Here is a 56179-nt window from a genome sequence, read left to right as displayed (position 1 = left end):
TGGGCACCGCGCGCGGCGTCATCGTGGCCGACCTCGCGGGCGGCGCGCTGCTGCTCCTCGCCCCGCTGACCACGTCGGCGTCCAGCGCCTTCTGGTTCGGGCTCGCCATGGCGGGCTTCTCCTTCGGCAGCGCGATCGGCTCCATCACCACCCGCACCTACCGCCAGACCCAGTCCCCGCCCGAGCTGCTCTCCCGGGTCATGGCCACGGTCCGCTTCGTCTCCTGGGGCGCCCTGCCGCTCGGCGCCCTCACCGCGGGCCTGCTCGCCACGCTGGCGGGCACGCACGCGGCCCTGTGGGCGGTCTGCGCGGCGGCCCTGCTCCCCGGCCTCTACCTGCTCGCCAGCCCGGTGGGCCGCCACCGCGACCTGGCCTGATCCCGCCGGGTCCGGGGCCCACCCGGGCCCCGGACATGAAGAAGCCCCCTCCGGAATCCGGAGGGGGCTTCACCCAACCTGTGGCGGCGCCAGGATTCGAACCTGGGAAGGCTGAGCCGGCAGATTTACAGCGGGCTCCGTCCCGCCTCTCTCACCTGCCACTTTGCCCACCAGCCCCGCACCTGGGGGACACCTGGGGGATTTACGGGCGAGACAGGTTCGCCCCAAGACGTCAGACAAGCATGCGCATCTGCTCATCCTGACCGGCGCCGCGGGGCGCCGGCGCACCCCAAGTAGGCACACGCCCGTTTCGACGGCTGGCGTTGTAGATCCCCCTAACAACCTGGTCCACACCCGCTTGGACGGTGCACCCGGTGGTCGCTCGGAATCCCCGCCCCTTACCGAGGATCAGTGAAGGTCCGCCCTCGTACTGCGCCAGCTTCTTCCTGAGAGAGCCCTCGCTGATGGCCGGACAGTCATTGATGAATGAGGCGATCCCCAAAAGTACCTGGGCATTGACGCCATCCGGGGCATGCCCCCATGCATCGGTAACCAGTTGCAGCACAGTCTCCAACGTCCGCCCGGGGCGAGGCGAAGATCGGTAAATGGCCGTCAGGGCAGAAACAGCCGCAATACTGTTCCCCTTGGAGTCAGAAACCTTCCAGCCGAACTTTTCGGCAATTCGAGTGATTTCCAGAGATTCTGGACGCCCTGCCGTAACCTCAGCCAAGAACTTGTACAGGGGAAGAACACGGCGATTATCGTTGAGCCCCAAGAATAGCTCTGCCTCTTCCGCCAGACTGAGGCCATGAAATACCTTCATCCTGACCTTAACGGCCCCGCGTCCCGCCATCTTGCAAAGCGCCCCTCGATTCTGCCCGTCAACCCAGATGAAAGTCCCATCCTCACGGGCTGAAACCTGCGGGATACCAAGACGCCTCTCGTCGAAGCCTTCCTTAAACTTTCGCGCCACCCAACTTTTGTCGACAGGCCGCGTATTCACCCTAGGGTCCGTACCGACAACATCAGGGGCCAGCAACTCAATCTGCGAAGCAACAACAACACTAACCATGGGGAGACTCCAATTCTTTCAGGAGGAGCCCCAAGCTCCTCCTGGTACCTTTGATTTCTCGCTCGATAAAGGATCGGTCAGCATCCGGAATGCATCCGGGGAGCCCGATCAGAAGCCCTTCAACGCCACCTGAAACCTGACTCAGCCCTCGCTTGAATTCCTCCAACCGCCCCTTGCGCATGCTTGGGTGCATCGACCTGCGCAACGACTTCGGCGCTGGCCCGCCACCTACCGCCCCACATGACTGCTCCAAGGCATCGAAGAGCTGCTTTACGCGCGCTTCGCTATCGCGCACACCTCGCCCTTCGGCCAGCACGTTAAGCATGAGCGAAAGCGCCTCCCTCGCGCGGCTGGCTTCCGGCATGAGATTCAGCTCCCCCTCTTTACACTTCTCGATTGTCAAATTGACGCACCGAAGTGTCTCAGAGGTCAGGCCAATCGCCTCGGCCACGATAGACAAAGGCGAAAAAGTCCGTCGCGGAACATCAGAAGGGCTCGGAAGTTCCGCGAGCCGCGACGCCAAATTAACCTTCTCTCGCGGCGCCATCGGGAGCGCACATTCCTGGGATGCGGGATCCATGGCATGATCCCCAAGCTCGCGGCGCGCCTCAGCGACATCCGCAGGAAAGAAGACGCGGATAGTCGAGCCGAGGCGCAACTGTCGATACGCCCTAACTCGCCGCTCTCCGCTGATGATCTCGAAATTGGCGGGGTTGACGATCGGAGGGACCCGCATCCCCACTCGACCCATTGAGTGTTTGAGTTCACCGATCGGAGTCACAGACTCGCGCACCGGATACTTAGTCTGAATATCACGAATCGGGATTGTCGTAGCCTGCAAAATCGCTCCCAGGTCTCCACAAGCGAGCCCCACTCGCCTGCGACGGGAGGTTATGCATCACACCGCGTATTTGGCAAAAAAGCGCCACCCAGGCGTTGAAAGCGGTACTAGGATTGCGACATTCGGAGACGTCGAAAAAAAGACAAAAAGATGCTACGCGGAGGCCCTCGGCTACTCCCCCAGAGCCTTCAGATGGTTCGCAAAGTCTTCGGTCAGGCTCGTCAGAACGGTCTGCCCCTTCTCCGCTGTGGCGTACGACGGGAATCCGATGACACCCGTCTCGGTGTACGCCTTCATGCCGTGCGTCAGCAGGAACGGGCGCTCGCCACCGTCGTGGTCCGCGTTCTCGTAGCCCTCACGCACCAACTCCGGTTCCGCGTGGAGCAGGATGGACGTCTCGATCTCCCCCGCGTGCATGTCGTCGTGGGCGTTGGACACGAGGCCGGCGCGCTCGCGGGCACGGTTCCACTCGCGCCCCTGCGGGAAGAGCGTCATCCGCGGCTCGGTGAGGTTCGCCTCCTGGACGATGTTCGACAGCACGTAGTTGCCACCGTGGGCGTTGATGAGCACCAGCTTGCGGATGCCCTGGGCTTCGAGCGAGTCGGCGATGTCGGTGACCATCGCGTGAAGCGTCCGGGCGCTGACGCTGACCGTGCCGGCCCACGTGCCGTGCTCGTGGCTGCACGCGATCGTCACGGGCGGGAGCTGGAGAACGGGGTAGGCCGCGGCGACTTCGCGGGCGATGATGCACGCGATGGCCGTGTCTGTGATGAGCGGCAGGTAGGCGCCGTGCTGCTCGTAGGAACCGATCGGGAGGACGGCGACTCGGGGCTCCTGTTCCTGAACGTCAGTGGTGGTGATCGTGGGAAGCAGGTTCACGGCTCTCCTTCAACTGGTCAGTTCCCCTTCATACTGCCCACGGCCCGGTTCAGCTCCGCAATCTCCACGAGCTTCCGGAAGGGTTCCAGGTGCGTTTGCAGTCGGGTCAGCTCTGCCAAGATCCGAGCTGACCCTGTGGCCTGGGCGATGCTCACGGCCTGCGTGGCCGCATTGACCGCGCCTTCCAGGTCTTCGGCCTGGGCGTACGCCGTGGCCAGCCTCGCAAGGCAAAGTCCACGGTCGCGCTGCTGATGGGCCGGCCACCGCGTGAGGCTCTCCTCAAGTGTTTTCACCGCACCCTCGGGGCGATTGAGCGCGATGGCGCAGTTGGCCGCTTCCATGTCGATATAGGCGACGGAGACGTACGGCGCGAGGCCGTCATCGTCGTCAGGCTCCCGGGAAGCCATGGCCCGAGCCTGATCGAGCGCCCGGGCAGTCTCGACCTCATTTCCGAGTGCGGCGTGGGCATTCGCTCGCGCCCGTAAAGCGACGGCTTCGATCTGGCTCGGGATCCTGCCGGAGAAGTTCAGCGCGCCGTTGATCAGGCCGTGCGCGTAGCCAGCACGCCCGGCCTCCGTCGCGATGTTCGCGCGTCGATGCATGACGTACGCCAACAGCGTTGGATCATCAAGTTCGTACGCGTAGTCGAGAGCCCTGTTCGTCCACAGCATCGCTTCCCGTGAGTCCCCGGAGTCCTGGTAGAGCCAGCCCAGGAACTCCGCGTAGCGCAGTCCCACACGGAGAACCTCGCTCCTCGCTGGGCCGCCGGCGTCCGCACAGAGCTGCTCGATTAGTGGAACCTGGCTCTGGACGGCGGGGACGAGGAACCGCGGGCCGACGAGCGGCTCGGCTTGAGCGTGCTGTACAAACACCGACTTGAGATAGCCGAGGACTTCCGGCGAAGCCGTGGGCGCAGGCCCCTTCGGGCTCGGCAACTTCGGTAGCGCGTCGAGCTGGGAGGGCGCCGACTCCAGGACGAAGCCGAGCCGCTGCCGGGTCTCCTCGTACACCTCACAGAAGAGCGTCTGGTACTCCGGGCCCGGCACCCTGCGCCCGTTCTCAAACATGGACACCTGGGTCTTGAGGCTGGACCGCGAGGGCAGTTCGATTCCGAGCCGCGCGGCCGTGTCCTCCATCGCGTCCATCAGCTCAGCCTGCGACCACCCACGAGCGATGCGCGCGGCCTGCAACTCGGTCTTCATCGCGTTCCCAACGTCAGCGGTGCAGCGGAATCCCATGATTGTCCAACAGCGTCGCTGACGTGGGGAGTTAACAGGTAACACGGGAGCCCTGTTAACCCCTGTCCACTGTCAACGGGCGCGAGATCGGGCCTACTGGTTCTCGTCAGCGCGACCGGGCTGAGCCGCCTCCAACCGCTCCACCCGGCCGCGAAGCTCAGAGAGCTGGGAGGTGACATGTTCGAGTTGGCGCAGGACTTCGGAGAGATTCCCGCCCTGGTCCAGGTGACCAGCGACAGGCACAGCCTGCTTCGGGTCTCGGGCGTAGTTGCCTCGCCCGGTGGTCGTCAGGAGCCCCTCACTCCGAAGGACTCCGAGCGCCTTCTGCACGGTGGTCGGCGAGATATCGAAGCGGCTCGCCAGATCCCTCACCGACCCGACCTTGTGGCCGGGCTTGATGACTCCGTCCCTGATCTCACGCCGCAGGGTCTCGGCTGCCTGCTCGTAGGGCTGTCTGGGGTCGTCCTCAGCGATCGTCACGCCATCGAGCGTACCCACTAGCACGACCTAGCACGTTCTCTGCGCGCAGACCTCTTGCGCGATGTCACGTACTAGTACATGCTGTTACGTGCCAGCAGGAAGCCCGAAGGGGCCGATCCGCTGCATGCACTGCTGCTTGACCTGCGCGAACAGCGCCCGGATGCACGGCCCGGAGCATGCGCTGCATCAACTCAACAGAGTGCCGACCCAGCCGCATGAACAGGTGCGGTCGATGGGTGCGGGTCACCATCCCGACCGCCCATGTCGGGCCGGGTGACCTGCCCTGATCCGTCCTTCGGGGCGGTGACGGCATCGCGTGATCTGACATCCGCAGCACCTTCGGCGGCTTCGGCCTCCGCGTACCTCAACCCTTCCGCCGTGTTTGTCGCGGCGGCCGGTTGCCTCCGCTGCTCGTCTCGTACGAGCGGCGCCGAGGGGAGCCGGATTCACCGACTTCAACGGCGTGCGGCCCCGGTGCTCGAACACCGGGGCCGCTGTTCGGGCCGTTGCCACCTGCTAGGGAGAACACGACCCATGAACCACATCGTCACTGTTCAGGACGCTGTTACCGCGTTCGCCGACTTCATGGAGCCCACCGGCGCGGAGCTGGACGCCATCGAGCGCGAGCTGCCCGTCATCCGTGCGGAGCTGGAGCTGCTCGACGCGCAGGTCGCCGTCATCGACCGCACCGCGAACGAGCTGGACGAGCGCCGCATCCGCCGGGCCCGCCGGCGCGTGCTCGCCGCCCACCGCGACCAGCTCAACGGCACCACCGTGCAGACGGGCGGTGCCGCATGAACACCGTCTCTGCCTCGAAGCGCTGGACCGCCAACGGCCTGCACGTCATGAGCTGGCTGACGCTGGCGCTGACGGCGGCCCTGGTCCTGCGGCACGACCCGCTCTGGTGGCTGGCCCTCATCGCGAGCGGCCTGTTCGCCTGCTCCGGCGCCGCCCTCGAAATGCAGCCGGTACAGGACGAGGCGGACGACGAGGGCGACACCGAGGACGAGGAGTTCGAGTCGTTCCTGTGGGAGCACGGCGACCTGCGCGACCGGCGGGAGGGCGAGCGATGACCAGCCAAGCCCCCGTCGAGCAGCGCACTCGGTTGACGAAGACTCAGCTCGTCGTGCTGAGTGCGGCGTTCGTGCCGATGCTGGCTACCGGCGTGTTCGGTGGTGTCGGTACCTACTCCAACATCAGCGGCGCCTACGGCAAGGGGACCGCGCTCGGGGCCGTCGCCGCGGGCGAGGGCGCCACCGCCGTGCTCGCGCTCGTGCTGCTTGGGCTGACCATGCTGGGCCAGGCGTCCCCCCGCATCATCCGGCTCGGTCTGTGGGCCCTGCCGGCCGCCGCTTCCGCGATGGCCGCGATGGCGGCCGCCGACCCCGGCACGACCGTCATCTACGCCATCACCCCGATGGGCATGTGCGTGTCCGCCGAGGGCATGGCGTTCCTCGCCCGCCGCATCGCGGTCCACACCGAGGGCCGGGACGCGGAAGGTGAGCGGCGGGCGGTCGAGGTCGTCCAGCGGCTCGCCTACCACCGGGCCCGCGCCGCCAACCACCCCGACGAGAAGACGCGCAAGCGGTCGGATCGGACATCGTGGCGGCTGGCCCGCAAGGTCGGAACCGGCGACGCTGCGCTCGGATCGAGGCTGCTCGATGTGCAGCGCGAGCGCGTCACGATCGGGGCCGACACTGCTCTCGGGTCGATGTTCAGTATCGACTCCGCCGACGCTCCGGACGCCGGACCTGCCGGTGGAACGAATGCGGATGAATCCGTCCAGGTCATGAGGATTCGGTCTACCTCTGACCTGCCCGAATCGACTCCGTCGCCGATCACTGCGAACCGGCCCGAGCTGCCCCGACCGGTCCAGGTCGGCTTCCTGAAGTCGACCCTGCCGGACAAGCCGCTCCCGGCGATCGAGTCGGTCCCCGCCCCGGCGAAGGTCGACCGTGCGGTGCCTGCCGAGTCGAGTCGGCCGCGCCGCGCGACGGGCCGTGTGCCGGAGGCCGCCCGGTCGCCCAAGCCGAAGCGCACGCCGAAGGAGCTGCTCAAAGAGGCCCGCAAGGCGACCAAGGAATGGCCGGACAAGAAGCTGACGGCGGAGGGCATCCGGCGCGCGGTGCACACCTCGCCCGCGAACGCCCGGATGCTGCGCGAGACGCTGCGTGCCGAGCGTGCCGCCGGCTCCGGTGAGGCGGTGGCCTGATGGGGACCGCGTACAGCAAGTGCTACGACCCGACCGGCGTCCGGTACGGGATACCGACCTACCCGTGGCGCTACGCCCCCGACGGGCTGGCCACGCGCCGGCAGCTCCGCGAACGCGGTCTGCGGCCGGGTGGTCAGCCTGTCTGCGCTCAGCTCATGCTCCGCCACCGGGGCCGCCGCTCCGGGGCGATGGTCGCCTACCTCTACCGGCTCGACCTGGCCAAGCCGGTGCGGCCGATGACGTCGCGCAAGTGGGGTGCGCTCGCGCTGGCGATGCTGGCCCGCCGCACCTGCCCCGTCTGCTCGGTCACCTACGACTACTGCCTGCCGACGTCGCTCGGCATGTGCCTGATCTGCAACGACTCCCAGGAACAGCGCGCCGCCTGAACAAGGCACGCACACTGCGTGCCCTCGCGCCCGGCATCCGGGCTCACTCTTCTCGGCACGGGCCCGATCGCTCACCTCTCACAGCAGCCGATCGGGCCCGCGTCCCTCACACCCTGAAGCGGAGGAATCCCCAGTGAAGCACCCCGACGACGACCCCGAGCTGTTCGCCCGACTCGAAGCCGAGATGACCGCCGACACCGACACCGAGTCGGATGGCAAGGTCGTCGACCTCGACAAGGCCCGCACCGCCCGCGCCGAATCCGCGAGCAAGGCCGCCCCCGACGAGGAGCCGGCCGACCCCGAGTCGACCGTGATGGTCGACGCCCCGGCCAAGGCCACCGGCCCCGGTTACCTGGGCCGACTGATGGGCGCCAAGCGCCGTGAGGTCGTCCCCGTCTGGCTGCGCTCGCTCGACGAGCTGAAGACCGCCACCGGCTGGGTGACCAGGCACTACATGCACGCGGCCGGGTATCACGCGCTGCGCTCCCCGGTCTACGCCCTGCGGCTGGCCCTGAACGCCCCTGCCGGGGCCGCGAAGTTCGTCGGCTCGACGATGCGGTGGGTCGCCGACCGCGAGGGCGAGCCCGTCCGGCTCGCCGCCGTGCGCCGTGAGGACGCCGCCGAGTACCTGAAGCTGTCCCGGCAGCGCGACGGGCGCGTGAAGATGCGCACCCTGATCACGGTGCTCGCCATGTTCGTCGGCCTGATGACCGCCCTGGCGATGTACGTGCTGGCTCCTCTGTGGCTTCAGGCTGTTTCGGTGTCGGCGTTGGTCATGGCGCTCGGGTTCAACGGCCGCAAGGCGGATGACCCGGTCATCACCCGCGCGGTCGAGATGCCCAAGGCGACCAAGCTGACCAGCGACATCGTGCTCCGCGCGCTCGGTGCGCTGGGCATCCCGGCCATCAATGCCGCGCAGGCCAAGGGGCGGGACGGGTTCGAGTTCACCGCCCCGATCACCCGCGACGGCCCCGGCTGGCGTGCCGAGGGCAACCTGCCCTACGGCGTCACAGTCACCGACGTCATCGAGCGGCGCGAGAAGCTCGCCTCCGGTCTGCGCCGGCCGCTCGGCTGCGTGTGGCCCGAGGCCGTCGTCGACGAGCACACCGGCCGACTCGTGCTCTGGGTCGGGGACCAGGACATGTCCAAGGCGAAGAAGCCCGCGTGGCCGCTGGCCAAGTCCGGCACGGTCGACCTGTACAAGCCGGTTCCGTACGGCACTGATCAGCGCGGACGCTGGGTCGACCTCACGCTGATGTACGTCGCCGGCGTCATCGGCGCCATCCCGCGCATGGGCAAGACGTTCCTCCTGCGGCTGTGGCTGCTCATCGCCGCGCTCGACCCGCGCGCCGAGCTGCACACCTACGACATGAAGGGCACCGGCGACCTCGACCCCGTCGGCAACGCCGTCTCCCACCGCCACGCCGCCGGGGACGACGACGAGTCGATTCTCTACGTGCTCAACGACTTCCGCGCCCTGCGCGAGGAGCTGCGCCGCCGCACCAAGGCGATCCGCTCGCTGCCCCGCGACATCTGCCCGGAGTCCAAGGTGACCAGCGAACTTTCCTCCAAGAAGTCGCTCGGGCTGCACCCGATCGTCGTCGGCGTGGACGAGTGCCAGGTGCTGTTCGAGCACCCTGAGCACGGCAAGGAGTTCGAGGAGCACGCGACCGACCTGGTCAAGCGCGGCCCGGCCACCGGGATCGTGCTGCTGCTCGCCACCCAGCGCCCGGACGCGAAGTCGCTGCCGACCGGCATCAGCGCGAACGCCTCGCTGCGCGCCTGCCTGAAGGTCATGGGTCAGACCGAGAACGACATGGTGCTCGGCACGTCCTCGTACAAGCGCGGCGTGCGCGCGACGATGTTCGCCTGGGGCGACAAGGGCATTCACTACCTGATCGGCGAGGGTTCCGACGCCCGGATCGTCGGCTCTGTGTTCGTCGATGCCCCCAGTGCCGAGCGGATCGCCGCCCGGGCCCGCGCCGCCCGCGAGAAGGCCGGCCTGCTGTCCGGCTACGCGCTCGGGGAGGAGCCCGAGACGGCCGCGGCGGCGTACGACCTGCTCGCCGACGTCCTCGCCGTCGTCCCCGTCAAGGAGACCAAGGTCTGGTCCGAGACCGTCGTGGCCCGGCTCGCCGAGCTGCGCCCCGACGTCTACGACGGCTGGACCCCGGAGACGTTCTCCGCCGCGCTCAAGCCGCGCGGCATCTCCACCATCCAAGTGGGCCGCCGCATCGACGGCAAGGTCGTCAACCGGCGCGGCATCGACCGTTCCCACATCACCTCCACGATCGCGGAGCGTGACGGAAAGCGGGACGCTTCCTGACCGCTGGGAGCCGCTAGCGCTAGCACCGCACCCCGCTAGCGTTAGCGGCTCCTGTAGCGGCCCGAACCCCATCTGATCAGGCCGCTAGTGGATAGCGGCCCACCTGCGAAAACCCCTGGAAACCGCCTGGGAGGGCCCGTCATGACCCCCACCCTGCTCGCTATCACCTTCGCGCTCACTGTCACGCTCTGCTACGTCGGCTTGTGCGCGACGGTCCCGTTCCGTGACTGCCGGCGCTGCGGCGGCATGGGCTACGCCACCAAGGTCAACCGCCGAGGACAGGTCAAGCGCGGCAAGGACTGCCGCCGCTGCAAGGCCACCGGCAAGCGGATACGCACCGGCCGCCACCTCTACAACGTCTGGTCCGGCATCCACCGCGACGGCACCCGCTGATGCGCGCTTTGTTCCGCGCCGCGCTCGCCGGGATCGCGCTCGCCCTGCTACTGACCTCCTGCCCCCGCGCGGGCGCCATCCCCGAGCTGGCGCCCGCGCCCAACTCCCCGAAGGGAGCCTCGACATGGCCGTGAGCATCTCGCTCGTCCTGCTCTTCGGGCTGATCCTCGCCCTGCTCCTGCGCGCCAACAAGGGCTACGGCACCGCCGCCGTGGCCGCCCTGTTCGGCTTCTACCTCGCCGACTCCGGCGCCGCCGGCCCCATCTCCCAACTCACCACCGCCGTCATCGACGCCATCCAGGCCATGTGAGGAGCACCCCATGCCCCAGCACCCGACGCTCGGCGCGATGAGCGAGACCGCGGCCGCTGACGAGGCCCGCCGCATCATCGACGACGCCTACCGCCCCGCCCCCACCGCGTACCGCGACGACACCCCTGTGCCGCACTTCGGCACCACACCGCCCGTCGCTCAGCCCGGCCGGCCGCCCATGAGTCAGGGCGCCACCGACGCGAGCGTGCTCATGCTCGCCGGCGGCGGCGCCACGTCCATGGTCGGCCTGACCACTGCCGTGCTCATGTACGCGTCGCAGTACGCCGACCCGGTCGTCTGCGCCATCGTCTTCGGCGCCCCGATCGCCCTCGTGCTCGCGGTCGCCCGCCTCGCCAAAAAGGCCAAGCCCGCGCCCGAGATCCACCAGCACTACACCGGCCACGTCGACCAGCGCGCCACCACGGTCAACACCCGCAAGACCGTCGTCAAGCGCAACCGCATCCACCGCTGATGAGGAGCCGCATGAACGCCCGCCGCATCACCGTCGGCCTGAGCACGGCCGCCCTCGCGCTCGGACTGCTGACCGGCTGCAGCCTGCCCGAGGGCCCCGCCGGCGTCGTCGTCGCCAAGCCCTACCGCACGTTCCCGGCCTCCAAGGCCCGCCCCTACTTCCTGACCGTCCGCACCCCCGACGGCGAACAGAAGTCGTTCCAGGTCCACGTGAAGAACTACAGGCGCTGCGACGTCAACGAGAACTACCCGGCCTGCACCCGCACCTAGCTACGCCAAGGGCGGCCCCCGTCTCGCCAAAGTCCGGGGCCGCCCTTGTCCACCAGCCACCAACTGACCTGTGGAGGTCTCCCAGCATGACGCAACCCACCGACATTCGGCGAGACGGCGACCAACCGCTCTTGCTCGACCTCTACTCGTGCTCCGGCGGCGCCGGCATGGGCTACGCCCGCGCCGGGTTCTGCGTCCACGGCTGCGACAAGGCCGACCGGCCCAACTACCCCTTCGCCTGGCACCGGGGTGACGCCCTGGAGTACCTCGCCCACCTCATCGACACGGGCGAGATCGAGCGGTACGCGGCCGTGCACGCGTCCCCGCCCTGCCAGGCCAAGAACACGTTGACCGTGGGTACGAACCGCTCTCGCGGGTGGGGCGGCCAGCACGTCGACCTCGTGGCGCCCACCCGCGCCCTGCTCGACCGGACCGGCCTGCCGTACGTCATCGAACAGCCCAACGGACAGGCCGAGATCCGCAAGGATCTGACCCTGTGCGGCGAGATGTTCGGACTCGGAGTCATCCGCCACCGCAACTTCGAACTGGGCGGCTGGACCGCCCCGCAACCGGCCCACGTGCCGCACCGGGGCCGCGTACGCGGCTACCGGCACGGCAAGTTCTACGAGGGCCCTTACGTCGCCGCGTACGGCAACGGCGGCGGCAAGCCCTCTGTCTCCGAGCTTCAGGCCGCCCTCGGCATCGACTGGACCAGCGTGCGCGAGGAACTGACCGAGGCCATCCCACCCGCGTACAGCGAGTACATCGGCCATGCCTTCCTCGCCTCCCGCGCGCTGGGGGTGGCGGCATGAACGACCTCCTGAGTACTGCGCTCGCCGTCGCCGCCGACGGTCTGCCCGTGCTGCCGCTGCGCCGGGGGAAGGTGCCGTTCGGGAACTGCCCGGCGTGCACGCGAAACCGGTGCGGCGGCCGGCCGAACATGAAGACCCCCGGCCCCTGCACCTGCCCGCAGCCCTGCCACGGCTGGGCCGCCGCCACCACCGACCCGGACGTCATCGCCTCCCCGGCCTGGGCCCGGGAGTGGCGGGATGCGGCGGCCGTGGCCTACCACCCCGGCGGCGCCGGGCTCACCGTCGTCGACCTCGACACCGAGTCCGCAGTCACCTGGGCCCGTACCAACCTGCCGCCCACCCGGACCGTGCCCAGCACGCGCGGCGAGCACTGGATCTACCAGGGCGCCATGCGCTCCGTGAACGGCGTGCGCGAAGGCGTCGACATCAAGTCGTCGATGTCCTACGCGCGCTGGCTCGGGCACGGCACCGGCACCCTGACGCCACTGCCCCACGCTGTGCGAGACCTGCCCCCGCGGGCGCCCGCGCCGGTTCGCCCAGCGCACGTCGTCGCCGCGTCCGTGCCGGGCGGGGCGGGCGTCTGCCGTCACCGCACGCCCGCATTCCTCGACCGTGGCATCGCGATGGCGGAGCAGCGCATCACCGAGGCGTCCAGCGGCATCCACGCGGCCGTCTACAGCACGTTCCTGGCCGTGCTCTCCGCGCACGGCCGGTGCGGCTGCCTCACCGGCGCGCACGTCGCCCGGCTGTTCACGGCCGCCCAGGCCAAGGGTGAATCGCCGCGGCACTGCACGGACGCGTGGACCAACGCCCGCAACAGGCTGGGGATCTGAGCATGTCCGAGGACGACAAGACACCCGCGCGGCAGGTCATCACCGAGTACGCGCAAGCCCACTTCCGCTACTTCCGCACCGCCGACGGCACCGTCTACGCCCAGCAGAACGGCGCTCCCATCGCGCGTCCGATCCGCTCTCAGGGCACGACGGGCAGCCACCGCCAGGAACTCATGGTCGGCCTGTTCGACGCAGGCCACGGCGCATTCAGCGGCACCGCCCTCAAGGAGGCACTCGACATGATCGAAGCACTGGCCATGCGCGAGCCGGTCGAGCGCGTACACATCCGCGTCGCCCCCGGCTTCGACGGCGCCACCTGGCTGGACCTGGGCCGCAACGACGGCCAGTCCGTCCGCATCCACCCGGGCGGCTGGGACGTCACCGTCCCCGACCCGCACGAGGTGCGCTGGCGCCGCACCCAGCTCACCGGCGAACTGCCCCTGCCGGCCAAGGACACCCAGGGCAAGGGCATCGACAAGCTGCTGAGCCTGTGCAACTTCGCCGACGCCGCGACCGAGTCCCTCGTGGTCGCGTGGCTGATCGGCTGCCTCAGCCCCTGGGCCCCGGTACCTGCGCCGTTCCTCACCGGCCCCCAGGGCGCGGGCAAGTCCACGGCCGGCCGCATGCTCACCCGCATCATCGAGGGCATGGCCGGCGACCTGCGCAGGGCGCCGAAGGACGAGGAGAACCTGATCGCGGCCGTCGCCGCAGGATGGGTCACCGCGCTCGACAACCTCTCCTACCTGACCCCCGACATGTCGGACGCCATGTGCTGCATCGTCACCGGGGCCGAGACCGTCAAGCGCGCCCTCTACACCGACGGCGACGTCTCCATCGCCCGCTACCGCCGCCCCCTGCTCATGACCGGCATCGACGTCGGCGTCATCCGCCCCGACCTCGCCGAACGCCTCCTCCCTCTCCGCCTGGAGCGGCCCCGGGTGCGGCGCACCGAGACGGAGCTGTGGACGGAGTACGCCGAGGCCCTGCCCGTCGTGCTCGGCTCCCTGCTCGACCTCACCGTCAAGGTGCGCGCCGCTCAGGCCGAGATTCCCACCGATCTGCGGATGGCGGACTTCGCGCACCTGTGCGCACAGCTCGACACCGCGACCGGCCTCGGATCCCTCAGCGCGTACCGGGCGAGCCTGGACGAACTCAACGACGACGTCATCGAGGGCGACCTCCTCGCCCAGACCGTCCTGCAGCACGCCACCGGCATGGAGCCGGGGACCGATCAGCGGATGACGTCGACGGAGTGGCGGGACTGCCTCACGCACCTCTACAGCGGCGAGGACTGCCGTCCCCTGCCCAAGGGGTGGCCCACCACCGGCAAGGTCCTCTCCGACCGCCTCAAGCGCCTCCAGCCCACCCTCGCCGCCCGAGGCGTCCTCATCGACTGGGGCCGCACCAAGACCGCCCGCTACATCGAGATCACCCGCGCCAAGCCGGCCGAGGAAGCCCCGCGCACCCCGCTCTTCTGACCCGGCCGGCCCTCAGTCGGTACAAGCAAGAAGAGCACCCCGCGCCGCTCGCTGGACGGCCGCTCACGGACGCCAGGACGACCGCCCGGGGTGCTCTTCTTGCTGTTTCGGCGGCATCGCCGCCCTGCTCAAGTCGCGCCGCGAAGCGGCCCCTTCTTCACTCCCTGACCGACAGACAAAAGATCACTTCACCTCTCTCTTGTCCTAAGTAGAGAGAAAGTGCGTCACCAGCGACACCAGAGGCCGGAAACCCGTCGCCACCTGCCAGAACAGGGGTGACGCAACCCCGGAAACCTGGGTCATCACGCGTCACCAGCGTCACCCCCAGGACCACTCTCAGGTGACACACCCGGTGACGGTCCGCGGAACCTGCCGTCACTCAAAACCGCAGGTCACACCCGGTCGCGAACGCAGATGACGCGATGACGCAGAAATCCCCGCTTAGGAAACTCGCGCCCCGAAGGAGCTAGACCGTGGTCCGCCCGCAAATGCTCAAGCTCCCCGAAGTCCTCGACGAAATCGGCATGAGCCGCGCCGCCTTCTACCGCATGCGCGCCCGTGGCCAAGCCCCCCGCCTCCGCAAGCTCCCCAACGGCCAGGTCCGCGTCAGCCGCGCCGACCTCGACGCGTGGTGGGAGAGCTGCACAGAGCAGGCCGCCTGACCGCGCTGACAACTGGGCCCGCCCCGGACGGGGCGGGCCCTTCCCTTTCTGGAGAGCAATGCCCCTCACCTACGACGTCCGCATCTACAGCATCGAGACCCGCCGCGATCGCCCCAAGCCCTACCGCGTCCGCTGGCTGGTCGGCACGCAGAAGCACTCCAAGAGCTACACCGTCAAAGCTCAGGCAGATGGGCGCCGTTCAGAGCTGATGACCGCGCTCCGCAAAGGGGAACAGTTCGACGTTGAGACCGGGCTCCCCAACTCTGAACTCCGCGCCCAGCAGGGGTCCGTGACCTGGTACGAGCACACACGGGCCTACGTGGAGCGCCGATGGGAGACCCTCCCCGCGAAATCGCGCCGCAACGACGCCGACGCACTCGCGACCATCACGCCAGCCCTCGTGAAGACCACCGTCGGCCAACCCTCCCCCAAGTTGCTCCGCACCGCTCTGTATGGCTGGGCGTACAACAAGAGCCGCTGGGAGGCGGAGCACCCGGACGACATCGCGAACGCCCTGCGCTGGCTGGAGAAGAACTCCCTCCCGGTCTCCGCATTGGAGGATCCGGCCACCCTCCGCAAGGCTCTCGATGCCCTCTCGACGCTCCTGAACGGCAAGCCCGCCGCCGGCCGCACGGCCCGCCGAAAGCGGGCGTGCCTAAGCGACGTTCTCGGGCTCGCTGTCGAGCGGCGGTACTTCAGCGTGCCGGTCAACCCGCTGTCCACGGTGAAGTGGTCGGCCCCGAAGTCCGTGGAAGAGGTGGACCCGGCGAGCGTGGCCAACCCTCGGCAGGTGCGTGCGTTGCTCGAAGGGGTACGCGCGCAGGGCGACCGCGGAACCCACCTCGAAGCCTTCTTCGGCTGCCTGTACTACGCGGCCATGCGCCCCGCAGAGGCCGTCGGGCTCACTTCCTCGCAGTGCCACCTGCCCGCGAACGGCTGGGGCAGGCTCACGCTGCGCGGCGGGATCGTCCACGCCGGCCGGGACTGGACGGATGACGGGCGGGCCCACCAGGAGCGTCACCTGAAGGCCCGTGCCGAGCGGGACTCGCGCGTGGTGCCCATCCCGCCGCACTTCGTCGCGATGCTGCGCGCGCACGTCGCCCGGCACGGCACAGCCCCGGACGGCCGCCTCTTCCGCACAAGTCGCGGCGGTGTGATCCAGGACACGGGATACGGGGAGGTCTGGGAGCGAGCCCGAGAGGCCGCCCTGACGCCAGAGGAGGCCCTGTCCCCGCTCGCCCGGCGCCCGTATGACCTTCGATGCGCGGGGGTGTCCTTCTGGCTCTTCTCCGGCGTTGACCCGATGGAGGTCTCGCGCCGAGCTGGCCACTCCGTGGCCGTGCTGCTCCGGGTCTACGCCAAGGTTCTGGCCCAGGCGCAGGAGCGCGCGAACCGCCAGATCGAGGCTGGCCTGCGGGAATGGGACGGCGATGGCCCATCCCCCGGGGGACGCCTGGGGGACACGCGCTGATCAGGCTTGGGTGACACCCGAGACCAGGTGAGACAAACTCCGCGTTTCGACCATCACCCGAACGAGCGTGTTCGGGCAAAAAGAAACCCCCTCTGGACTGCGTTTCAGCAGTTCAGAGGGGGTTCCCCCAAGTGTGGCGGCGCCAGGATTCGAACCTGGGAAGGCTGAGCCGGCAGATTTACAGTCTGCTCCCTTTGGCCGCTCGGGCACACCGCCTTGGGTTCACTGCCGTGGACCCCGCTTTTCGGCGGTGCTCCCTGGCAACGACGTAAACAATACCTGATGTACGGGGGTGCTTCGCCACCCGATTGATCGTCGGTCGTACCCGGGGCGGTGGCTAGGCTTTGTACCGGCGCGGAGCCCCGGTGCGCGCCCCGACCGGAGCGCGGCCGGTTCCCCGGTCCCGCCGCCGATCAGTTCCCCGATACCCCGATACAAGGAGCCACAGGACATGGCCGACTCCAGTTTCGACATCGTCTCGAAGGTCGAGCGGCAGGAGGTCGACAACGCCCTCAACCAGGCCGGCAAGGAAATCTCGCAGCGCTACGACTTCAAGAACGTGGGCGCGTCCATCTCCTGGTCCGGCGAGAAGATCCTGATGGAGGCCAACTCCGAGGAGCGGGTCAAGGCCATCCTCGACGTCTTCCAGTCCAAGCTGATCAAGCGCGGCATCTCGCTGAAGTCGCTCGACGCCGGTGAGCCGCAGCTGTCCGGCAAGGAGTACAAGATCTTCGCCTCCGTCGAGGAGGGCATCTCCCAGGAGAACGCCAAGAAGGTCGCCAAGATCATCCGCGACGAGGGCCCCAAGGGCGTCAAGGCTCAGGTGCAGGGCGAGGAGCTGCGGGTCAGCTCCAAGAGCCGCGACGACCTGCAGGCCGTGCAGGCGCTGCTCAAGGGCCAGGACTTCGACTTCGCCATTCAGTTCGTGAACTACCGGTAGGCACCGGGTCCATGAGCACGAGCAGGGGCGGTACACCTCGGGTGAGGTGTACCGCCCCTGCTCGTGTCGCTCAGCGGCGGGCGCGGGAGTCGCCGAAGAAGATGCGGTAGGCGATCAGCAGGACCAGGGCGCCGCCGATCGCGGAGACCCAGGTCGCGGTGTCGAAGAACTGGGTGGAGATCGGCCGGTCGAGCCACCGGGCCGATATCCAGCCGCCGATGAAGGATCCCGCGACGCCGATCAGCGTCGTGCCGACGAGGCCGCCCGGGTCGCGGCCGGGGAGCAGGATCTTGGCCGCGAGACCCGCGAGCAGACCCAGAACGATCCAACCGATGATGCCCATGCCGTGTGACGCCCCTCTGGAGTGCGGTGTGAACTGCCTGTTCACCCCTGCCCCGAAGGACGTGGAAAACTCCCTCCGCGGTTGCGGATCAGCGGGAGGCGAAGGGCATGTCCGTGCGCACGATCTCGCGGCCCAGAGGCATCAACGACACCGGGATCATCTTGAAGTTGGCGATGCCGAACGGGATGCCGATGATCGTGAGGCACAGGGCCAGGCCGGTGAAGATGTGCGCGAGCGCCAGCCACCAGCCCGCGAGGACCAGCCACAGCACGTTCCCGACGCACGAGGGGGCGCCGGCGTCGCGCCGCTCCACCGTCGTGTACCCGAAGGGCCACAGGGCGTAGACGCCGATTCTGAAGGCGGCCAGGCCGAAGGGGATGCCGATGATCGTGATGCACAGGAGGAGTCCGGCGCCCAGGTAGCCGAGGAACAGCCAGAAGCCGCTCAGGACCAGCCAGATCACGTTCAGGATCGTCTTCACCGCTGTGGACCTGCCATCTGCTCGAGTCGGGCGATGCGCTCCGCCATCGGCGGGTGCGTGGAGAACATCTTCGACATTCCCTGCCCGGGACGGAAGGGATTCGCGATCATCATGTGGCTCGCCGTCTCGATGCGCGGCTCGGGCGGCAGCGGCAGCTGCTTGGTGCCGGCGTCGAGCTTGCGCAGCGCACTGGCCAGGGCCAGCGGGTCGCCCGTCAGCTGGGCGCCCGAGGCGTCGGCCTCGTACTCGCGCGAGCGGCTGATGGCGAGCTGGATGAGGGACGCGGCGATCGGGCCCAGGATCATGATCAGGAGCATCCCGAAGAGACCGGGGCCCTCGTCGTCGTTCGAACGGCCCACGGGGATCAGCCACGCGAAGTTCACCAGGAACATGATCACGGAGGCGAGGGCGCCGGCCACCGACGAGATCAGGATGTCCCGGTTGTAGACATGGCTGAGCTCGTGGCCGATGACGCCGCGCAGCTCCCGCTCGTCCAGGATGCGCAGGATCCCCTCCGTGCAGCACACCGCCGCGTTCCTCGGATTGCGGCCGGTCGCGAACGCGTTCGGCGCCTCGGTCGGGGAGATGTACAGGCGCGGCATGGGCTGGCGGGCCTGGGTGGAGAGCTCGCGGACCATCCGGTAGAGCCCGGGGGCCTCGAACTCGCTGACGGGGCGCGCCCGCATCGCGCGCAGGGCCAGCTTGTCGCTGTTCCAGTACGCGTACGCGTTCGTCCCGATCGCCACGACGAGTCCGACGATGAGTCCCGTCCGGCCGAAGAAGCTGCCGATGACGAGGATGAGGGCGGAGAGCCCCCCGAGGAGTACGGCGGTCCTCAGCCCGTTGTGCCGGCGGTGCACGGTACGTCCTCCTGAATGGTGCGGCAGGGGAACCCACTGCTTGCTTGTCTGCTGCTTCCACTGGGCCCGCGGGCCGGTGCGGCCCTGTCGTGCCTGTCACGGTCCAGTGGACCCTCCCGTACCGGTCAACGCCAGACGAGAGGGGTGAGTTCCCTTGTGCGCGCCGGGGACGCGTGTGGGCCGTACGGGTCAGCGCTGCCCGGGGACCAGGCCGGCGAGCTCGAGCGCCTGGGGGTCGGCCTTGATCTCGCTGGTGCAGTGCGCGCAGCGGGTGGCGACGCCGGGGATCTGGCTGAAGCAGCGCGGGCAGTCGCGCAGGGCGGCCTTGATGTCGACCGGCTTGCCGCGGTCCATGCGGGCCTGGAGCTTCATCATCGGGACGACGACCAGGAAGTAGAGCACGGCCGCCGTGATGAAGAAGGCGATGGCGGCGCTCACGAACTTGCCGTACGGGAAGTTCGTGCCGTCGACGACGAAGTGCGCCTTGTCGAAGTCGCCGGTGGAGCGGGTGGCGAGGCCGATGAGGGGCGCGATGAACGCCGTGCTGAAGCCGGTGACGACCGCGGTGAAGGCGGAACCGACGGCGAGGCCGATGGCCATCGACACGATGTTCCCGCGCAGGATGAAGTCCTTGAAGCCGGTCAGCACGGCGTCTCTCCTTGGTGTGGCGTTCCGGGGATGTGCGGCACTGAAGGCGTGCCGCTACGAGGGTGCCTAGAACAGGCCCGTCGAAGCAAAACGCAGGACCAGCTGGGGCGCTCCGGAGAGGGCGACGCCGATGACGGCGGTGACGGCGATCGCGACGGTGAGCGGGGCCGAGCCCCGGTGCTGCGGCGCCGTCTCGCCCTCAGGGGCGCGGAACAGGGCCGCGGTCCACTGAAGGTAGTAGTAGAGCGCCACGACGACGTTCACGGCCATGACGACGGCGAGCCAGCCGAGGCCGGCGTCGACGGCCGCCGAGAAGACGGTGACCTTCGCGAAGAGGCCGATGACGCCCGGCGGCAGTCCGGCCAGGCACAGCAGGAAGAAGCCCAGGACGAGCGCGGCGAGCGGGCGCGAGGCGTACAGGCCGCGGTAGTCCGAGAGGCGGTTCAGGGGCCGGGTGCGGGCCACGAGGGCGGCCACGGCGAAGGCGCCGAGGTTCACGGCCGCGTACATGAGGGCGTAGGCGAGCGTGGAGCCGATCGACTTCTGGGGGTCGTCGGAGTAGGCGGCCGCGGCGATCGGCACCAGGAGGTAGCCGGCCTGGCCGACGGACGACCAGGCGAGCAGGCGGACGGCGCTGTACGCGCGCGTGGCCTGCTGGCGCAGCGCGGCGACGTTGCCGACCGTCATGGTGAGGGCGGCGAGCGCGGCGAGGGCCGGGCCCCACACGTCGGCGTACGAGGGGAACGCGACGACGGTGACGAGGATGAGGCCGGTGAAGCCGACGGCCTTGCCGATGACGGACAGGTAGGCGGCGACCGGCAGCGGTGCGCCTACGTAGGTGTCGGGCACCCAGAAGTGGAACGGTACGGCGGCGGTCTTGAAGGCGAACCCCACGAGGGTGAGGGCGACGCCCGCCTGGGCGAGCGTGTCGAGCTGCCCGTCCACGTGGGTGAGTTGGGTGGCGATCCGTGTGAGGTGCAGGCTGCCGGTGCTCGCGTAGACGAAGCTGACGCCGAGCAGGGTGACGGCGGTCGCCGTGACGGAGGAGAGGAAGAACTTCAGGGCGGCGTCCGCGGAGCGCCGCTCGCCGTGCTTGAGGCCGACGAGGGCGAAGGCGGGCAGCGAGGCCACTTCGAGGGCGACGACGAGGGTGGCGAGGTCGCGGGAGGCGGGCAGGAGGGCGGCGCCGGCGGCGGAGGACAGCAGCAGGAACCAGAACTCGCCGTCGGGCAGCGGTTCGCCGGTCCTGCGCGCGTCCTTCAGGGTGTTGATCGACAGCAGGGCCGTGACCAGGGCGCCCGCGAGGACGAGGAACTGGACGACCAGGGTGAACCGGTCGGCCGTGTAACTACAGGCCTCGTAGCCCGCGCCCTTGAGGCAGAACGTGGAGCGGTCGTCCCCGAGGATCGGCAGGAGCGTGAGCGCGGCGGCGGCGAGCCCGGCTACGGAGATCCAGCCCAGGACCCGCTTGTGGCGTTCGGCGACGAACAGGTCGGCGACCAGCACGATCAGGCCGACGATCGCCGTGAGGGTGGGCGGCGCGATCGCGAGCCAGTCGACGGACTGGACGAAAGAGGCCACGGAGGGCGCGGCGACGGCGGTCACTTGAGGCCTCCAGCGAGGAGCTTCTGCACGGCCGGGTCGGTGAGGCCGAGCAGCGCGGCGGGCCACAGGCCCGCGAGGACGGTGAGGGCGGCGAGCGGGGTCCAGGCGGCGAACTCGTAGCCGTGCACGTCGGCGAGGGCCGGGGTCTCGTGGTCGCGCGGGCCCATGCAGACGCGGCGGACCACGATCAGCATGTACGCGGCGGTGAGCAGGGTGCCGAACGCGGCGATCGACATGAACACGAGGAACGCCGGGCGGCTGAGCCCGTCGGCCGGCCGGAACGCGCCGAACAGGGCGAGCATCTCGCCCCAGAATCCGGCGAGTCCGGGCAGTCCGAGCGAGGCGACGGCGGCGAACGCGAGGAGGCCGCCGAGGCGCGGGGCCCGGCCGTAGAGGGCCATGCCGCCCTGCTCGGCGAGGGTGTCGAGGTCGCTGGTGCCGGCCCGGTCCTTGAGCGCGCCGACGAGGAAGAACAGGAGGCCGGTGATGAGGCCGTGGGCGATGTTGGCGAACAGGGCGCCGTTCACCCCGGTCGGGCTCATCGTCGCGATGCCGAGCAGGACGAAGCCCATGTGGCCGACGGAGGAGTACGCGATGAGGCGCTTGAGGTCGCCCCGCACGCCCTGCTTGGCCAGGTTCAGGCAAGCCAGGGATCCGTAGACGATGCCGATGACGGCGAGCGCGGCGAGGTACGGCGCGAAGGTCCGCATCCCGTCGGGCGCGACGGGCAGCAGGATCCGGACGAACCCGTACGTGCCCATCTTCAGCAGGACGCCGGCGAGGAGGACCGAGCCGACGGTCGGGGCGGCGGTGTGGGCGTCCGGGAGCCAACTGTGCAGCGGCCACATCGGGGTCTTCACGGCGAGCCCGATCCCGATCGCCAGAACGGCGATGACCTGCACGGACGTGCTCAGGCCCCGGCCGTTGTCAGTGGCGAGTGCCACCATGTCGAATGTGCCCGCCGTCACACCGATGAGGAGGAGCCCGAGAAGCATCACGACCGAGCCGAGCAGGGTGAAGAGGATGAACTTCCAGGCGGCCGCCTGCCGTCCGGCACCGCCCCAGCGCGCGATGAGGAAGTACATCGGGATGAGGACCATCTCGAACGCGAGGAAGAACAGGATGAGGTCGAGCACGGCGAAGGTCGCCAGCGTGCCCGCTTCCAGAACGAGGACGAGCGCGACGAACGCCTTCGGGGAGGGCCCGGCAGGCATCTTGAAGTAGGAGTACAGCGCGCACAGGAAGGTGAGCAGCGCCGTGAGCACCAGAAGGGGGAGGGAGATGCCGTCGACACCGAGGTGGATCCGGATGTCGAGCGCCGGGATCCAGCTGATGTCCGTCGTGGCCTGCATCTTCGACGGGTGGTCGTGGTCGAAGCCGAGCGCGAGGACGATCGCGGCGACGAGGATCACGCCGGTCACGGTCACGCCGTGGCGGAGCACGGCCTGGTCGGGGGACTTCCCCTTCAGCCCGGGCGGGGCCGGGAGAAGAGCGGCGACCGCGCCGAGGAGCGGGCCGACGACGATCAGTGCGAGAAGAAGCTGCATCACGGATTCGCTGATATCGATCACGGCTGCTCACGCTCCGGCGGTGGCGACGAGGACGACGGCGACCACCAGGACGACGGTGCCTGCGAGCAGGGCGCTGAGGTAGGTCTGCACGTTGCCGGTCTGGGCGCGGCGCACGGCCCAGCCGAGTGCCTTGGGGGTCTCGGCCGCTCCGCGTACGTACGTCTCGACGACGGCCCGGTCGAGGAACGCGACCAGGGAGGCGGCGGCCCGGACGGGACGGACGAAGAGGGCGGCGTACACGGCGTCGAGGTGGAAGCCGGTGGCCGCGTGGCGGTGCAGCGGGCCCAGCAGGAGCCGGCCGGGGTCGGCCGGGTCGGGGGCCGCGGCGATGTCGCCGTAGGCCGGGGTGTGGCTCGCGATGGCCTCCGCCTCGACCAGGCCGCCGTCGCCGGTCTCGGTGTCGATCGCGACGGCACCGAGGGGCGGGCGGGCGGCCAGGGCGGTGGTGTGCCGCCAGGCCGCGTAGGTGACGAGGCCGCCGACGAGGGCGACGCCGGTGCCGAGCACCGAGGTCGTCAGGGTCGGGGCGAGCGAGCGGCCGTCGAACCAGTCGGGCAGCACACCGGTGACCAGGCCGAACGCGAGGGAGGGGATCGCGAGGACCCACAGCACGAGGTTCATGACGACCGGCTGACGGCCGTGGTCGGGGGCCGGGGCGCCGCGCCCGTTGAAGGCGAGCAGCCACAGGCGGGTCGCGTAGGCGGCGGTCAGCAGGGCGGTGACCAGGCCGGCGACCAGGACGATCCAGCCGGCGGCGGCCGGGATGCCGTTCTCGTGCCCGGTGGCGGTGTGTTCGGCGGCGCCGAGGACGGCCTCCTTGGAGAAGAAGCCGCTGAAGGGCGGGATCGCGGCGAGCGCGAGCAGCGCCACGGTCATCGTCCAGAACGCGTCGGGCACGCGGTCGCGCAGGCCGCCCATGCGGGACATGGCGGCCAGGGAGTTGGTGCCGGCGGCGTGGATGATCACGCCCGCCGCGAGGAACAGGAGCGCCTTGAAGGCGCCGTGGGACAGGAGGTGGAAGACGGCGGCGCCGCGGTCGCCGACGGCGAGGGCGCCGGTCATGTAGCCGAGCTGGCCGATCGTCGAGTACGCGAGGACGCGCTTGATGTCGTCCTGGGCGAGCGCGGCGAGGGCCGAGCCGGCCATGGTCACGGCGGCCATGACGGCCAGCACGATCAGCGCGGCCTGTGAGGCGGCGAAGACCGGGAGGAGACGGGCGACGAAGTAGACACCGGCGGCGACCATCGTCGCGGCGTGGATGAGCGCGGAGACGGGCGTGGGGCCCGCCATCGCGTCGGGCAGCCAGGTGTGCAGCGGGAACTGCGCGGACTTGCCCGCCACACCGGCGAGGAGCAGCAGGGCGATCAGGGTCGGGTGGTCGAGGCCGCCGTCGCTCGTGACCGCGCCCAGGACCGTCGTGATGCGGAACGAGCCGGCGTCCGCGGCGAGCGCGAACAGGCCGATCAGGAAGGGGACGTCACCGAGCTTCGTGACCAGGAAGGCCTTCAGGGAGGCGGCGCGCGCCTCGGGGGTCTCCCAGTAGTGGCCGACGAGGAAGTACGAGCAGATGCCCATGACTTCCCAGCCGACGAGCAGCAGCATCAGGTCGCCGGTGTAGACGACCAGGAGCATCGCGGAGGTGAAGAGGGAGACGAGCGCGGCGTACGAGGGGTAGCGCGGGTCGTCGCGCAGGTAGCCCGTCGAGTACAGCTGGACGCAGGTCGCGACGAGCGTGACCAGGACGGCGACGAGGGCGGCGAAGCCGTCGATGTGCAGGGCGAGTTCGATCGGCACGGAGCCGGTCGGGGTGAGCTCGGTGTGCGCGTCGAGGGCCGCGGTGTGGTTGCCGGTGCCGCCGCCCTGCCGGACGGCGACGAGCACGGCCAGGGCCAGGGCGGCCACGGTCGGCAGCACGGCCAGGGGGCGGACGAAGCCGGGGGCCGTGCGACCCAGGAGCAGGCCGGCGGCGGCGCCGAGGAACGGCAGGAGGGGGACGAGGACGGCGAGGGTCGTGGTGGTCACGCGGTGGCCTCGGCCTTCTCGTCGGCGGCGCCCGGCGCGTCCGCGGCGGCCGCGGGTGCGGCGGGGGCGTCGGGTTCGTCGTCCGGGTCGCGCGGCTCGGCGGAGTCGCGGAGCCGGTCGATGTCCGAGGTGCCGCGGGCCCGGTACACGGCCAGGACGATCGCGAGGCCGATGCCGATCTCGGCGGCGGACACGGCGATGGTGAACAGGGTGAGCGCCTGGCCGGCGTGCAGGGTGTCGCGGAGCCAGACGTCGAAGGCGACGAGGTTGAGGTTGACCGCGTTGAGCATCAGCTCGACGGACATCAGGACCAGGATCGCGTTGCGCCGGGCCAGTACGCCGTACAGGCCCGTGCAGAAGAGGAGGGACGCCAGGACGGCGGGATAGGCGAGGTGCATCAGCGGTTGCCCTCCCGTGCGGCGGGGGTGGTGGCCCGCTCGGCGGCGTTCCTCCTGCGGGACAGGACGATCGCGCCGACGAGGGCGGCGAGGAGCAGGACGGAGAGCGCCTCGAAGGGCAGCACCCAGTGCCGGAACAGGATCGAGCCGGTCACGGCCGTGTCGCCCTGCACCGTGTCGAGGTCGATCCACGTCGCGCGGAAGGCGTCGACGACGACCCAGACGAGGGCGGCGGCGGAGACGAGCGCGACGCCGAGGGCTACGGGACGGTTCGGGCCGTCGGCGTCCGGCGAGCGGCCGATGGGCGCCCGCGTCAGCATCAGTCCGAACAGGAGGAGGACGACGACGGAACCTACGTAGATGAGGACCTGCACCCACGCGATGAACTCGGCGGTGAGCAGGAGGTACTCGACGGCGAGCCCGCCCAGGGTCACGATCAGCCACAGGGCCGCGTGCACGAGCTGCTTGGTGGTGACGGTGACGATCGCGGCGCCGAAGGTGACCAGACCGACGAGCAGGAACGCGATCTCGACGCCGGTCGGGGAGAGGAACCCGTGCGGGGTGCCGGTCGCGGCGGCGGAGTGCGCGGCTGCGGTGATCATGCGGGCTCCTTTCCGGGTCCGTCGGCGGGTCCGTCGGTGGGCTGATCGGGGGCGGCCTGTTCGGCGGCCTGGGCCGCGGCGAGTTTGTCGGCCGTCTTGCGGGCCGCCGCGAGCTCCTTGGGCTCCTCGGCGGCCGGGTCCAGCGCGGGCGGGGCCGGCACCGTCCACATCCACTCGCGGAGCTTGTCCCGCTCGTGGGTGAGCTCGCGGATGTCCGTCTCGGCGTACTCGAACTCCGGCGACCAGAACAGCGCGTCGAAGGGGCACACCTCGATGCAGATGCCGCAGTACATGCAGAGGGAGAAGTCGATGGCGAACCGGTCGAGGACGTTGCGGCTGCGCTCGCGGCCGCCCGGGGCGGCCGGCGGCACCGTCTCCTTGTGGGAGTCGATGTAGATGCACCAGTCGGGGCACTCACGGGCGCAGAGCATGCAGACCGTGCAGTTCTCCTCGAACAGGCCGATCACGCCACGCGTGCGGGGCGGGAGTTCGGGCTGGACGTCCGGGTACTGCTCGGTGACGGTCTTGCGCGTCATCGTGCGCAGGGTGACGGCGAGGCCCTTGGCCAGGCCGGCTCCCGGGAACTTCGCGGACATCAGCTGATCGCCACCTTCACGATTCCGGTGAGCGCGATCTGCGCCAGGGCGAGCGGGACGAGGAGCGTCCAGGACAGCTTCTGGAGCTGGTCCTCACGCAGGCGGGGGTAGGTGACGCGCAGCCAGATCACGACGAAGGCCAGGATCGCGGTCTTGAGCAGGGTCCAGACCCAGCCGAGCCCGTCCGCGCCCCAGGGGCCGTGCCAGCCGCCCAGGAACAGGACGGTGGTCAGTCCGCACAGGACGACGATGCCCGCGTACTCGGCGAGCAGGAACAGGGCGAAGCGCAGGCCCGTGTACTCGGTGTACGCGCCGAAGATGATCTCGGAGTCGGCGACCGGCATGTCGAAGGGCGGGCGCTGCAGTTCGGCGAGGCCCGCGACGAAGAAGACGAGCGCGCCGACGATCTGCCAGGGCAGCCACCACCACTCGAACGCGTCGAGGATGCCGGGCAGCGACACCGTGCCCGCCGCCATCGCGACCGAGGCGGCGGCGAGCAGCATCGGGAGTTCGTACGCGAGGAGCTGGGCGGCGGTGCGCAGGCCGCCGAGGAGGGAGAACTTGTTGGCGCTGGCCCAGCCCGCCATGAGCGAGCCGAGCACGCCTACGCCCATCACGGCGAGCACGAAGAAGATGCCGGCGTCGACGACCTGGCCGACCGCGCCGTCGGCCGGGCCGACGGGGATGGCGAGCAGCACGAGGAGGTACGGGAGCAGGGCGACGGCGGGGGCGAGCTGGAAGACGCGGCGGTCGGCCGCGGCCGGGACCACGTCCTCCTTCTGCGCGAACTTGACGCCGTCGGCGACCAGTTGGGCCCAGCCGTGGAAGCCGCCCGCGTACATCGGGCCCAGGCGGCCCTGCATGTGGGCCATGACCTTGTGCTCGGTCTGGCCCACGACCAGGGGGAGCACGAGGAAGGCCACGAAGACGACGACGAGCCGCAGGGCTACGTCGAGCGTGTCGTTCACCGTGTACCTCCTTCGGGACTCTCGGGGCTCTCGGGGTTGTCTGGGGTGCCGGGGCTTTCCGTGCCGTCGGGGCTGTCGGCCTGGGGCTGATCGGGCTCGGGCTGACCGGACTCGGGCTGACCGGGCTCGGGCTGACCGGGCTCGGGCTCGGGCTCGCCGGGCGTTTCCGGCGCGGCCGGGGGCGCCGGGGCCTCCGGTTCGTCGAAGGCCGGGCGGGCGTGGTGCCAGGGGGCATCGCTCGGGCGGGACTTGGCCGGGCCGGCGGCGTCGGGCGTGCCGTCGGACGCAGGGGCCTCCGGCGCCGGGGCGGGCGCCTCGGGGCGCTGGGAGGCCGAGCCCTCGGAGACGCTGCGGGCGCGGCGGGCAGGGCGGGCGGGGCGTTCCGTCGCCTCGCCACCCTCCGCACCGGCACCCGCGGCAGCCGCAGCCGCCGTCTGGCTCGCGGAGCCCTCGCTCGCCGAACGAGTACGGCGAGCGGGACGCGGCGGAGCCTCGGCACCCGCGGCAGCCTCATCCGCACCCGGAGCCGCCGTCTGGCTGGCCGAGCCCTCGCTCGCCGAGCGGGCACGGCGGGCCGGGCGCTCGGCGGCACCGGCACCCGCACCAGCTCCCACACGCGCACCGGCACCCGCGCCGGCGGCGCGTCCCGCGCCCCGGGCCGGGCGGGCCGGGGCGGGCGGGAGCTGGCCCTTCATCGGGCCCCAGTCGTTGGGGTCGGGGACGCCGGGCGGGAGCATCTGGCGGCGCTTGGGGCCGCCGTGCTCGGACTCCCCCGGCTCCTTCGCACCCGGCCACGCCTTCGCGACGCGCGCCGCGAGCACGAAGTCCTTGCGCAGCGGATGCCCCTCGAAGCCTTCGGGGAGCAGCAGCGGGACGAGGTGCCGGTGGTCCGTGAAGTCGACGCCGAACATCTCGTGCGTCTCGCGCTCGTGCCAGGCGGCCCCGGCGTACACGCCGACGGCGGACGGCAGGACCGGCGCCGCGTGCGGCACGGTCGTGCGCAGCAGCAGTCGCCGTACGGAACCGGGGGCGACGGCGGCGACGTGGGCGCAGACGCGGAAGCCGGACTCCGGTTCGTCGACCGCGCTCAGCCAGTCGAAGTAGGTGCAGCCCAGGGTCGTACGGGCCGTCTCCAGGGCGGTGAGCCAGGTGTCGGCGGGGACGTCGACCGTGAGCAGGTCGTACGCCTCCTCGACCGTGGCGTCGGCGCCGAAGAGCTCCTCGACGGGGCTCGGCAGCCAGCTCATCGGTCACCCCCGGACGGCGCGGGCGGCTGGACGAGGCCGCTGCTCAGCGCGGCGGCGGAGGGCCGCCCGGCCGCGGCGTCGGCGGAGGCGTAGCGCTCGCCCAGCGACTCGCGGGCGATCTTCTCCTGGAGCTTGAGGATGCCCTGGAGCAGCGCCTCGGGCCGGGGCGGGCACCCGGGCACGTACACGTCGACGGGGATGATCTGGTCGACGCCCTTGGTCACCGAGTACGAGTCCCAGTACGGGCCGCCGCAGTTGGAGCAGGCGCCGAACGAGATGACGTACTTCGGCTCGGGCATCTGCTCGTACAGGCGCTTCACGGCCGGGGCCATCTTGTCGGTCACGGTCCCGGAGACGACCATCAGGTCGGCCTGGCGCGGGCCCGGGGCGAACGGGATGACGCCGAGGCGGATGAAGTCGTGCCGGGCCATGGACGCGGCGATGAACTCGATCGCGCAGCAGGCGAGTCCGAAGTTGAAGACCCAGAGCGAGTAGCGGCGGCCCCAGTTGAGGACCACCTTCATCGGTTCGGGGGCGAGCCGCGACAGCACGCCGAGACGCTTCGGCTCCGGAAGGTCCACGGGTTCGGATGCGGGGGTCACGTCCACGTCAGGACGCCCTTCTTGTATGCGTACAGCAGGCCCACGGCCAGGAAGCCGAGGAAGATGAACATCTCGACGAGGGTCGCCGCGCCGTATCCCGGTGCGGCGAAGACGGTCGCCCAGGGGAACAGGAAGATCGAGTCGACCGCGAAGATCACGTACAGGAACGCGTACACGTAATAGCGGACCTGGGTGTGGGCCCAGCCGTCGCCCACGGGGTCGACGCCGCACTCGTAGGTGAGGAGTTTCTCCGGGGTCGGTGCCACCGGCCGCAGCAGGCGGCCCGCGCCGAAGGCGACGGCGACGAACAGCACGCCGATGACGGCGAGCAGTCCGACCACCGAGTACGAGCGGAAGTAGTCCGCCGCGATGACGGTCACGTCTCAGCGCCCCTCGCGTGTTCGTTGTGTTGGTTTCGTCGTGCTCGTCGCGTTCGACGATCTATACGAACGATCTGTACGCACGGGAGTCTAGGGCCTGTTAAAGGGAGGGTAAGCAGCCTGGTCCGAGGTGCGGACACGGGTCCACCGCGCGAGGTGGGGTTATCCCCCGTTCGTCCCGGGCGGTCCGCCTCATGGCGTCCTGTCACGCGCGCAGGGCACCCTTTCGGCTATGACCGAGCCACTTGTCCCCCCTGTCGACCCACCCGGCGCCGCAGCGGCGTTGCCCCCGGCGCGCTTCGCGTACGACGGGCAGACGTGGAAAGAGATCGCGTTCCTGCTGAGCAGCTTCCCGCTGGCCGTGTTCGGCTTCGTGTACGCGGTGACGATGCTGGCGCTCGGCGCCGGCCTCACCGTCACCGTGATCGGGCTGCCGCTGATCGCGGGCGGGCTGCGGGGGGCGCGGATGCTGGGCCGGGCGGAGCGGGCGCGGGCCCGGGCGCTGCTCGGGGTGCGGGTGGAGGAGCCGAGTCCGCTGCCGGTGCGGCGCGCGGGCGGCTTCTTCGGCTGGCTGTGGAACGGGCTGAAGGACCCGGTGGGCTGGCGCAGCGTCCTGTACGAGGTGATCCGGCTGCCCTGGGGCGTGCTCACGTTCGCGGTGACGCTGGTGGGCCTGTTCGTGCTGTGGCCGGTGCTGCCGTTCGTCGCGCGGGGCCTGACCAACGCGGACCGGGCGATGGTGCGCGCCCTGCTCTCCCCGTCGGACGAGCTGGAGCGGCGCATCGCCGAACTGGAGTCCGACCGGGGGGTCGTCGTGGACACCGCCGCCGCCGACCTGCGGCGCATCGAGCGGGATCTGCACGACGGGGCGCAGGCACGGCTCGTCAACCTGGCGATGGGGCTCGGTCTGGCCAAGGAGAAGCTGGCGGAGGGGCAAGTCGACGACACCGTCGCCGCGATGGTCGACGAGGCGCACGGCGAGGTGAAGCTGGCGCTCCAGGAGCTGCGCGACCTGGCCCGGGGGATCCATCCGGCGGTGCTGACGGACCGGGGTCTCGACGCGGCCCTCTCCTCCGTGGCCTCGCGCTGCACGGTGCCGGTGAAGGTGACCGTCGAGCTGCCGGCCCGGCCCGCCGAGGCGATCGAGGGCATCGCGTACTTCACCGTCTCCGAGCTGCTCCAGAACATCAGCAAGCACAGCGGGGCGGCCCAGGCCTCCGTCGACGTGTGGCGGACCGAGGAACGGCTGCTCATCCAGGTACGGGACGACGGGCGCGGCGGCGCGTCCGTCGACAAGGGCACGGGGATGGCCGGGCTCGCGGAGCGGCTCGGGGCGGTCGACGGGCTGTTCGTCGTGGACTCGCCGGAGGGCGCGGGCACGACGGTGACGGCGGAGCTGCCGTGGCGGGACCGGGAGCCCGGTCCGGGCACCGGAGCGCGGCCGAGGTAGGGAAAACCCCCGGTCGCAGACGCCGACCCGCCGGATGGTCCGGGAGGCGGCGGAACGGGAGTCTGAAGCACAGAGAAGAGCGGGAGCCGAGCGGTTCGCCGAACGCGACAGAAACGGATGACGTCCATGGCCACGCAGCAGTACGGACACCGGGGCGAGTACTCGTACGCGTACGACGAGCTCGACGACCACGAGGGCCGGGGCGGCGGGCACGGGCCGCGGCGCGGGCTCGGGCGGCTGCCGGCCGGACTGCGGGCGCCGATCGAGGGGCGGGCCTGGCGCGAGTTCGCCTACGTGCTGCTCAGCCTGCCGATCGCGATCGCCGGGTTCGTGTGGGCGGTGACCATGGTGTCGCTGGGCGCGGGGCTGCTCATCACGTTCATCGGGGTGCCGGTCCTCGCGGGGGCGCTCGCCGGGGCCCGCGGGTTCGGGGCGCTCGAACGGGTACGGGCCCGGGCCCTCCTCGGGGTCACGGTCGGCTCGCCCGAGCCGGTGCGGCCGCGCAAGAACGGGCCGATGGGGTGGATCGGGGCCGTCCTCAAGAGCGGGGTTTCCTGGCGGAGCGTGCTGTACGGGGTGCTGCACCTGCCCTGGGCCGTCTTCTCCTTCGGGGTGTCGGTGGCGTTCTGGACGACGGGCTGGACCCTGCTCACGTATCCGCTGTGGCAGTGGGTCTTCCCCATGTACGGCGGTCAGGGCGGCATCCAGCTCTACGGCGACGAGGCCCACTCCGTCTACCTGGACAACCCCTTCGAGATCACCGTCACCGCGCTGATCGGACTCGCCGTGACCCTCGTGACGCCCTGGGTGATCCGGGCGCTGACGACGGTGGACCGGCTGGCGGTCGTCGGGCTGCTCGGCCCCTCGCGGCTCCAGTCCCGGGTCGTGGAGCTGGAGTCCGACCGGGGGGTCGTCGTGGACACCGCCGCCGCCGACCTGCGGCGCATCGAGCGGGATCTGCACGACGGGGCGCAGGCGCGGCTCGTGGGGCTCGCCATGGATCTGGGGCTCGCGAAGGAGAAGCTCTCGCAGGATCCGGAGGCGGCGGCGCGGATGGTCTCCGACGCGCACGGTGAGGTGAAGACGGCGCTCCAGGAACTCCGTGACCTGGCCCGCGGGATCCATCCGGCGGTGCTCACCGACCGGGGTCTGGACGCCGCCCTGTCCTCCGTCGCCTCCCGCTGCACGGTGCCGGTGACGGTCGAGGTCGACCTCGCGGAGCGGCCCGCGCCGGCGATCGAGGGCATCGCGTACTTCACCGTCTCCGAGCTGCTCCAGAACATCAGCAAGCACAGCCGGGCCACGCGGGCGTCGGTGGACGTGTGGCGGGCCGGGGGGCGGCTCATGCTGCAGGTGTACGACAACGGGGTCGGCGGGGCGGAGGCCTCCGGCGGGAGCGGGCTGGCCGGGCTCCGGGACCGGATCGAGGCGGTCGACGGGATCCTGCTGCTGAACTCGGCCCCCGGCGGCCCGACCCGCGTCACGGCGGAACTCCCCTGGCGCCGAGCCTGACCTCTGCGGCGGCGCCGGACCGGGTCCTCGCCTCCCCGCACGCTCGTTCCCGGCCCCCCTTGCGAACTGCCCCGGCGCTGACACGCCGGGCAGACGCTGTGCCCCATGCGGGGCCGGGGCTGTTCGACGAGCGGCTACGACGCCGCCGTAGGGGCAGAGGATCGTCGCCGACCGCCGCGCCGTCGTGGCTGGTCGCGCCCCGCGGCGGAGCCGCTGATAGATACAGCCCCGCGCCCCTGAGAGGCACACTTCGTGCGCCCCCAGGGGCCCGTTGGTCGCGCACCGGCCGGCCCACGCCCCGCCGAAAACTGGCCGCACCTCACCCACCCCGGGTCCAAATATCCCGGCACGCCCCGCGGCGGCGCAGGGGCTGTAATGCTGGACCCCGTCAGGGACGGCCCAGGTAGAGGGGCCGGGGCGCAGGTGGGGGGACAGAAAACGTGGAGGTCAGGGTGCGGGTGGTCATCGCAGAGGATTCGGTGCTGCTGAGGGAGGGCCTGACCCGGCTGCTGACCGATCGCGGGCACGAGGTCGTCGCCGGCGTCGGCGACGGAGAGGCCCTGGTCAAGACGATCGTCGAGCTGGGCGACCAGGACCAGCTCCCCGACGTGGTCGTCGCGGACGTACGGATGCCACCGACGCACACGGACGAGGGCGTCCGCGCCGCCGTCCAGCTGCGCGGCCGCTTCCCGGGCCTGGGCGTCCTGGTCCTCTCCCAGTACGTGGAGGAGCAGTACGCGACGGAACTGCTCGCGGGTTCCAGCCACGGCGTGGGCTACCTGCTCAAGGACCGGGTGGCCGAGGTCAGGGAGTTCGTGGACGCGGTCGTGCGGGTCGCGCAGGGCGGCACGGCCCTGGACCCCGAGGTGGTCGCCCAGCTGCTGGGCCGCAGCCGCAAGCAGGACGTCCTCGCGAACCTCACCCCGCGTGAGCGCGAGGTCCTGGGCCTGATGGCGGAGGGCCGGACGAACTCGGCGATCGCCCGCCAGCTCGTCGTGAGCGACGGCGCGGTCGAGAAGCACGTGAGCAACATCTTCCTGAAGCTGGGGCTCTCGCCGAGTGACGGGGATCACCGTCGCGTTCTGGCCGTCCTGACCTACCTGAACTCGTGAGTACCTGACACTCTGTCAGATGGCGACACTCCGGCAGCACACCGGAACCAGAACCGAAGGACGCGCGGCCCGCGTCTTCCGGCAGGGCGCGAGCGGGACCCCAGGGGGCGGACGGACCATGGTGAACCGGGACGAGACGACGTCTCAATATGCGGTCCATGCGGCGATCGCTCAGAGGAAGGTGACCCTTACAGACGTAGGGTGGACCTTGGGAAGGCCGGTGGGACGGCCCAGCCCGCACAGCCGCCTCGAGGGAGGTCCAGTTCAGTGACCAGCCAGGTCAGTAGCACCGCCGAGCAGGCCGACGGGGCCGACAGCGCGGTCGTCGGAGAACAGCGCACACACGCGGGGGCACCGGGCAAGGACGTGCGGCGCGTGGACCGGGTCATCATCCGGTTCGCGGGCGACTCCGGTGACGGCATGCAGCTCACCGGCGACCGTTTCACATCGGAGACGGCGTCGTTCGGCAACGATCTGTCGACTCTGCCGAACTTCCCGGCGGAGATCAGGGCGCCCGCAGGCACACTGCCGGGCGTCTCGTCGTTCCAGCTCCATTTCGCGGACCACGACATCCTCACGCCGGGCGACGCGCCGAACGTGCTGGTGGCGATGAACCCGGCCGCGCTGAAGGCGAACATCGCGGATGTGCCGCGCGGCGCGGACATCATCGTGAACACGGACGAGTTCACCAAGCGTGCGATGACGAAGGTCGGTTACGAGGCCAGCCCGCTGGAGGACGGCTCGCTGGACGCCTATCACGTGCATCCGGTGCCACTCACGACGCTCACCGTGGAGGCGCTGAAGGAGTTCGACCTCTCGCGCAAGGAGGCCGAGCGCTCCAAGAACATGTTCGCGCTGGGCCTGCTGTCGTGGATGTACCACCGGCCCACCGAGGGCACGGAGAAGTTCCTCAAGGCCAAGTTCGGCAAGAAGCCCGAGATCATGAAGGCGAACCTGGCTGCGTTCCACGCCGGCTGGAACTTCGGCGAGACCACTGAGGACTTCGCGGTCTCCTACGAGGTCGCGCCGGCCGCCACCGCGTTCCCGACGGGCACGTACCGCAACATCTCCGGGAACCTGGCCCTGTCGTACGGCCTGATCGCCGCCTCGAAGCAGGCCGATCTGCCGCTCTACCTGGGGTCGTACCCGATCACGCCGGCCTCGGACATCCTGCACGAGCTGTCCAAGCACAAGAACTTCGGCGTGCGCACCTTCCAGGCCGAGGACGAGATCGCCGGTATCGGCGCCGCACTGGGCGCGGCCTTCGGCGGCAGCCTCGCCGTCACCACCACCTCCGGCCCCGGCGTCGCCCTCAAGTCCGAGACCATCGGCCTCGCCGTGTCGCTCGAACTGCCCCTGCTCATCGTCGACATCCAGCGCGGCGGCCCCTCGACGGGGCTCCCGACGAAGACCGAGCAGGCCGACCTCCTCCAGGCGATGTACGGCCGCAACGGCGAGGCCCCGGTCCCGATCGTCGCCCCCCGCACCCCGGCGGACTGCTTCGACGCCGCCCTGGAGGCGGCCCGGATCGCGGTCACCTACCGCACCCCCGTCTTCCTCCTCTCCGACGGCTACCTCGCCAACGGCAGCGAGCCCTGGCGGATCCCGGAGGTCGACGAACTCCCCGACCTGCGCACCCAGTTCGCCCAGGGCCCCAACCACACCCTGGACGACGGCACCGAGGTCTTCTGGCCCTACAAGCGCGACCCGCAGACCCTCGCCCGCCCCTGGGCGATCCCCGGCACCCCCGGCCTCGAGCACCGCATCGGCGGCATCGAGAAGCAGGACGGCACCGGCAACATCTCCTACGACCCGGCCAACCACGAGCTCATGGTCCGCACCCGCCAGGCCAAGATCGACGGCATCCAGGTGCCCGACCTCGAGGTCGACGACCCGAACGGCGACGCCGACACCCTCGTCCTCGGCTGGGGCTCCACCTACGGCCCCATCACCGCCGCCGTCCGCCGCCTGCGCACCGCCGGCGAGACCATCGCCCAGGCCCACCTGCGCCACCTCAACCCGTTCCCCGCGAACCTCGGCGAGGTCCTCAAGCGCTACGACAAGGTGGTGATCCCGGAGATGAACCTGGGACAGCTCGCCACCCTCGTCCGGGCGAAGTACCTGGTCGACGCCCAGAGCTACAACCAGGTCAACGGCATGCCGTTCAAGGCCGAGCAGCTCGCCAAGGCTCTCAAGGAGACCATCGATGACTGAGTCACTCCTGAACCTGGTGCCCAAGGCCGAGGCCAAGCAGTCCATGAAGGACTTCAAGTCCGACCAGGAGGTGCGCTGGTGCCCGGGATGCGGTGACTACGCGATCCTCGCGGCCGTGCAGGGCTTCATGCCCGAACTCGGCCTCGCCAAGGAGAACATCGTCTTCGTCTCCGGCATCGGCTGCTCCTCCCGCTTCCCGTACTACATGAACACCTACGGGATGCACTCCATCCACGGCCGCGCCCCCGCCATCGCCACCGGCCTCGCCTCCTCCCGCCGCGACCTCAGCGTCTGGGTCGTGACCGGCGACGGCGACGCCCTCTCCATCGGCGGCAACCACCTCATCCACGCCCTGCGCCGCAACGTGAACCTCAAGATCCTGCTGTTCAACAACCGGATCTACGGGCTCACCAAGGGCCAGTACTCCCCCACCTCCGAGGTCGGCAAGATCACCAAGTCGACGCCGATGGGCTCGCTCGACGCGCCCTTCAACCCGGTGTCGCTCGCGATCGGCGCGGAGGCCTCGTTCGTGGCCCGGACCGTGGACTCCGACCGCAAGCACCTCACGTCGGTGCTGCGCGAGGCGGCCGAGCACCCGGGTACGGCGCTGGTGGAGATCTACCAGAACTGCAACATCTTCAACGACGGCGCCTTCGAGGTCCTCAAGGACAAGGAGCAGGCCGAGGAGGCCGTGATCCGGCTCGAGCACGGGCAGCCGATCACCTTCGGGACCGACGGCGCGAAGGGCGTCGTGCGCGACCCGGCCACCGGCGACCTGAAGGTCGTGCCGGTGACGGACGCGAACCGGGCGGACATCCTGGTCCACGACGCGCAGGCCGCGTCCCCGACCACCGCCTTCGCCCTGTCCCGCCTGGCCGACCCGGACACCCTGCACCACACGCCGATCGGCGTGTTCCGCAACGTCCGCCGGCCGGTCTACGACGTCCAGATGTCCGACCAGCTGGACGCCGCCATCGAGCAGAACGGCAAGGGCGACCTGGCCGCGCTCCTCGCGGGCGGCGACACCTGGACCGTCGCCGGCTGACCTCCGGAACGTCCGTCAGGACCGTATGGCGATACGGGCATGACATGGACCGCCCCGCGGCGCTACCTTGCTTGATGGCCGCCGCGGGGCTGCCGTGTGTCTTGAGGAGGGTCCGTGGAGGACGGGGCGGCAGGGTCTGCGGCGCAGCAGGCGAGGAACGAGAGCCGCGTCGGCCTCGTCAACGGATTCGCGGCGTACGGGATGTGGGGCCTCGTGCCCTTGTTCTGGCCGCTGCTCAAGCCGGCCGGGGCGATAGAGATCCTGGCCCACCGCATGGTGTGGTCGCTGGTCGTCGTCGCCGCCGCGCTGCTCTTCGTCCGCAAGTGGGGCTGGCTGCGTGAGCTGCTGCGGCAGCCGAAGCGGCTCGGGCTCGTCACCATCGCCGCGGCCGTGATCACCGTGAACTGGGGCTTCTACATCTGGGCCGTGAACGCGGGCCATGTCGTCGAGGCCTCGCTCGGGTACTTCATCAACCCGCTGGTCTCGATCGCGCTCGGCGTCCTGCTCCTCAAGGAGCGGCTGCGGCCCGCGCAGTGGGCGGCCGTCGGCACGGGCGTCCTCGCGGTCCTCGTCCTGGCGATCGGCTACGGGCGGCCGCCGTGGATCTCGCTGATCCTCGCGTTCTCGTTCGGCACGTACGGACTCGTGAAGAAGAAGGTGAACCTGGGCGGCCTGGAGTCGCTGGCCGCCGAGACCGCCGTGCAGTTCCTGCCCGCGCTCGGCTATCTGCTGTGGCTGACCGCCCAGGGCGGCTCCACCTTCTCCACGGAGGGCCCGGGGCACGCGGCGCTGCTCGCGTCGACCGGCCTCGTGACGGCGATCCCGCTGGTGTGCTTCGGCGCGGCCGCGATCCGCGTGCCGCTCTCCACGCTGGGCCTGCTCCAGTACCTGGCCCCGGTGTTCCAGTTCCTGCTCGGCATCGTCTACTTCCACGAGGAGATGCCGGTCGAGCGCTGGGCCGGGTTCGGCCTGGTCTGGGTCGCCCTGATCCTGCTGACCTGGGACGCCCTGCGCACCGCCCACGCGGGCCGCGCGGAGCTGGCCCGCGTGGCCCGGGCCGCCGCGACCGCCGCGCCCTCCGGGACCGCCGCGCCCTCCGGGAAGAGCGCGGCCGAGGAGACGGTCGGGACGGTCTAGGCGTCTCGGTGTCCGGGCACTACGTGCCGGTGGTCACCAGCGGTCGTAGGCGGTGAACGGGGTGCCGCCGCCCTGGCCCGCCGTGATGAGCCGGCCCTCGTGCTCGTACATCGCGGTCACAGGGCTCGGCACATTGTCGCGGAAGTGGCGTTCGTCGAGCTCGTCGCCGTCGTCGGCGTCCAGCTCGACCAGGGTCGTGATCGCGGCGGACTGGGTGGACCACTCGTTCAGGACCGTCACCCGGTCGCCGAGCACGGCCAGCGCCGGGGCCGGGTTGTCCATCTCCTCCGACCAGACCTCTTCGCCGGTCCTGAGGTCGAAGGCGACGACGATGTCGTGGTCGCCCTTCCGCCAGTAGCCGGCCAGCGCGTAGAGCCGGTCGCCGGCGACGGCCGTCTGCATCGGCCGGCTCGCGTTGATCACGCCCTTGTCGCGCGAGGCGTCGATGGTGGGACCCGGGCGTCCGTTCGCGTCGAACGAGACGAACCGGCCGGCCTCGCCCGCGCTCGGACCGCTGGTCGCCGGATTGTCCGGGGCCGCCCCGACCGAGAGCACCAGCGGGTCGGCCGACACGATGCCGACCGAGGTCTTCGGGTCGAGCGGGCGGCGCTCGTCGAGCGGCGCGTTCCACCCCAGGGCGCCGCTCGCGCGGTCGAACGTGGCCACCGTCAGCTCGGACACCTCACGCTTGTCGCGTCCGCCGGCCTCGCAGGAGAGCACCGCGAACACCCGCTTCTCGCCGAGGGAGACGCTCTGCGGCGCGCACCGGTCGGGCAGCTCGGCCTTCCAGCGGAGCTTGCCGGTGCGCAGGTCCAGGCCGCGGAGCGTCACGTCGTCGCCCTTGGCCTTCTTCTTCACCAGGCTGCCCTGCGCGTCGACTTCCGAGCCGCGCCGGTCCTGGGCGACCACGGCGAGGTCACCGCGCGCGTCCACGGTCGGGGCGCTTCCCGGGACCACGTCGCCGAACGCGTCCTTCGCGGGCTTCGCCTCTTCCTTCCACAGCTCCCGGCCGTCCTTGGCGTCCAGCGCCATGATGGTCGTGCAGCCGGCTCCGGGCCGCCCGGAGACGTCGCCGCCGTCCGCGCCCCGGACGACCAGCACGGCCCCCGTGCCGGCGTGCTCCGCGGTACCACAGATCTCGCCCCGGCCCGGTGGCACGTACTCCCAGAGCCGCTTGCCCTCGTGTCCCTCGGCGAGCCCGAATCCGGTCACCGCGTCGAACCGGCTGCGGACGGCGACATCACCGACGACCCAGTTGTCGTCGCCCGCACCGACCGCCCCCGCCCGGTCCTTCTCGGCCGACCAGGACCGCACCATGGCGTCCCCCGGCAGATAGCCCTCGGTCGACATGAACCAGGCCGCGATCGATCCGATCCCGCCCAGCACGACGGCCAGTGTCACCACGGGCCCTATCCAACGTCTTCCCGACATCACGCGCCCCCCAAGGCTGCACATGTCCCAAGCCCCCGTGCGGCGTCACCCCCCTGGTGTCCACCGCCGCCCGGCCCGGCCCCCCGGCCGCGCGAGCGAAGATCATCGTAAGTGAGCCGGCTCGCTCGCGTGTCCTGGTTCTGTCCTCCTACGGCTCTATAACTGGTCTCATGACCTATGACTGGAAGCTCGTCGTCGACGTCGCCGACCCGCACGCCCAGGCCGAGTTCTGGGCCGCCGCCCTCGGGTACGAGATCGAGGACAACGCGGCACTGATCGGCCGGCTGCTCGGGTTCGGGGCGCTCGACGAGGCCGACACCGTGGAGCGCTGGGGGCGGCGCGCGTTCCGGGACCTGGTGGCCGTGCGGCACCCGGCGGACTTGGTGGACGAGGAGAGCGGCACCGGCCTCGGCCGGCGGATCCTCTTCCAGCGCGTCCCGGAGGCGAAGTCCGGCAAGAACCGGCTGCACATCGACCTCCACGTGGGCGCCGAGCGGCGGGCCGCCGAGGTCGAGCGGCTGACCGGGCTCGGGGCGCGCACGGTCCGCGAGTTCAAGGAGCGGGGCGGTTCCTGGGTGGCGATGACCGACCCGGAGGGGAACGAGTTCGACGTGCAGTGAGGCCGGTCGCCCGTGCGGGCTCCGCGGCTCCGCGGCTCCTCGGCTCCGCGGCTCCTCGCAAGAAACCCTCCCCCCAATTTCATGCATCTGCATATACTGCGTATGCAAGTAACAACGTTCTGCGTCCCTGGGGGAGCCATGTCCGACCGCAATTTCCTGTTCGTGCTCGGCAGCAGCCGCTCCGGCGGCAACTCCGAGATCCTCGCCCGCAAGGCGGCCGAGCAGCTGCCGCCGAGCACCGGACAGACCTGGATCGACCTCTCCGAGCACCGCCTGCCCGAGTTCGAGGACCTGCGCCACGACAGCGACCACGTGCGGCCTCGCGAGGGCGCGACCGCCCTGCTGCTCGACGCCACCCTCGCCGCGACCGACGTCGTGATCGTCTCGCCGCTGTACTGGTACTCGGTCTCCACGCCCACCAAGCGCTACCTCGACCACTGGTCGGGCTGGCTGCGCACGCCCGGCGTCGACTTCAAGGACACGCTCGGCGGGCGCACCCTGTGGGGCGTGACCGCGCTCGCCCACACCGAGGAGGTCGTCGCCGACCCGCTGGTCGGCACGCTGAACAACTCGGCGGCGTACCTCGGCATGCGCTTCGGCGGCGTCCTGCTCGGCAACGGCAGCAAGCCCGGTGACGTCCTCACCGACACCGCCGCGCTCACCCGCGCCAAGACCTTCTTCGCCGGGGACGCTCCGCTCGCGCGCTTCGCGTACGAGCAGGACTGATCAGGCGGTGATGTCCTTCGCCGTGAAGCGGGCCCAGGCCGCCGAGCCGAAGACCGCCGCGTACAGGGCCTGCAGTTCGAGGTTCTTGACGAGCTCGGTCCAGTAGACCGGCTCGCGCATCAGGTCGGCGAAGGACAGCCAGTAGTGCGAGAAGAAGTACGGCTGGATCGCGTGCAGCTGCGGGATCTGGTCGAGGATCTGAACCGTGATCAGCAGGCCGACGGTGGTGGCCATCGCCGCGATCCCGCTGTTCGTCAGCGTCGAGACGAACAGGCCGAGCGCGGCGATGCCGACCAGGGACAGCGCCACGGCGAGGGCGATCAGGAAGGCGCGGCCGAGGCCCTCGCCGAAGCCGATCGTGGTCCCCGAGATGGTCGTCAGGTCGCCGAGCGGGAACAGGACCGCCCCGGTGGCCAGCGCCGACACCGCCACCACGAGCGTCGCCACGAGGCAGAACGTCATCGTCGTCGCGTACTTGGTCAGGAGCAGCCGGGTGCGGCCCGCCGGGGCCACCAGGAGATAGCGCAGGGTGCCCGCACCGGCCTCGCCCGCCACCGCGTCGCCCGCGATCACCCCGACCGACATCGGCAGGAAGAACGGGAGCGTCGCGGCCAGCGCCGTGAACACCAGGAACAGCCCGTTGTTCGTGATCTGCGCGATGAACGCGGGGCCGCCGCCACCCTCGGGCCCTCCCCCGCCGACCCCCGAGCCGCCACTCGTCTCGATCTTCACCGCGACGCCGATGAGGATGGGCACCCCGGCCAGGACGGCGAGCAGAGCGAGCGTGCGCCAGCGCCGGAACGTCATGGCCAGCTCGCTGCGGAACAGTCCGAACGTCCACCGGAAGCGAGCCGCCCGCACCACCGGCGCCGCCGCCACCGTCTCAGCCCGCGACATCGAAACCCTCCCCGGTCAGCGCCACGAAGGCGTCCTCCAGCGAGGCCCGCTCGATGCCGAAGCCCCGTACCCGTACTCCCGCGGCGACCAGCGCCTCGTTCAGATCCGCCAGCTCCGTCTCCGGGGGTGGCGGGTCGGCGGTGACCCGGTCCTCCGCGGCCTCCAGGACCGTGATCCCGTGCTCCTTCAGGACACGGGCCGCGTCCGCCGGGTCGGGCGTCGTGACGGTGAGCGTGCCGCGGGCGCCCGCGGCGAGCTCGGCGACCGGGCCCTGGGTGATCAGCCGTCCGCGCGTCATCACGGCCGCGTGCGTGCAGACCTGCTCGATCTCGTCGAGCAGGTGCGAGGACAGAAAGACGGTCGTGCCGTCGGAGGCCAGCTCCCGCACCAGGGTGCGGATCTCGCGCATGCCCTGCGGGTCCAGGCCGTTCGTCGGCTCGTCCAGGACCAGCAGCCGGCGGGGCTGGAGCAGCGCGGCCGCGAGTCCGAGCCGCTGCTTCATGCCCAGCGAGTACGCCTTCGCCTTCTTGCCCGCGGCGGCCGCCAGACCCACCCGGTCCAGGGCCGCGCCGACCCGGGCCTTACGGGTGCGCGGATCGGCCGTCGGGTCCGCCGAGTCGTAGCGCAGCAGGTTGTCCCGGCCGGAGAGGAAGCCGTACAGGGCCGGGCCCTCGATCAGGGCGCCGACCTGCGGGAGCACCGTCCGGCTCGCCTTGGGCATCGGCCGGCCGAGCACCTGCGCGGCGCCGGACGTCGGCTCGATCAGGCCCATCAGCATCCGGATGGTGGTCGTCTTGCCCGACCCGTTCGGTCCGAGGAAGCCGAAGACGGCGCCCTGCGGGACGGTCAGACTCAGCCCGTCGACGGCGAGCTGTCCGCCGCGGTACCGCTTGCTGAGCTCGTGCGTCTCGATGACCGGCTGGGTCCCGCTGACCGGCGTCGCCATGCCTCTCCCTCGGATCCCTCGGATGTACGCGGTGCGGGGGCGGAGCCTGACGCCCCACCCCCGCACCCCGTCGGTTTCCTCGCTCCGGATCAGCGCGCCTCGGCGGCCTTCACCAGCGCTTCCTTCGTGACGGCTCCGGCGTAGGCCTTGCCGTCCTCGGTGATCAGGACGTTGACCAGGCGGGTCGAGTAGACCGTGCCCGTACCGAAGTCGCCCTTGACCCTGTCGCCCAGCGAGTCCAGGAACTTCTGGGCGTCGGCCGGCACGTCGCCCTTGGCCGCGCCGCCTCCCGCGAGGCCCGCGCCCTCCGGCAGCTTCAGCTCGGCGATCGAGGTCCAGCCCTCGCCGATGACCTTGAGGCCCTCGGCGCCCTCCACGCCCTCGGCGCCCTTCGGCGCGCGCTGCGGGTGGTCGCCGGGCCGCTCGCCCTTGCCCGGAAGCTCGTGGTCCTTGAGCTCCTTGCCCTTCAGCTCGTCGGCCTCGGTGACCTTGGTCCCCTTGGCCGGCTTGAAGTCGAAGGTGGACGCGGCCGGCTTGCCGAAGTCGACGCTGGTGAAGCCCGCGTCGACGACGGCCGCGCCGCCGCTCGCCGGGGTCAGCGTGAACTTCAGCGGCGTACCGGTCTTCGCGTCGACGGCGATCGTGATCGCGCCGACCGTCGAACCGGACTGCTTGGGCTTGATCTGCAGCCGGTACGCGTCCCGGCCCGCCACCTGCGAGGTGCCGTCCACGCTGAACGACGTGGTGTCGCCGGAGGCCTTGAGGATCTCGTCCGTGAGCTCCTTCGGCGTGGCGGGCAGCTCGTCCTCGCGCTGCTTCGCCCGGTCACCGGCGGCGTCGTGCCTGCCGGTGTCCTTCGCGTGGTACGCCTCGTTCGACTTGCTGTCGTAGGCCCAGACGTCGCTGCCGTTGTGGATCACGCTGTACTCGGCGGCGTCCTCGAGGATCGACAGCTTCTGCCGGTCCGGGCCGTCCGCCGCGACGCGCAGCGTGTGCGTGCCGGTGGCCAGCTCGGTGAGCTTCGCCTTGGGGTCGGCCGAGGAGGGGCCCTCGCCGCCTCCCTCGCCACCGCCGGCGCCGCCGAGCATGCCGGCCGCGCCGCCGCCCAGCGAGGGCAGCCCCAGATCGGTGTGGATCTTCACGGTGCCGGACAGCTGCTCGGTGTCCGAGGCCGCGATCTTCCGCAGGAGTTCCTGAGCCGTGGTCTTCGGCAGGTCGGGGTCGCCCGAGTCGGCGAGCGCCGGGACGAGCCCGATCGTCGCCGCTGCCACCCCGATCACCGCCGCGGGGACCGCGTACCGGGCCGCCCTGCGCCGCCCGGTGCCGGTGCCGGCGCCCCCGCCGTCCTGGCTGTCTTCCGCTGCGTACGGTGCCATGTCTGTTGCCCTACCTCCGTGATCGGCGGCGGCCTACCGTCTGTGCACTCGTCGGTCTGTGTCCCACTCCGAGCCGCCATTCTCACCCGAATCGGTCCTGAATCGGTAAGGAGTGGATGACTCAATCTGACCAAACCGGCGCCGCGAAGACGTCAGACCCCGGGATCAACTCCGCGTACGCCTACGGGATGACACGGGGCGTCACACCCCCTCCGGGTGGCGCAGAGGGGGTTTCTCAGCCGGCCCGGTGCACCACGGCGTCGCACAGCTCGACCAGCGCGGACTTGGCCTCGCACTCGGGCAGCGGGGCGAGCGCGGAGCGCGCCTCCTCCGCGTAGCGCACCGTGTCGCGGCGGGCCTGCTCGAGGGCCGGGTGGGCGCGCAGCCGGGTGAGGGCCTCGGCGTGGCGCGCGTCGTCGGTGAGGTCGGAGTCGAGGAGCTCGACGAGCGCCAGGTCCTCGGGCAGTCCGAGCTTCTCGGCGCGCTCGCGCAGCCGCAGGACGGGCAGCGTCGGGATGCCCTCGCGCAGGTCGGTGCCCGGGGTCTTGCCGGACTCGTGCGAGTCGGAGGCGATGTCGAGCACGTCGTCGGCGAGCTGGAAGGCGACGCCGAGCCGCTCCCCGTACTGGGTGAGGACGTCGACGACGGTCTCGTCGGCGCCGGACATCATGGCGCCGAAACGACACGCCACGGCGATCAGCGAGCCGGTCTTGCCGCCGAGCACGTCCAGGTAGTGGTCGACCGGGTCGCGGCCGTCGGCCGGGCCCGCGGTCTCCAGGATCTGGCCGGTGACGAGGCGCTCGAACGCCTCCGCCTGGATGCGGACGGCGTCCGGGCCGAGGTCGGCGAGGATGTGCGAGGCGCGGGCGAAGAGGAAGTCGCCGGTGAGGACGGCCACCGAGTTGCCCCAGCGCTGGTTGGCACTGGGCACGCCGCGGCGCACGTCCGCCTCGTCCATCACGTCGTCGTGGTAGAGCGTGGCGAGGTGGGTGAGCTCGACGACGACGGCCGAGGGCACGACGCCCGGCGCGTACGGGTCACCGAACTGCGCGGCGAGCGTCACGAGCAGCGGCCGGAAACGCTTGCCCCCGGCGCGCACCAGATGCTGGGCCGCCTCCGTGATGAAGGGAACCTCGCTCTTGGTGGCTTCGAGGAGTCCCTCCTCGACGGCCACCAATCCGGCCTGGACATCGGCTTCGAGAGCCTGGTCCCGGACGCTAAGACCGAAAGTCCCGACGACGGTCACGAGTGGGTCTCCTGTCTGCTGACGATCATGACGATCACATGGCGAACTCGGTCGATCATTCGGTCGATGACACGGTTTGTCGATGTGTCGCTGCCATCACTCAAGTCAGCGTATCCGGTCGCGTTTCGATCACAGGGGGCGCCTTCCCGGACTGTCCAGCCCAGGCGCCTTTCCGACGCCCCCGGTATGTTCCTGATCAGCCGATACGACCAGGGGTGACCATCTTGTCCCGCACCGCTACGGATACCGCGCCGGAACCGCCGACACCCCGCATCCGCACCGACCTGCCGTTCGACGTGACCCACGAGGACGTCCGGATCCCGCTGCCGGACGGCACGACGCTGTTCGCCCGCGTGTGGCGCCCCGGGACCGACGAGCCCGTCCCCGTCCTCCTCGAGTACCTCCCCCACCGTCTCTCCGACCGGACGGCCCCGCGCGACCACCAGCGCCACCCCTGGTACGCGGGCCACGGCTACGCCTCCGTACGGGTCGATGTGCGCGGGCACGGCAACTCCGAGGGCCTGCCGGGCGAGGCGCACGGCGCGCAGGAGCTCGCCGACGGGGTCGAGGTCGTGAACTGGCTGGCCGGGCAGCCCTGGTCCACCGGCAGGGTCGGCATGTTCGGCATCGGGTGGGGCGGGCTGAACTCCCTCCGGATCGCGGCCCTCGCGCCCGAGCCGCTCAAGGCGGTCGTCACCGTCTGCGCCACGGACGATCGCTACGACAACGACCGGCACTACATGGGTGGTTCCGTGCTCGCCGTCGACCTGCACGCGTGGGCGGCGGCGACGCTCGCGTACGTGTCCCGGCCGCCCGACCCGGAGTTCGTCGGCGACCGCTGGAAGGACATCTGGACCTCACGTCTGGCGGCGGTCGAACCGTCGATCCACACCTGGCTGTCCCACCAGACCCGGGACGACCACTGGCGGCGCGGCTCCGTCCGCGAGGACCTCGGGGCGATCCGGGCCGGCGTCCTCGCGGTCGGCGGCTGGCACGACCCGTACCGCGACACGGTCCTGCGGCTCGTGGCGGCGCTCCCCGACGACCAGGTGCGGGGCATCATCGGCCCCTGGTCCCACCAGTACCCCGACCGCTGCCGGCCGCCGGGCCCCGGCATCGGCTTCCTCCAGGAGACGCTGCGCTGGTGGGACCACTGGCTGAAGGACCAGGACAGCGACGTGACGAAGGAACCGAAGCTCCGCGCCTGGATCAGCGACTCCCACCCGCCCGCCACCGTCTACACCGAGCTCCCCGGCCGCTGGGTCGGCGAGCCCTCCTGGCCCTCCCCGCACATCACCCCGACCACCTACGAGCTCCAGGGCTCGCCCGTGCTCGTGCGTTCGCCGCAGCAGACCGGTCTGGACGCGGGCCGTTTCGTGCCGCTCGGCGGCGACGCGGACCTGCCGCCGGACCAGCGGGACGAGGACGCGAAGTCGGCGTGCTTCGAGTTCCAGCCGGCGCGGGACGTCACCGTCCTCGGGCGGCCCCGGGTCCGGCTGCGCGTCACCTCGCCCGTGCCGCGTGGGCAGGCGATCGCCCGGCTCTGCGACGTCGCGCCCGACGGCTCCTCCACGCTCGTGACGCGCGGCGCGCTCAACTTCACGTCCCGGCACGGGAGTTCGGTGACCGTGCCGATGGTGCCGGCCATGACCGAGGACATCACCTTCGAGCTGACCGGCATCGGCCACGTGTTCCCCGCGGGGCACCGGATCCGGCTCGCCGTGTCCTCCGCGTACTGGCCCTGGATCTGGCCCCAGCCCGGGTCCGAGCGCGGCTTCACCCTCGACCCGGTGGGCAGCGCGCTCGAACTGCCCGTCCGGTCCGAGGACCCCGCGACCGCCCTCCCCTCCGCCTTCGCCGAGCCCGAGCAGTCCGAACCGCTCGGCGTCGTCCTCCCCGTCCCCCTCGACGAGGAGCCGCGGCCCGAACGGCTCGTCGTACGGGACGTGGCCGAGGGCGAGTGGACGCTGGAGGCGGTCGCCGGGTGCGGGGGTGTGCGCGTGCACCCCGACGGGCTCGAGTACGCCGAGGAGGGGCGGGACACGTATGTCGTACGGGAGGACGACCCGCTGTCGGCCCGGGCCCGCTCGGAGTGGTCGATCCGGCTGCACCGGGCCGAGCGGGGGTGGGACGCGCGGGTCTCCACCCGGTCGGAGATCTCCTGTACGGCTCGGGAGTTCGTGACGTCCGACGAGGTCGTGTGCCGGGACGGGGACGAGGTCGTCTTCCACCGGACCTGGGAGCGGAGGGTGCCCCGGGTGGCGGGTTAGCGCCTTCTCGTGTGCCGGGTTCTGTTTCGTGGGCGGGTGCGGGTCTCGTCGTGGCTGGTCGCGCAGTTCCCCGCGCCCCTGAGATGCGCACTGCGTGCGCCATCTCATCGGGCGCTCGCCCGTCGGGGAAATGCGACGCGAAGCGTCTGCATTTCAGGGGCGCGGGGAACTGCGCGAGAAGCCCCACCGGGCGGCACCCGGTGACGAGACCGATCAGGCCTCGAACAGGCGCTCCAGTACCGCCGCCACACCATCGTCCTGGTTCGACGAAGTCACCTCGTCGGCGACGGCCAGCAGTTCGGGGTGGGCGTCGGCCATGGCCACGCCCCAGCCCGCCCAGCCGAACATCGGCACGTCGTTCGGCATGTCGCCGAAGGCGATCGTCTCCGCGGGCCCGGCGCCCAGCCGCTCCGCGGCGCGTTCGAGGCCCGTCGCCTTGGTGACCCCGAGCGGCTGGAGCTCCACCGTGCCGGGTCCGGACATCGTGACCGTCGCCAGCGAACCGACCGCCGCCCGCGCGACCGCCGCCAGCGCGTCGTCCCCCAGCTCGGGGTGACGCAGCAGCACCTTGCTGATGGGCCGCTCCCACAGCTCGGTCCGGTGCCACACGGGCTGCGCGGGGAGCGTGGGGTGCGGCATCCGGTACGCCGGCTCGATCAGCGTCAGGCCGTCGACGCCGTCCTGGTCGACGGCCGCGTGGACCTGACCGACCTCCGCCTCGATCTTCCCGAGCGCCTGCTCGGCCAGCTCCCGGTCCAGCGTGCGGGACCAGAGCAGCCGGTCCGTCTCGCCGTCGTAGAGCTGCGCCCCCTGCGCGCACACCGCGAGCCCGCCACCGCCGAGGCTGTCGAGGAGGTCCTTGACGCGCGGCGCGGGCCGGCCCGTCACGACGATGTGCCGGGCCCCTGTCGCGGTGGCCCGGGCGAGCGCGCGGCGGGTCCGGTCGGAGACCGTGTCGTCGCCGCGCAGCAGCGTTCCGTCCAGGTCGGTGGCGATGAGGGCATATGCGTTGGCGGCCATGGGCCGAAGAATACGGATGACGCAAGGCGCGCGTGGGTGGCCTTGGAAGGGGTCGTTCGAAGGGGTCAGACCGAGGCGGCGTGGCACTCGAAGTGGTACTCCGACTCGGAGACGATCAGGAGCCGGTCGAGCGGGCCGGACAGGAACATCCAGGGCTCCTCGACCGCGCCCCGCACCCGCTCCGCCCAGCCCGTCGCGGGCAGCCGGCACTCCAGCCAGGGGCGCGGGCGCACATGACTCGCCACGTAGACGTCGCCACCGATGCCGTGCTCGGCGAGCCGGGCCTCGATCCACGCGTCGAGCACCTCGGGCGGGGAGTCGTCGGGGAGCAGGGCGTCCGGCTCCGTGTGGATCGACCAGGCCCGCTCGATCGCGGCCCGGGCCCAGCCCGGCTCCTCGTCCGCCGACAGGCCCCGCCCGGTGCGCAGTTCGCCGAGCGCCGCCTCGACGGCCGCCAGGGACGCCCGCTCCCGGTGCTCGCGGAGTCTGCGCCGGGCGGGGCTCTCCCGTGTCTCCCGTGGGTCCACCGCGGGTCCGCGAGGCGTCAGATCTGGTCCGCGAGGCGTACGTAGTCGTAGTAGAGGGGGTCGCCGTCCTCGTCCACCGGGTACTCGTAGCTGCTCTGGTTGGCGAGGATCACCTTCAGGGCCGGCAGTTCGTCGAAGCCGAGGTCGTTCTCGGTGATCTCGTGGCCGCGCTCCGCGAGCAGCTCGAAGAGGTCCACGCTCGGGGTGCGGAAGACGTCGAGGCCGTCGAGGAGCACCCGGACGTCGGAGTCCTCCTCCAGGAAGCGGAACAGCTCCACGCCGCTCAGCGCGCCCTTGGTGAACCCGAGCATCACGTTCAGGCCGGACGCGTCGTGCTTGAGCAGGATCTGGCCCGGCTCCGGGTCACTGGAGGCGACCCGCAGCAGGCCCCACGCCTGGACCGCGTCGCGTGCCTCCTGCGCCGACATGCCGAGCCGCAGCGGACCGGCACCGACCAGCGGCAGCAGTTCCAGTTCCATGTTCCGTCCCTCGTCTTCCTCAGTGTCCTGGATGGCCTCACGCGAGGAGGGCGGCCTCGTCGATCTTCCATCCTCGCTTCGTCAGCATGTCCTGGAGGGGCTTGTTGTCCTTCAGGCTGGCGACCATGTCCTTGATGTGCTGATCGTAGGTGCCGGGGAAGCGCCGCTTGATGTCGTCGATGTCCATGCGCATCGCCTCGGTGATCCGCCCGGAGTTGATCAGCTCGCGCTGGCGCTGCTGCCAGGCCTGCGACTGGAGCGAGTAGCCCGTGCTGTACAGCTGCTCGTGGTGGTCGCGCTCCATGCGGATGGCCGGGCCGTTGTTGACCTTCTGCTTCTTGTGCGGCTTGTTCGCGAAGTAGAAGCCGGGCTCGATGACGTCCTTGTACGCCGACTTGGCAGGGATGTGGTTGACCTCCATCGCCTGCGGATACTTCGTCCCGTCCGCCTTCTTGTTGGCCGGGAGCAGACCGCCGTACCAGCCGCTCTCCTGCGTGCAGCCCTTCGCGACGAGGCCCTCGGGGTCCATGAACGTGAAGGGGTTGACGACGTACGCGGCCGGGTTGGGCGCGGGCACCAGGCCGAACGGGTCGGACGACACGTAGCGGGCCGTCTCGGGGTCGTAGTGCCGGTTCAGGTTGTAGTGCAGGCCCGTCTCCGGGTCCGCGTACTGGCCGGGGAAGCGCAGCGGGGTGTGGGCCTGGGCGTCGCGGTTGCGCGTGGTGATACCCCAGACCGTGGACCGCTTGTGCCAGGCGATGTCGCCCTGCTCGCCGACGAGTTCGGTCGGGGTGCCGATGATGTCGGTGACGATGGCGAAGAAGCGGCTGTCCACCTCTTGTTGCTCGTGCTGCCCGTGCTGCTCGTGCTGTGCGGTGTCGGCGGGAATGCGCCGTTCCAGCTGTGACATCGGCTGGAGGCCCTCGTACTCCCAGGTCAGGGTCACTCCGGTGGTGGAGTCGGTCTCCTCGGCCAGCTGGGTGCCCTCCCAGGCGAAGCGGACCGTGGCGACCACGCCGCTGCCGTCCGCCGCCATGCGGTGCTTGGCGGTGCGGCGGCCGAGGGCGTCGTAGCTGTAGCGCCACTCGGTGCCGTCGGGGGTCGTGCACGCGACGAGCCGGTCCTCCGCGTCCCAGGCGTAGCGCCAGGTGTCGGGCTTGCGCGACAGCCGCCGCTTCTGGCGCAGGACGACCCGTCCGGCGTCGTCGTACTCGTAGCGCAGCCCGTCCGCGCCCCGCAGCCGGGTGCCCTCGTAGGCGCGTTCGCCGCGGCTCCCGGTGGACCGGGCGGCGTCGGGCCACTGGGCGTCGGTCTGGTTCCCGGTGTCGTCGTAGGCGTAGCGCTCCGTCCAGCCGCCCGCGGTGACGCCGACGGGACGCCCCACCGGGTCGAGCTCGAACAGCTGGTCGGTGCCGTCGTGCCGCTCCGTGATCCGGGTCAGGAATCCGTCGGCGCGGTAGCCGTAGGAGCGGTCGCGCAGGGGACCGCGGGCCGTGGTCAGGGTCCGGGTCGCCAGCCGGCCGAGCACGTCCCACCCGGAGGCGAGCGTGACCGGCGCGTCCGCCGGGCCCAGCGTGCGGGCGGTCTCGCGGCCGAGGACGTCGTGGGTGAAGTCGAGGGCGTGACCGGCGAGATCCACCCGGGTCCGGTTGCCCGCGGCGTCGTAGCGGTACGACGTGACGGCGCCGGTGGGGGTGGTCCGCGAGACCAGTTCGCCGTGCGCGTCGTAGCCGAAGCGCATGCGGTGCCCGTCGACCGTCTCGGTGAGCAGCCGGCCCATGACGTCGCGCTCCAGGGACAGCGAGGAGGTCGGCGACACGGCGCTGATCAGCTGGTCGGCGGCGTCGTAGGTGTAGCGGGTGAGGACACCGGCGGCGTCCTTCTCCAGCACGTTGCCCACGGCGTCGAACGTGTAGGAGACGCGCTGTCCGAGCGGGGTCGTCCGGGCGACGAGCCGGCTCGCCGCGTCGTACTCGTACGTCGTCGTGCGGCCGTCGAAGTCGGTCTGCGACTCGGTCAGACCCGTGGGCCCGTACCGGTAGCTCCACGTCCTGCCCTGCGGGTCTGCCACGCCGGTGAGCCGCAGCTCGGTGTCGTACGCGAACGCGTAGCGCGCCCCGTCCCGGCCCGTGCGGGCGGAGACGAGGTCGAACCACGTGTACTCGAAGGAGGTCACGCCGCCCGTGGGGCCGGTGTGGGTGAGGCAGTTGCCCTCCTCGTCGTACGTCCACGCCTCGCTCGCCCCGTCGGCCGCGGTGCGCCGGGTGAGCCAGCCGTCGGCCGTCCACTCCATGCGCGTGACGGAGCCCGCCGGGTCGACGCTCTCCAGCGGCCGCCCGAAGGGGTCGCGGCGCACGGTGTAGGTGGCGCCGTGCCCGTCGGAGACCGAGAGGACCAGGCCCGCCTGGTCGTTGGTGCGGGTCTCTGTCGCGCCGTCCGGGAACGTGGCGGTGGCGAGCGCGCCCGCCGCGTCGTACGTGAACGTCGTCGCCGTGCCGTCGGGCGCGGTCATCGCGGTGCGGTTCCCGCGGTCGTCGAAGTGCTGGCGCCACACCGCGCCGTCCGGCCCGGTGATCGTCTCCGGCAGGTGCAGGGCGTTGTACGTGGTCGTGGTCGTGCGCCCGTCCGGGTACGCGATCGTGCGCAGGTTGCCGGACTCGTCGTACGTGAAGCGGGACGTGTGCCCCAACTCGTCGGTGCGGGACAGCAGGTTGTCGTAGCGGTCCCACTCGAAGAGCACCGTGTTGCCGAGCGGGTCGGTCTCGGCGACCGTCTGGCCGAGCGTGTTGAGGCGGCTGACGGTGACCGCGCCGGCCGAGTCCGTGAACCGGGTCTCGCGGGCCGCGAGGTCGTACGCGAAGGTCGAGGACAGCGCGCCGTCGGGGCCCACCGTCTCCACGACACGGCCCGCGGCGTCGTACACGTAGCCGTAGGTGTGGCCGTTGCGGTCGGTCCAGGACGTGACGCGGTCCTCGTCGTCGTAGGTGAACCGCAGCGGCACGCCCCGCGCGCCCGACACCCCGGTCAGCCGGTGCTGCTCGTCGTAGCCGAACGAGGCGACGCGGACCTGGCCTTCGGGCGTCTCGACGTCGAGGGCGGTGACCCGGCCGAGCTCCGGGTCACGGGTGACGCGGACCCGGTAGCCGCCCTCGTGCAGCACGGTGGAGGGCATGCCCTGCGCGTCGCGCGAGAACTGGACGCCGTTGCCGTTGCGGTCCTCCAGGTCGCTCAGCCAGTACAGGCTGCCCGAGGAGTACGGGTTGCCGACGAAGCGGCGGGTGAGGCCCGAGCGGACGTCGGCCGTGACGTAGGTGATGTCGCCGAGGGCCGACTGTCCCGCGTACGTGAGGGGGATGCGCGCGCCTTCCAGCGGCAGCACCTCCTCGCCCTCCTCGCGGGGCAGCCGGGGGTAGGTGAGGAGCGAGCCGTCGGGACGGGCCCAGACCGCGCCGCTGCCGGACAGTTCGAGCCGCTCGTCCAGGGTCGAGGCCCAGCTCGACCCGAAGGCGTGGCCGTAGTGGTAGCCGGATATGTGGGTGCGCTCGAGGACCAGGGGCAGGACGCCCGGCAGGGTCAGGTCCGTCTGGGGCAGCACCATCTCGCCGCTGGCGACGTCCACCGGGTCGGTCTTGCAGCGGCGCTGCCCGAGGCCGATCGCCTTGTCGCGGGCCTTGTCCCAGGCGTCCTTCGTGGAGTCGGGCAGGCGCTTGACGAAGTCGTTGATCCGGGTGCGGGTGCCGCCCTTGCCGTCGCCGTCCTTCTTGCCTCCCGTGATGGCGTCGACCTTGTCGCGGACGTCGTGGTCCTTGCCCTTGTGGGTGCGGGAGGCGCCCTTGACCCGCTCGGGGACGGTCTCGGTGATGTGCTTGGTGATCTTCTTCAGGGCCTTCTCGGAGCCCTTCAGCGCGCCGTGCAGGACGCTGTCGAAGGCCTGCGTGAACGGGTCGCGGCCCTTGCTGCGGCCGAACGCGCCGCGGGCCCGGCCCAGCGGGTCGGAGGACGCGAGGTGCAGCTCGCTGCCGTGCCGGGAGACCTTGCCCGCGCCGTCCTCGAACTCGGTGTGGTCGATCCGGGTCCGCTTGCCCGCACCCCCACTGCCCGACGAGCCGCCGTCACCGGCCGAAGCGATGTGCACGCCACCCTTGCCACCGCCGTGGGAACCGTCACCGCCGCCGGGGCCTTCGGCGGGCGGCATCGTGAACGCGCCCTCGGCCAGGTCCAGGACCATGTCCTCGACCATCGACTCCAGCTTCGCGTTGACCGGCTCGGTCAGCTTCGCGATCACCTCGTCGACGATCCGCTCCACGGCCTCGTCGATGATCCGCTTCACGCACTGCCGCATCGCCTGGATCTCGACCGCGCCGAGGATCGCCGACAGTCCGCCCGTCACCCACGCCAGACCGATCGACAGACCCACCGACCCGGCCATGATGGCGAGTTCGGCCTCGGCCTTGTGCTTCATCCACTCGATGATCTCGGCGAGCGTGTCACACGCGTCCGCGAACAGCCGGGCCAGCTCGGGGAGTTTCTCCAGGTGACTGGCCTTGATCTTGTTCCAGTGCTTCTCCATGGAGTCGACGGCCCAGCCCTCGGAGGAGGACAGGATCCGAGAGAACGCCAGATGCGCGTCGCCGCCGTGCCCCTCGAACTTCTCCGCGAACTCCCGCATGGCGTCGGCCATTTCGCGGTAGTCGTCCTCGTCCACGTTCGGGAAGTTGATCCCGATGAAGTCCAGGATCTCGTCCAGCCAGCCCGGAATCGTGTAACCCATGTCCCCGCGACCCCCGTCGTCTCCGCCGTGCCACCATCACCGCTCGAATTGACGCGAGCATGGGAAGGATAGTTCCCCCGGGCAAACGGGCGGTGACGGGGTTTGCGCCGGTCGGGCGCCGTAGAGCCCCCGTTCCGGCAACCGACCTTTCGGACATGACGCACTCTTCAGGCACTGCCCGAACGGCGTTCTCCCACGTAACGTGTGGCTCGCCCACCCCGAATGGAAAGTGAGGCCCGTAGGCATGGCACCCGCAGCCACGTCCGAGCACACCCCGCTCGACCCGTTCGACCTCCCCGAAGGCCACCCCTTCGGCGCCCACAACCTCCCGTACGGCGTCTTCTCGCCCGCGGGACAGGAGCCCCGCGTCGGCGTCCGCCTCGGCGACCACGTCCTGGACGCGGGCGCCGTCGCCGCCGCGCTCGGCTCCCCCTACGGCACCCTGCTGGCCCGGGCGAACCTCAACCCCCTGCTGGCCGCGGGCCGCACCGCCTGGTCGGACGTGCGGCGCGCGCTGACCGGCTGGGTGACCGTCCCGGCCCACCGCGAGACCGTCCGCGCGCATCTGCACCCGCTCGACTCGGTCACCCTGCACCTCCCGTTCGAGGTCGCGGACTACGTCGACTTCTACGCGTCGGAGAACCACGCCTCCAACCTGGGCCGCCTGTTCCGCCCGGACGAGGAGCCGCTGAAGCCCAACTGGAAGCACCTTCCGGTGGGGTACCACGGGCGCGCCGGCACGGTCGTGGTCTCCGGCACCGATGTCGTCCGTCCCTCCGGGCAGCGCAAGGCTCCCTCGGACCCGGCTCCGGTCTTCGGCCCGTCCGTCCGTCTCGACATCGAGACCGAGGTCGGCTACGTCGTGGGCACCCCGTCCGCGCAGGGCACGTCCGTGCCGCTGGCCGGGTACCGCGACCACGTCTTCGGCATCTGCCTGCTCAACGACTGGTCGGCGCGCGACATCCAGAACTGGGAGACCGTGCCGCTCGGCCCGCACCTCGGCAAGTCCTTCGCCACCTCCGTCTCCGCCTGGATCACCCCGCTCGACGCGCTGGACGCGGCGCGGGTGGCCGCGCCGGAGCGGACGGTTCCGCTGCTGCCGTACCTGGACGACTCGGGGGCGGACGTCGACCCCGCCGGGTACGACCTGCGCATCACCGTGTCCCTGAACGGCGAGGTCGTCTCCGAGCCGCCCTTCTCGGGCATGTACTGGACCGGCGCGCAGATGCTGGCTCACATGACGGTCAACGGGGCCTCCTTGCGGACCGGCGACCTGTACGGGTCCGGGACGATCTCGGGGACCGAGGAGAACGAGCGCGGGTCGCTCATCGAGATGACCTGGAACGGGACGCGGCCGCTGAAGCTCTCCGATGGGGTTGAGCGGGGGTTCCTGGAGGACGGGGATGTCGTCACCCTGAGCGCGTGGGCCCCCGGGGCCGGCGGCACCCGTGTCGGCCTGGGCGAGGTCACGGGGCGCATCGTCCCGGCTCCGGTCACGCCGTAGCTCCGACTGTCTCGTCGCCGGGTGCGGCCCGGTGGGGGCTGGTCGCGCAGTTCCCCGCGCCCCTGAAATGCAGACGCTTCGCGTCGCATTTCCCCGATGAGGCGCAGCCTCATCAGGGGCGC

The 56179-nt window shown here is 70.8% G+C and carries 55 protein-coding genes and 1 tRNA gene (1 of these 56 cut by a window edge); 27 read left to right on the top strand and 29 right to left on the bottom strand.

Translation table 11 applies throughout. The annotated features are described in order from the left end of the window. Positions 1-377 carry the end of an MFS transporter gene (locus tag ACIBTU_RS34760; protein ID WP_399130687.1) on the top strand. 922 nt of this gene lie to the left of the window's left edge, so only the last 377 of its 1299 coding nucleotides appear in the window; its start codon lies beyond the left edge, outside the window; it ends in the stop codon at positions 375-377. A 232-nt stretch (positions 378-609) separates the two neighbouring features. On the opposite strand, the gene ACIBTU_RS34755 is transcribed toward ACIBTU_RS34760, so the two are convergent. The 5 genes from ACIBTU_RS34755 to ACIBTU_RS34735 form a co-directional block, all read right to left on the bottom strand. Beyond that, positions 610-1449: a DUF6551 family protein gene (locus ACIBTU_RS34755; protein ID WP_399130686.1), complete on the bottom strand. Its 840-nt coding sequence runs from the start codon at positions 1447-1449 to the stop codon at positions 610-612. Continuing rightward, positions 1442-2290 (bottom strand): ParB N-terminal domain-containing protein, encoded by an 849-nt coding sequence (locus tag ACIBTU_RS34750; protein ID WP_399130685.1) that lies wholly within the window; start codon positions 2288-2290, stop codon positions 1442-1444. The genes ACIBTU_RS34755 and ACIBTU_RS34750 overlap by 8 nt, the downstream gene beginning before the upstream one ends. Before the next feature lie 171 nt (positions 2291-2461). Continuing rightward, positions 2462-3169, bottom strand: a complete 708-nt coding sequence (locus ACIBTU_RS34745; RefSeq protein WP_399130684.1) for a creatininase family protein — start codon at positions 3167-3169, stop codon at positions 2462-2464. Positions 3170-3186: 17 nt separating this feature from the next. Further along, positions 3187-4371 (bottom strand): hypothetical protein, encoded by a 1185-nt coding sequence (locus ACIBTU_RS34740; RefSeq protein ID WP_399130683.1) that lies wholly within the window; start codon positions 4369-4371, stop codon positions 3187-3189. Positions 4372-4500: 129 nt separating this feature from the next. Next, on the bottom strand, positions 4501-4887 hold the full coding sequence (locus ACIBTU_RS34735) for a GntR family transcriptional regulator (RefSeq protein WP_399130682.1): 387 nt from the start codon (positions 4885-4887) through the stop codon (positions 4501-4503). 534 nt (positions 4888-5421) lie between these two features. On the opposite strand from ACIBTU_RS34735, the gene ACIBTU_RS34730 reads away from it, so the two are divergent. From ACIBTU_RS34730 to ACIBTU_RS34660, 15 genes are all read left to right on the top strand, one after another. Next, positions 5422-5685: a DUF6284 family protein gene (locus ACIBTU_RS34730; RefSeq protein ID WP_399130681.1), complete on the top strand. Its 264-nt coding sequence runs from the start codon at positions 5422-5424 to the stop codon at positions 5683-5685. Beyond that, entirely contained in the window at positions 5682-5960 is a 279-nt protein-coding gene (locus tag ACIBTU_RS34725; protein WP_399130680.1) for a hypothetical protein, read from the top strand. The genes ACIBTU_RS34730 and ACIBTU_RS34725 overlap by 4 nt, the downstream gene beginning before the upstream one ends. Then, a complete protein-coding gene (locus ACIBTU_RS34720) occupies positions 5957-7099 on the top strand; it encodes a DNA-directed RNA polymerase I subunit RPA34 (protein WP_399130679.1) in 1143 nt (380 codons plus the stop codon). The genes ACIBTU_RS34725 and ACIBTU_RS34720 overlap by 4 nt, the downstream gene beginning before the upstream one ends. After that, positions 7099-7485 carry an RRQRL motif-containing zinc-binding protein gene (locus tag ACIBTU_RS34715; protein ID WP_399130678.1) on the top strand — a complete coding sequence of 129 codons (387 nt, stop codon included), beginning with the start codon at positions 7099-7101 and terminating at the stop codon, positions 7483-7485. Before ACIBTU_RS34720 ends, ACIBTU_RS34715 begins: the two co-directional genes overlap by 1 nt. Before the next feature lie 133 nt (positions 7486-7618). After that, positions 7619-9811, top strand: coding sequence for a cell division protein FtsK (locus tag ACIBTU_RS34710; protein WP_399130677.1), 2193 nt, complete (start codon positions 7619-7621; stop codon positions 9809-9811). Positions 9812-9952: 141 nt separating this feature from the next. Then, positions 9953-10204, top strand: coding sequence for a hypothetical protein (locus tag ACIBTU_RS34705; protein WP_399130676.1), 252 nt, complete (start codon positions 9953-9955; stop codon positions 10202-10204). Next, positions 10204-10338 carry a hypothetical protein gene (locus tag ACIBTU_RS34700; RefSeq protein WP_399130675.1) on the top strand — a complete coding sequence of 45 codons (135 nt, stop codon included), beginning with the start codon at positions 10204-10206 and terminating at the stop codon, positions 10336-10338. Before ACIBTU_RS34705 ends, ACIBTU_RS34700 begins: the two co-directional genes overlap by 1 nt. Continuing rightward, the gene (locus tag ACIBTU_RS34695) at positions 10329-10514 is read left to right on the top strand and encodes a hypothetical protein (RefSeq protein WP_399130674.1); all 186 of its coding nucleotides are present in this window, start codon (positions 10329-10331) and stop codon (positions 10512-10514) included. Before ACIBTU_RS34700 ends, ACIBTU_RS34695 begins: the two co-directional genes overlap by 10 nt. A 10-nt stretch (positions 10515-10524) precedes the next feature. Beyond that, positions 10525-10986: a hypothetical protein gene (locus ACIBTU_RS34690; RefSeq protein ID WP_399130673.1), complete on the top strand. Its 462-nt coding sequence runs from the start codon at positions 10525-10527 to the stop codon at positions 10984-10986. A gap of 11 nt (positions 10987-10997) precedes the next feature. After that, on the top strand, positions 10998-11255 hold the full coding sequence (locus ACIBTU_RS34685) for a hypothetical protein (RefSeq protein ID WP_399130672.1): 258 nt from the start codon (positions 10998-11000) through the stop codon (positions 11253-11255). 86 nt (positions 11256-11341) lie between these two features. Beyond that, positions 11342-12067, top strand: coding sequence for a DNA methylase (locus ACIBTU_RS34680; protein WP_399130670.1), 726 nt, complete (start codon positions 11342-11344; stop codon positions 12065-12067). Then, positions 12064-12900 (top strand): bifunctional DNA primase/polymerase, encoded by an 837-nt coding sequence (locus ACIBTU_RS34675; RefSeq protein ID WP_399130669.1) that lies wholly within the window; start codon positions 12064-12066, stop codon positions 12898-12900. The genes ACIBTU_RS34680 and ACIBTU_RS34675 overlap by 4 nt, the downstream gene beginning before the upstream one ends. Positions 12901-12902: 2 nt before the next feature. Continuing rightward, a complete protein-coding gene (locus tag ACIBTU_RS34670; RefSeq protein ID WP_399130668.1) occupies positions 12903-14378 on the top strand; it encodes an ATP-binding protein in 1476 nt (491 codons plus the stop codon). Between the two features lie 473 nt (positions 14379-14851). Then, positions 14852-15040 carry a helix-turn-helix transcriptional regulator gene (locus ACIBTU_RS34665; protein WP_399130666.1) on the top strand — a complete coding sequence of 63 codons (189 nt, stop codon included), beginning with the start codon at positions 14852-14854 and terminating at the stop codon, positions 15038-15040. Positions 15041-15098: 58 nt separating this feature from the next. Continuing rightward, on the top strand, positions 15099-16511 hold the full coding sequence (locus ACIBTU_RS34660) for a tyrosine-type recombinase/integrase (protein ID WP_399130665.1): 1413 nt from the start codon (positions 15099-15101) through the stop codon (positions 16509-16511). 134 nt (positions 16512-16645) lie between these two features. On the opposite strand, the gene ACIBTU_RS34655 is transcribed toward ACIBTU_RS34660, so the two are convergent. Then, a tRNA-Tyr gene (locus ACIBTU_RS34655) sits at positions 16646-16727 on the bottom strand. A 235-nt stretch (positions 16728-16962) separates the two neighbouring features. Between ACIBTU_RS34655 and ACIBTU_RS34650 the strand changes: the two genes are divergently transcribed. Next, complete coding sequence (locus ACIBTU_RS34650; protein ID WP_399130664.1) at positions 16963-17451, top strand: YajQ family cyclic di-GMP-binding protein; 489 nt, start codon at positions 16963-16965, stop codon at positions 17449-17451. A gap of 70 nt (positions 17452-17521) precedes the next feature. Here the strand turns inward: ACIBTU_RS34650 and ACIBTU_RS34645 are convergent, their stop codons facing one another. From ACIBTU_RS34645 to ACIBTU_RS34580, 14 genes are all read right to left on the bottom strand, one after another. Then, complete coding sequence (locus ACIBTU_RS34645; protein ID WP_399130663.1) at positions 17522-17794, bottom strand: GlsB/YeaQ/YmgE family stress response membrane protein; 273 nt, start codon at positions 17792-17794, stop codon at positions 17522-17524. A gap of 88 nt (positions 17795-17882) precedes the next feature. Continuing rightward, positions 17883-18275, bottom strand: a complete 393-nt coding sequence (locus tag ACIBTU_RS34640; protein ID WP_399130662.1) for a YccF domain-containing protein — start codon at positions 18273-18275, stop codon at positions 17883-17885. Further along, entirely contained in the window at positions 18272-19135 is an 864-nt protein-coding gene (htpX, locus tag ACIBTU_RS34635; protein WP_399130661.1) for a zinc metalloprotease HtpX, read from the bottom strand. Before htpX ends, ACIBTU_RS34640 begins: the two co-directional genes overlap by 4 nt. A gap of 189 nt (positions 19136-19324) precedes the next feature. After that, positions 19325-19783, bottom strand: coding sequence for an MscL family protein (locus ACIBTU_RS34630; protein WP_399130660.1), 459 nt, complete (start codon positions 19781-19783; stop codon positions 19325-19327). Between the two features lie 66 nt (positions 19784-19849). Next, positions 19850-21388 (bottom strand): NADH-quinone oxidoreductase subunit N, encoded by a 1539-nt coding sequence (locus ACIBTU_RS34625; protein WP_399130659.1) that lies wholly within the window; start codon positions 21386-21388, stop codon positions 19850-19852. After that, entirely contained in the window at positions 21385-22959 is a 1575-nt protein-coding gene (locus ACIBTU_RS34620) for a NuoM family protein (protein ID WP_399130658.1), read from the bottom strand. The genes ACIBTU_RS34625 and ACIBTU_RS34620 overlap by 4 nt, the downstream gene beginning before the upstream one ends. Positions 22960-22965: 6 nt before the next feature. Then, positions 22966-24981 carry an NADH-quinone oxidoreductase subunit L gene (locus ACIBTU_RS34615; protein WP_399130657.1) on the bottom strand — a complete coding sequence of 672 codons (2016 nt, stop codon included), beginning with the start codon at positions 24979-24981 and terminating at the stop codon, positions 22966-22968. Continuing rightward, positions 24978-25379, bottom strand: coding sequence for an NADH-quinone oxidoreductase subunit NuoK (nuoK, locus tag ACIBTU_RS34610; protein WP_399130656.1), 402 nt, complete (start codon positions 25377-25379; stop codon positions 24978-24980). The genes ACIBTU_RS34615 and nuoK overlap by 4 nt, the downstream gene beginning before the upstream one ends. Next, positions 25379-25981, bottom strand: a complete 603-nt coding sequence (locus tag ACIBTU_RS34605; RefSeq protein ID WP_399130655.1) for an NADH-quinone oxidoreductase subunit J — start codon at positions 25979-25981, stop codon at positions 25379-25381. The genes nuoK and ACIBTU_RS34605 overlap by 1 nt, the downstream gene beginning before the upstream one ends. Beyond that, on the bottom strand, positions 25978-26577 hold the full coding sequence (locus ACIBTU_RS34600; protein ID WP_399130654.1) for a NuoI/complex I 23 kDa subunit family protein: 600 nt from the start codon (positions 26575-26577) through the stop codon (positions 25978-25980). Before ACIBTU_RS34600 ends, ACIBTU_RS34605 begins: the two co-directional genes overlap by 4 nt. After that, a complete protein-coding gene (locus ACIBTU_RS34595) occupies positions 26577-27545 on the bottom strand; it encodes an NADH-quinone oxidoreductase subunit H (RefSeq protein WP_399130653.1) in 969 nt (322 codons plus the stop codon). The genes ACIBTU_RS34600 and ACIBTU_RS34595 overlap by 1 nt, the downstream gene beginning before the upstream one ends. Further along, complete coding sequence (locus tag ACIBTU_RS34590; RefSeq protein ID WP_399130652.1) at positions 27542-28792, bottom strand: NADH-quinone oxidoreductase subunit C; 1251 nt, start codon at positions 28790-28792, stop codon at positions 27542-27544. The genes ACIBTU_RS34595 and ACIBTU_RS34590 overlap by 4 nt, the downstream gene beginning before the upstream one ends. Further along, positions 28789-29400, bottom strand: coding sequence for an NADH-quinone oxidoreductase subunit B (locus tag ACIBTU_RS34585; protein ID WP_188337425.1), 612 nt, complete (start codon positions 29398-29400; stop codon positions 28789-28791). The genes ACIBTU_RS34590 and ACIBTU_RS34585 overlap by 4 nt, the downstream gene beginning before the upstream one ends. Next, positions 29391-29774, bottom strand: coding sequence for an NADH-quinone oxidoreductase subunit A (locus ACIBTU_RS34580; RefSeq protein WP_399130651.1), 384 nt, complete (start codon positions 29772-29774; stop codon positions 29391-29393). Before ACIBTU_RS34580 ends, ACIBTU_RS34585 begins: the two co-directional genes overlap by 10 nt. A gap of 232 nt (positions 29775-30006) precedes the next feature. Here ACIBTU_RS34580 and ACIBTU_RS34575 point away from each other — a divergent pair, with 232 nt between their 5' ends. The 6 genes from ACIBTU_RS34575 to rarD all read left to right on the top strand — a co-directional run bounded on the left by ACIBTU_RS34575 (position 30007) and on the right by rarD (position 38244). Further along, positions 30007-31224, top strand: a complete 1218-nt coding sequence (locus tag ACIBTU_RS34575; RefSeq protein ID WP_399130650.1) for a sensor histidine kinase — start codon at positions 30007-30009, stop codon at positions 31222-31224. 126 nt (positions 31225-31350) lie between these two features. Next, entirely contained in the window at positions 31351-32736 is a 1386-nt protein-coding gene (locus tag ACIBTU_RS34570) for a sensor histidine kinase (protein ID WP_399130649.1), read from the top strand. A 452-nt stretch (positions 32737-33188) separates the two neighbouring features. Next, positions 33189-33848, top strand: a complete 660-nt coding sequence (locus ACIBTU_RS34565) for a LuxR C-terminal-related transcriptional regulator (RefSeq protein ID WP_399130741.1) — start codon at positions 33189-33191, stop codon at positions 33846-33848. A 267-nt stretch (positions 33849-34115) separates the two neighbouring features. Then, entirely contained in the window at positions 34116-36062 is a 1947-nt protein-coding gene (locus ACIBTU_RS34560) for a 2-oxoacid:acceptor oxidoreductase subunit alpha (RefSeq protein WP_399130648.1), read from the top strand. Further along, positions 36055-37107, top strand: coding sequence for a 2-oxoacid:ferredoxin oxidoreductase subunit beta (locus tag ACIBTU_RS34555; RefSeq protein ID WP_399130646.1), 1053 nt, complete (start codon positions 36055-36057; stop codon positions 37105-37107). The genes ACIBTU_RS34560 and ACIBTU_RS34555 overlap by 8 nt, the downstream gene beginning before the upstream one ends. A gap of 201 nt (positions 37108-37308) precedes the next feature. After that, a complete protein-coding gene (rarD, locus tag ACIBTU_RS34550; protein WP_399130740.1) occupies positions 37309-38244 on the top strand; it encodes an EamA family transporter RarD in 936 nt (311 codons plus the stop codon). Positions 38245-38277: 33 nt separating this feature from the next. Here the strand turns inward: rarD and ACIBTU_RS34545 are convergent, their stop codons facing one another. Beyond that, entirely contained in the window at positions 38278-39648 is a 1371-nt protein-coding gene (locus ACIBTU_RS34545; RefSeq protein WP_399130645.1) for a PQQ-binding-like beta-propeller repeat protein, read from the bottom strand. 197 nt (positions 39649-39845) lie between these two features. Between ACIBTU_RS34545 and ACIBTU_RS34540 the strand changes: the two genes are divergently transcribed. Together ACIBTU_RS34540 and ACIBTU_RS34535 are read left to right on the top strand one after the other, a co-directional pair. Then, positions 39846-40295, top strand: a complete 450-nt coding sequence (locus tag ACIBTU_RS34540) for a VOC family protein (protein WP_399130644.1) — start codon at positions 39846-39848, stop codon at positions 40293-40295. Positions 40296-40433: 138 nt separating this feature from the next. Beyond that, positions 40434-41021: a flavodoxin family protein gene (locus ACIBTU_RS34535; RefSeq protein ID WP_399130643.1), complete on the top strand. Its 588-nt coding sequence runs from the start codon at positions 40434-40436 to the stop codon at positions 41019-41021. On the opposite strand, the gene ACIBTU_RS34530 is transcribed toward ACIBTU_RS34535, so the two are convergent. From ACIBTU_RS34530 to ACIBTU_RS34515, 4 genes are all read right to left on the bottom strand, one after another. After that, positions 41022-41918 (bottom strand): ABC transporter permease, encoded by an 897-nt coding sequence (locus ACIBTU_RS34530; protein WP_399130641.1) that lies wholly within the window; start codon positions 41916-41918, stop codon positions 41022-41024. Continuing rightward, positions 41905-42864 (bottom strand): ABC transporter ATP-binding protein, encoded by a 960-nt coding sequence (locus ACIBTU_RS34525; RefSeq protein ID WP_399130640.1) that lies wholly within the window; start codon positions 42862-42864, stop codon positions 41905-41907. The genes ACIBTU_RS34530 and ACIBTU_RS34525 overlap by 14 nt, the downstream gene beginning before the upstream one ends. A gap of 89 nt (positions 42865-42953) precedes the next feature. Further along, on the bottom strand, positions 42954-44240 hold the full coding sequence (locus tag ACIBTU_RS34520; RefSeq protein WP_399130639.1) for an outer membrane lipoprotein carrier protein LolA: 1287 nt from the start codon (positions 44238-44240) through the stop codon (positions 42954-42956). A 235-nt stretch (positions 44241-44475) separates the two neighbouring features. Beyond that, the gene (locus ACIBTU_RS34515) at positions 44476-45486 is read right to left on the bottom strand and encodes a polyprenyl synthetase family protein (RefSeq protein WP_399130638.1); all 1011 of its coding nucleotides are present in this window, start codon (positions 45484-45486) and stop codon (positions 44476-44478) included. A 224-nt stretch (positions 45487-45710) separates the two neighbouring features. On the opposite strand from ACIBTU_RS34515, the gene ACIBTU_RS34510 reads away from it, so the two are divergent. Next, the gene (locus ACIBTU_RS34510) at positions 45711-47756 is read left to right on the top strand and encodes a CocE/NonD family hydrolase (RefSeq protein ID WP_399130637.1); all 2046 of its coding nucleotides are present in this window, start codon (positions 45711-45713) and stop codon (positions 47754-47756) included. A 213-nt stretch (positions 47757-47969) separates the two neighbouring features. On the opposite strand, the gene ACIBTU_RS34505 is transcribed toward ACIBTU_RS34510, so the two are convergent. The 4 genes from ACIBTU_RS34505 to ACIBTU_RS34490 all read right to left on the bottom strand — a co-directional run bounded on the left by ACIBTU_RS34505 (position 47970) and on the right by ACIBTU_RS34490 (position 54553). Continuing rightward, the gene (locus ACIBTU_RS34505) at positions 47970-48776 is read right to left on the bottom strand and encodes an HAD family hydrolase (protein WP_399130636.1); all 807 of its coding nucleotides are present in this window, start codon (positions 48774-48776) and stop codon (positions 47970-47972) included. Between the two features lie 65 nt (positions 48777-48841). Beyond that, entirely contained in the window at positions 48842-49303 is a 462-nt protein-coding gene (locus ACIBTU_RS34500; protein WP_399130635.1) for a hypothetical protein, read from the bottom strand. Between the two features lie 17 nt (positions 49304-49320). Further along, positions 49321-49782 (bottom strand): hypothetical protein, encoded by a 462-nt coding sequence (locus ACIBTU_RS34495; RefSeq protein WP_399130634.1) that lies wholly within the window; start codon positions 49780-49782, stop codon positions 49321-49323. A gap of 37 nt (positions 49783-49819) precedes the next feature. After that, on the bottom strand, positions 49820-54553 hold the full coding sequence (locus tag ACIBTU_RS34490) for a DUF6531 domain-containing protein (RefSeq protein WP_399130633.1): 4734 nt from the start codon (positions 54551-54553) through the stop codon (positions 49820-49822). Between the two features lie 244 nt (positions 54554-54797). On the opposite strand from ACIBTU_RS34490, the gene fahA reads away from it, so the two are divergent. Next, complete coding sequence (fahA, locus tag ACIBTU_RS34485; protein WP_399130632.1) at positions 54798-56057, top strand: fumarylacetoacetase; 1260 nt, start codon at positions 54798-54800, stop codon at positions 56055-56057. The last annotated feature ends 122 nt before the right edge of the window (positions 56058-56179 follow it).

It is taken from the genome of Streptomyces sp. NPDC050145 (assembly GCF_044460245.1).
GTDB lineage: Bacteria > Actinomycetota > Actinomycetes > Streptomycetales > Streptomycetaceae > Streptomyces.
Note: the sequence above shows the minus strand (reverse complement) of the source record. Positions and strands in the feature narration are given on the sequence as shown.

Excerpts from the sequence above, each read along its gene's own strand:
- ACIBTU_RS34755 (WP_399130686.1), bottom strand. The coding sequence starts at position 1,449 with ATGGTTAGTGTTGTTGTTGCTTCGCAGATTGAGTTGCTGGCCCCTGAT.
- ACIBTU_RS34740 (WP_399130683.1), bottom strand. The coding sequence starts at position 4,371 with ATGAAGACCGAGTTGCAGGCCGCGCGCATCGCTCGTGGGTGGTCGCAG.
- ACIBTU_RS34730 (WP_399130681.1), top strand. The coding sequence starts at position 5,422 with ATGAACCACATCGTCACTGTTCAGGACGCTGTTACCGCGTTCGCCGAC.
- ACIBTU_RS34725 (WP_399130680.1), top strand. The coding sequence starts at position 5,682 with ATGAACACCGTCTCTGCCTCGAAGCGCTGGACCGCCAACGGCCTGCAC.
- ACIBTU_RS34720 (WP_399130679.1), top strand. The coding sequence starts at position 5,957 with ATGACCAGCCAAGCCCCCGTCGAGCAGCGCACTCGGTTGACGAAGACT.
- ACIBTU_RS34715 (WP_399130678.1), top strand. The coding sequence starts at position 7,099 with ATGGGGACCGCGTACAGCAAGTGCTACGACCCGACCGGCGTCCGGTAC.
- ACIBTU_RS34705 (WP_399130676.1), top strand. The coding sequence starts at position 9,953 with ATGACCCCCACCCTGCTCGCTATCACCTTCGCGCTCACTGTCACGCTC.
- ACIBTU_RS34700 (WP_399130675.1), top strand. The coding sequence starts at position 10,204 with ATGCGCGCTTTGTTCCGCGCCGCGCTCGCCGGGATCGCGCTCGCCCTG.
- ACIBTU_RS34695 (WP_399130674.1), top strand. The coding sequence starts at position 10,329 with ATGGCCGTGAGCATCTCGCTCGTCCTGCTCTTCGGGCTGATCCTCGCC.
- ACIBTU_RS34690 (WP_399130673.1), top strand. The coding sequence starts at position 10,525 with ATGCCCCAGCACCCGACGCTCGGCGCGATGAGCGAGACCGCGGCCGCT.
- ACIBTU_RS34685 (WP_399130672.1), top strand. The coding sequence starts at position 10,998 with ATGAACGCCCGCCGCATCACCGTCGGCCTGAGCACGGCCGCCCTCGCG.
- ACIBTU_RS34680 (WP_399130670.1), top strand. The coding sequence starts at position 11,342 with ATGACGCAACCCACCGACATTCGGCGAGACGGCGACCAACCGCTCTTG.
- ACIBTU_RS34675 (WP_399130669.1), top strand. The coding sequence starts at position 12,064 with ATGAACGACCTCCTGAGTACTGCGCTCGCCGTCGCCGCCGACGGTCTG.
- ACIBTU_RS34670 (WP_399130668.1), top strand. The coding sequence starts at position 12,903 with ATGTCCGAGGACGACAAGACACCCGCGCGGCAGGTCATCACCGAGTAC.
- ACIBTU_RS34660 (WP_399130665.1), top strand. The coding sequence starts at position 15,099 with ATGCCCCTCACCTACGACGTCCGCATCTACAGCATCGAGACCCGCCGC.
- ACIBTU_RS34650 (WP_399130664.1), top strand. The coding sequence starts at position 16,963 with ATGGCCGACTCCAGTTTCGACATCGTCTCGAAGGTCGAGCGGCAGGAG.
- ACIBTU_RS34645 (WP_399130663.1), bottom strand. The coding sequence starts at position 17,794 with ATGGGCATCATCGGTTGGATCGTTCTGGGTCTGCTCGCGGGTCTCGCG.
- nuoK (WP_399130656.1), bottom strand. The coding sequence starts at position 25,379 with ATGCACCTCGCCTATCCCGCCGTCCTGGCGTCCCTCCTCTTCTGCACG.
- ACIBTU_RS34605 (WP_399130655.1), bottom strand. The coding sequence starts at position 25,981 with ATGATCACCGCAGCCGCGCACTCCGCCGCCGCGACCGGCACCCCGCAC.
- ACIBTU_RS34600 (WP_399130654.1), bottom strand. The coding sequence starts at position 26,577 with ATGTCCGCGAAGTTCCCGGGAGCCGGCCTGGCCAAGGGCCTCGCCGTC.
- ACIBTU_RS34590 (WP_399130652.1), bottom strand. The coding sequence starts at position 28,792 with ATGAGCTGGCTGCCGAGCCCCGTCGAGGAGCTCTTCGGCGCCGACGCC.
- ACIBTU_RS34575 (WP_399130650.1), top strand. The coding sequence starts at position 30,007 with ATGACCGAGCCACTTGTCCCCCCTGTCGACCCACCCGGCGCCGCAGCG.
- ACIBTU_RS34570 (WP_399130649.1), top strand. The coding sequence starts at position 31,351 with ATGGCCACGCAGCAGTACGGACACCGGGGCGAGTACTCGTACGCGTAC.
- ACIBTU_RS34555 (WP_399130646.1), top strand. The coding sequence starts at position 36,055 with ATGACTGAGTCACTCCTGAACCTGGTGCCCAAGGCCGAGGCCAAGCAG.
- rarD (WP_399130740.1), top strand. The coding sequence starts at position 37,309 with ATGTGGGGCCTCGTGCCCTTGTTCTGGCCGCTGCTCAAGCCGGCCGGG.
- ACIBTU_RS34540 (WP_399130644.1), top strand. The coding sequence starts at position 39,846 with ATGACCTATGACTGGAAGCTCGTCGTCGACGTCGCCGACCCGCACGCC.
- ACIBTU_RS34535 (WP_399130643.1), top strand. The coding sequence starts at position 40,434 with ATGTCCGACCGCAATTTCCTGTTCGTGCTCGGCAGCAGCCGCTCCGGC.
- ACIBTU_RS34530 (WP_399130641.1), bottom strand. The coding sequence starts at position 41,918 with ATGTCGCGGGCTGAGACGGTGGCGGCGGCGCCGGTGGTGCGGGCGGCT.
- ACIBTU_RS34525 (WP_399130640.1), bottom strand. The coding sequence starts at position 42,864 with ATGGCGACGCCGGTCAGCGGGACCCAGCCGGTCATCGAGACGCACGAG.
- ACIBTU_RS34520 (WP_399130639.1), bottom strand. The coding sequence starts at position 44,240 with ATGGCACCGTACGCAGCGGAAGACAGCCAGGACGGCGGGGGCGCCGGC.
- ACIBTU_RS34505 (WP_399130636.1), bottom strand. The coding sequence starts at position 48,776 with ATGGCCGCCAACGCATATGCCCTCATCGCCACCGACCTGGACGGAACG.
- ACIBTU_RS34495 (WP_399130634.1), bottom strand. The coding sequence starts at position 49,782 with ATGGAACTGGAACTGCTGCCGCTGGTCGGTGCCGGTCCGCTGCGGCTC.
- ACIBTU_RS34490 (WP_399130633.1), bottom strand. The coding sequence starts at position 54,553 with ATGGGTTACACGATTCCGGGCTGGCTGGACGAGATCCTGGACTTCATC.
- fahA (WP_399130632.1), top strand. The coding sequence starts at position 54,798 with ATGGCACCCGCAGCCACGTCCGAGCACACCCCGCTCGACCCGTTCGAC.